The sequence below is a fragment of the Burkholderia cenocepacia genome (genome assembly GCF_900446215.1).
Lineage (GTDB): Bacteria > Pseudomonadota > Gammaproteobacteria > Burkholderiales > Burkholderiaceae > Burkholderia > Burkholderia cenocepacia.
Map to the genome: position 1 here is coordinate 737,365 of NZ_UAQZ01000013.1, position 57,671 is coordinate 795,035.

Consider the following 57,671-nt stretch of genomic DNA (forward strand, 5'->3'; position numbering starts at 1 on the left):
GCATGCGCTCGTCGACATCGCGGGCAGCGTCGGCTTCGCGGACCAGAGCACGTTCACGCATGCGTTCACGAAGCGCTTCGGCGTGGCGCCGGGACGCTGGCGCGGCGAACGGCATTGAACGCATCGGCCTCGCCGAATACGCATCGACGCACGTAGCCAGCGGCACGCATTCGCGTCGGCATCCGTATCGACGCTTCGCGTCCCGCTGAAACATCGCCTGTCCGTCGCCGCCTACGATGGACGCATGGATACGACCATACCGTCCCCCGCTTTCCCGCCCGCGCTCGCGCGCGTCGTCGCCACCGTCAGCATCGGTTTCGTCGTCACGCAGCTCGACGTGACGATCGTCAATATCGCGCTCGCGCATCTCGCCGCCGACCTGCACCTGCCGGTCGCCGGCCTGCAATGGGTCGTCGATGCGTACACGCTCGCGTTCGCGGTGTTGATGCTGTCGGCCGGTGCGCTCGGCGACCGCTTCGGCGCGCGCCGCCTGTACGTCGCCGGCCTCCTGCTGTTCGCGCTCGCGTCACTTGCATGCGGCGCCGCCGTCGCGCCCGCGATGCTGATCGCGGCCCGCGCGCTGCAAGGCGTCGGCGCCGCGGCCATGCTGCCGAATTCGCTCGCGCTGCTCAACGACGCGTGCCGGCACGACCCGCGCCTGCGCGCCCGCGCGGTCGGTGGGTGGACGGCGGCCGGGTCCATCGCGATCGCGGCCGGCCCGGTCGTCGGCGGCCTGCTGATTGCCGCGTGGGGCTGGCGCGGCATCTTCCTCGTGAACCTGCCGCTGTGCGCGGCGGGGCTCGCCGCTACGTTCGCGTGGGTGCCCGCGCGCCGCGAGCAGGCTGCCCCGGCACGCTCGGCCCGTTCGCTCGATCCGCGCGGCCAGTTCGTCGCGATCGCGATGCTGACCGCGCTGACCGGCGCCGTGATCGAATGGCGGCCGCTCGGCTTCACGCACCTGGTCGTGACCGGCGGCTTCACGCTGGCGGCGCTGGCCGCGCTCGCGTTCGTCGCGATCGAATCGCGCACGGCCACGCCGATGCTGCCGCTATCGCTGTTCCGCCACCGCACGTTCAGCGCGGCCGTGCTGTTCGGGATCTGCGTAAACCTCACGTATTACGGCACCGTATTCATGCTCGCGCTGTACCTGCAACGCACACGCGACCAGTCGGCGTTGCAGGCCGGGCTCGCGTTCCTGCCGCTCACCGGCGGGTTCCTGCTGTCGAATCTCGCGAGCGGACGCGTCGTCGCGCGCCACGGCCCGCGCATGCCGATGGTGGCCGGCGCGCTCGTCGCCGCGCTCGGCTACGGGTCGCTGCATGTCGTCGATGCAACGACGCCGCTCGTCATGGTGCTGGTGCCGTTCCTGCTGATTCCGTCGGGCATGGGCTTCGCGGTGCCCGCGATGACGACGGCCGTGCTCGCGTCGGTCGCGCCCGACCGGGCCGGCATCGCGTCGGCGGTGCTGAATACCGCACGGCAGGCCGGCGGTGCAATCGGCGTCGCGGCATTCGGTGCGCTCGCCGGCGGCGGCGGTGCAGCGCAGGTCGTCAGCGGGTTGCGGATCGAAACCGCCGTGTCGGTCGCGCTGCTGCTCGCGGCCGCACTGCTCGCGACCCGTGTGCGGACCAATGCGGATCGCGGTGCCTCTCCCGCGCCTCGGGCGACGCCACCGGTCGATCGCACGCGTGCGGTCACGCGTCACCGAGGTGAGGCTGGATCAGGTAACGCCGACGAAAGAAGGTCTGCGTGAATCGACTCGCGTAGCCGGCAGTGCCGCGCTCGTGCTGTCGCGCCGAATGCCATCCGACGGCACGACCCTCGCGCATGACGCTCACCGACGCGCCGCGCCCGCTTCGTCATCGATCTTCTTCACGACCGTATCGGCCGCCTTCAAAGGCCGGCCGTCGTCGTGCCGCAGCGCGAGCTTGCGGATCGCGCGCCCGGTGCCGCGATCGATCAGCACCGAATGCCGCTCGCCGCGCGCGAACAGGTTGGCCTCGCCCCACTGCCGCAGCATCACGATGACCGGAAACAGCCCCTCGCCCTTTTTGGTCAGCACGTACTCCTGATACGCGGTGCCGTCGGACGCCGGCACGACGTCGAACACGCCCGCGTCCACCAGCATCTTCAGCCGGTCGGACAGGATGTTGCTCGCGACGCCGAGGCTCGCGCGGAAATCGCCGAAGCGGCGCACGCCGTCGAACGCATCGCGCACGATCAGCAACGCCCAGCGATCGCCGACGATATCGGTCGCGCGCGCCACCGGGCACGGCGAATCCGCAAGACTTTTCTGCCTGGCCATGTTGCTCTCCGCAATCACGCCGGCCGCCTTCGCAGGCATGCCGGCCATCCGGGCACGGGCCGCTGGCCCGTCACCCAACAGGTTGCATTTTAAAACTACTTTTCCTACACTCCAACCCAGTTTCAAATTGCAACTACATTGCGTGAGGCAACCCATGGAATCGTCCTGCCATTCCGGCACCGTTGCATCGAACGCGCCAACCGGCGCGATCCATCCGGCTGAGGGCGCCCGCCTGTCGTCGGCGCGTGTCGTGCTGCTGGCCGTCTGCTGCGCGGCGAGCGTCGCGAACGTCTACTACGCGCAGCCGCTGCTCGATTCGATCGCGCGGGATTTCGGCGTATCGCTGGCCGCCGTCGGCGGCGTCGTCACCGCGACGCAGCTGGGCTGCGCGCTCGCGCTGCTGTTCGTCGTGCCGCTTGGCGACCTGCTGAACCGCAAGCGCCTGATCGCCGTGCAGCTTCTGCTGCTGACCGCAGCCTGTATCGGCGTGGCCGCCGCGTCGACACGCGTCGCGCTGCTGGCGGGAATGGTCGCGGTCGGATTGCTCGGCACCGCGATGACGCAAGGACTGATCGCGTGCTCGGCCGCCCTCGCCGGCGCGGGCGAACGCGGGCGCGTGGTGGGCGCCGCGCAAGGCGGCGTCGTGGTCGGGCTGCTGGCCGCGCGCTCGCTGGCGGGTGTCGTCACCGACATCGCGGGGTGGCGGGCCGTCTATCTCGTATCGGGCGCCCTCGCGATCGCGATGCTGGTCGTGCTGTCGCGGCTGCTGCCGGCGATGCGCGAACCGCGCGAACGCATCGGTTACGCGGCGCTGCTGCGGTCGATGGTGGCGCTGCTGCGCGACGAACGTGTGTTGCGCGTGCGCGGCGCGATCGCGCTGCTGATGTTCGCGGCGTTCAGCATCTTCTGGAGCGCGCTCGTGCTGCCGCTGAGCGCGCCGCCGCACGCGATGTCGCACACGCAAATTGGTGCATTCGGCCTCGTCGGCGCACTCGGGGCGGCGGCCGCCGCCCGCGCGGGCCGGCTCGCGGATCGCGGGCGCGGCGAAGCGACGACCGGCGCCGCACTCGCGCTGCTCGCATGCGCGTGGCTGCCGCTCGCGTTCGGCAATACGTCGATCGCGCTGCTGATCGTCGGCATCGTGCTGCTCGACGTCGGCGGACAGGCCGTGCACGTCGTCAACCAGAGCATGATTCTCGGCGCGCGGCCCGACGCGCATGCGCGCCTCGTCGGCTGCTACATGCTGTTCTATTCGGCCGGCAGCGGGCTCGGCGCGATTGCGGCCACGATGATGTACGCGCGCGCCGGCTGGACCGGCGTCTGCGTGCTCGGTGCGGCGGTGAGCGTGGCCGCGCTCGGCGTGTGGGCCGCGACGCTCAGGCGCGCGTGAGGCGCGCCGGCCGTGCGGATCGAACGGGAAAAGCCGGCCCGCCCTCGGCGGGCGGCCGGCACGCGAACCGGCCGCGCACGCGCGCCGGTCGGGCTTTCGGTTCCGCTGCGGTTCGGCGGCGCGCCGCGGGCGTTCAGCCGGCTGCCTGAATCGCCTCCTCGTACACGCCGGCCACGCGGCGCGCGATCACCGCATTGTCGAAATGATCGCGTGCATAGCGCTTGCACGCGGCCTCGTCGGGCAGCGCGATCGCGCCCGACAGCGCACCGCCGAGCCCTTCCGCGATCGCATCGGCGCCCGTCGACGGCAACACCAGATCGTTCGACAACCCGGCGACCGCCTCCGGCAGCCCGCCGACCGGCGTGACCAGCACCGGCGTGCCGGACGCCAGCGATTCGACGGTGATCAAGCCGAAGCCCTCGAGCGCGACCGTCGGCACGACGCTGACCGTCGCCGCGCGGTACAACGCCGCGAGATGATGATCGGGCACGAAACCGAGCAGCTTCACGTTGTCCTGCAGCCCCGCTTCGTCGATGCGCTGCTGCAGTTCCTCGCCGATCTTGCCCTTGCCGGCGATCAGCAGCAGCACGTCCGGGTGACGGCGCTTGACGAGGCCGATCGCATCGATCAGGTCCTCCAGCCCCATGCGCCGCACGAGCCGGCGCACGGCCAGCACGATCGGCCGGTCCTGCGGCAGTTGCAGCTTGTGCCGCGCCTCGGCGGGCGTGAGCGGCGTGTCGAACTGCGCGGTATCGACGCAGCCCGGGATCACACGCACGCGCGACGGATCGATCCCGTAGCGGTTCGTCAGGATCTGGCCGAATGCCTGCGACAGCACGATCAGCCGCGACGAGCGCGTATAGACGGCCTGTTCGAGATAGCGCTTCGCGCGCTGTCCGAGCGACGCGGCGCCCTCGACCTGGCTTTCGTCGGCCCACGGCCCCTGGAAGTGCGACACCTGCGGAATCCCGCGCGTCACGTCGAGCCCCGGGAACGTGTACAGCGCGAAGTGCGACGAAATCACGTCCGGCCGCGCGCTGCGGATCTCGTCGCGCAGCGCGCGCCGCGCGGCGAGCATCCGGCGCGCGAGCGGCTCCGACGCGGGACCGAAACCCTGGATCGCCCCGCCCGTGTCGTCGGCGACCTTCGGCGAGCCGGCGACGAGCCCGCGCACCTCGACGCCCGCGCCGGGCAGCGCGCCGACGAGCGAGTAGTACATCCGGTCGAGGCCGCCCGCGCGTTCGGGGAACCAGTGCATGCCGATCTGCAACGATTTGATCGGCCGGGAAGATTGGGACATCACGGTTGCTCCTGCGTGATTGCATGCTCGACCCGCTCGAAGGCGGACGGCTGCGTGGGTTGGCCGATGCGCCGGTAAAGCGCGACGTACTGGGCGCCCATGTGCGCCCAGCCGAAACGGGTCATCAGTTCGCGGGCCGCGTCGCCCATCGCGCGACAGGTGTCGCGCGATGCCGCGAGCGCGCCGATCGCCTGCGCGAGCGCGGCGGGATCGTCCGGGTCCTCCAGCACGATCCCGCATTCGCGCGTGATGATTTCCGCGCCGCCCGCCGTGCGCGCGGTGACGACCGGCAGCCCGGCCGCCATCGCCTCCAGCAGCGACAGGCTCATCGCTTCGTAGCGCGACGGAAACACATACGCGTCGACCGAGCGCATCAGCGTCGGCATGTTCTTCACGAGACCGAGGAAATGCACGCGCGAATCGATGCCGAGCGCGCGCGCTTCTTCCGGATACGGGCTGCCGGGCAGATAGCCGGCCACCGCGAGATGCACGTTCGCGGGCAGCTTCGTCAGCGCCTTCAGCACGGTGCCGAGGTTCTTGCGCGGCGTGCGCAGGTCGCCGACGAACAGCAGCAGGAACGCGTCGTCCGGCAGCTTGAATGCCGCGCGGTCGGCCTGCGCGCCCGCGAACGCGCTGCCGTCGACGCCGTTGTAGATCACGCTGATCTTGCGGCTGTCGATGCCGAGCCCGGCAATCTCGTCGGCCACCTTCTGCGATACCGCGGTGATCGCGCGCGAACGCTTGTACGCCCAGCGCTCGAGCACGGTATTCACGCGCGTATAGACGTACTGGTAAGCCGACCACAGCCCCTTGGTGGGCCCGAACGGATAGTACGGACTCTTGAACCAGCCGCCGTGCACGAAGTGCGCGGTATTCACGTCGGCCTTGATCCACGAGATGAAGCCGTTCACGTGCAGCACGTCGTATTCGCCGCGGTGCGCGCGCAGCCACGCCGCGCTTTTCAGCGCGAACACCTGCTGCTTGACGAGATTCGACGGCCAGAAGCCGCCGACCTTCACCGGCACCCAGCGCACGCGCGGGTCGGCCAGCAGCTCGGGCGCGACGTGCGACGCGACCAGCGTGACCTCGTAGTTTTCGGCCAGCGCCGCGCGCGCGATTTCGTAATTGACGCGGCCCTGCCCGTCGTTATGTCGCACGACGTGCGTGACGATCGCGATTCTCAATGGTCGCCTCCCCGTGAACGCGCGGCGGCCAGCAGGCGTTGCGCCTTCTGCCAGTGCGCCGCGGCAAGTATCGAAAAAATGGCTGTGAACATCAGCAGGCCGCCGGTGCCGATCAGCGAGTTCGTGAACACGAGCATCGCGAAGGTCGACAGGCACAGGCTCAGGCATGCCGCGACGAATTTGTCCTGGCGCAACTTGAACGCCGCGCGCAGCGTGCGGCCGAACAGCATCACGACGCCGGCGAGATACAGCAGCGTGCCGGGCCAGCCGAGCACGAACGGCACGTTCATCACGCCGCTGTCGAAGCTGCCGTATTTGCCGAGTTCGCCGCTGTCGCTCGACAGCTTCGTGGACGCGCCGGTCGCGCCCATCCCTTCGCCGGCGACGTCGGTGAACGCCGTCTGCGCGAAGGTCGCGTAGAACTTGTTGCGGTCGTCGTAGCTGCGGTCGTCCTTCAGGTTCGTGATCGACTGCAGGCGCGCGCCGAGCCGGTCGGCCACCGGCCCGACGGTCAGCAGCGGCACGCACAGCCCGACCAGCACGACGCCGCTGATCAGGATCCGCATCCGCACGCGGTTGCTCGATTGCACGAGCTGGATCGCGAGCGCGATCACCCAGCCGCCCCACGTCGAGCGCACGAGACACAGCGCGAACGATACGAAGCCGGCCGCCCCGGCGAACCAGCGGATCTTCTGCGGCGCCGCGAACACGAACACCAGCGCGCCCATGATCGCGAACGCGAACGGGCCGGACGAATTCATCGTGCTGAACACGCGCACGCCGTACGGCACCGGCTCGCCCTGCGAGCCCATGTCCGAGCCGATCATCCACAGCACGTCCCACTGCGGCATCACGAAGTACTGCACGATGCCGTACAGGCCCATCACGAGCATGCCCCACATGAACGTGGACAGCAGCACGTCGCGATACTCGGGATAGTCGCGCGCGTTGACCATGATGTGAAAGCCGATCAGCACCGGGTACACCCAGTTCGCGAGATCGTAGGTCGCGGCCATCACGCCGCTCGACACGATCCCGACGAGGTACGCATACGCGAGCCCGAACAGCATCAGCAGCACCGGGATGCCGCGCCGCTGCGCGAGCACGCGGTAATGCCTGAGCAGCCCCAGGCCGGCGATCATCGTCACCGCGAGCGGCGCCACCTGGATCAGGCTCGTCGGCGTGAACGCGCCCTTCGACCAGTCGGCCAGGCGACGCACTTCCGGGCTCAGGAACCACACCCACCACATGAAGCCGACATAGCGCGCCGGGCTCTTGAAATACAGCCAGATGCCGACCGCGATGGCCAGCACCGGGAACGCGAGCGTCAGCACCTTGCCCTGGTGGATGGCGATCAGCGCGGCGGTAAACGTCCACAGCCCAGCCTGGCCGGCCCAGTGCTTCGGCTCGGCGAACCAGCTGCGGGCGCGCGACGGCGCACGTTCGGCGGCAATCGTACTCATCGATCCGCTCTCAGCGCGACGACGGACGCGAATCCGCGAGCGGCATCGCGACGCCGGCCGCCGCGGGCGTGCGGCGCCGGCGCAGCATGTCGCGCGTGATCCGCACGTGCTGCTCGGCGAACGCCTGCGTGGTCAGGTCGCGCTCGCGCAGGCACGCGGCGGCCGCCCGCGCGCAGTCGAGCGCCGCCACCGGATCGGCGACGAAGCGATCGGCGGCCTGACGCATCGCCTGCGCGTCGAACGCCGGCACGTAGGCGGCCGTATCGTGCGGGAAGTAGTCGCTCAGGCCGCCCACGTCGGACACGATCATCGGCTTGCCGACGGCTGCCGCCTCGAGCATCACCGTGATGCCGGACGCGTGGAAATTCGGCCGCAGCGGCACGACGATCACGTCGGCCCACGCGTACAGTTCATGCTGCTTCGCGAGCCCCGACGCGGGGCCGATCTTCACGTTCGGCGCATGCCATTCGCGCGGCACGCGGCGGCGCGTCGCGAGCCGCACGTCGTAGCGCGCGTCGCCGCCGAACGCGGCGAGGAACGTGCGCCAGTCGCGGTCGCGGTCGTTACCGATCGCCGCGATCCGCAATGGCCGGTTCGGCGTCCATTGCTGCGGCTCGACCGGCGGGAAATCCTGCGTGTTCAGCCCGTAGTAGACGAACTCGGCGTCGCGTCCGAGATAGCGGCGGCACAGGTCGGCGTTGTCGCGGGCGAGCGTGGTCAGCGCGTCGGCGCGCGCGATCAGCTTGCGGTACAGCCAGCGGCGCGGGCCGCCGAAGCTGCCCCACTTGTCGAACAGCCACACGCTCTGCGCGAGCAGCAGCGGGCGCTTGCCCTGCTCACCGGCGAGCTTCAGGATCAACGCGGCAGCCAGATGCTCCTGCTCGGTATGCGTCCAGATCACGTCGGTATCGAGCAACGCCGCGCGATTGCGCCACGCATGCACGACGTCGAAGCCGAGCGCCGCCTTCAGCGCGCGGCGCGCGACGCTCACGACGCGGTTTTCGGCGCCGTCCTGCGAATAGGTCAGCCGGAATTCGTCGGATTCGGCGTGGTGATAGCCGTACAGGCAGCCGATGTCGTCGCCTTTCCGGTAGGTACGCGGATCGGCGCCGTGGAACAGATGGACGTGGACTTTCGTTGCAGCCTTCGTGGTCATGCGAGCCCTCCGGAGGGGGCCGCGCGCGGTGCGCGCGGGCCGTTCAAGACGTCACCGGCGGCATCGCCGCACGGTGGGGGGCGAGATTCGTGCGGCGCGCATCGCGCGCGCCGCGGCGCACCGCGCGCCAGTGCGCGAGCACACGCTCGCGCCGGGCGCCAGGCAGCGACAGCAGCACGTGCGCGAAGCCGGGATAGACGCGCGTACCGACCAGCGTCCACCACCACCACGCGATCTCGCGCCGCAGCGGCGGCAAATGCTCGCGCAGGATCAGATGCAGGTTGTACGCGCCGTTGCTGATCGCGTTCAGCGACGCGGCATCGCGCCGGTCGTCGTCGAAGCGCTCGGCCGGGAAGTGATCGACCGCGATCGACGGGTCGTAGACGAGCTTCCAGCCTTCGCGCTGCACGTGCATGCTGAAGCCCATGTCGTTGTGCACCTGCGCGCCGGCGCCGCGCAGCCGCGTGTCGAAGCGCAGCCGCTCGATCGCCGCGCGCCGGTAGCTCATGTTCGCGCCCTTGAGCATGTCGACTTCGCGCGCGCCGCCGACGCCGAGGTGATGATTGCCGACGATCTTGCCGGACAGCGTGAGCTGGCCGACGAGCTCTCTCGATTCGTCGAGCACGCGGCCTTTCTCGTGCACCCAGTCGCGTCCGCCGACCGCGCCCACGCGCGGATCGGACAGGAACGCGGCTTCGATGCGCGCGAGCCAGTCGGGACGCGGCGCCGCATCGTCGTCGGTGATCGCAACGATGTCGCCGTTCGCCGAGTCGAGCCCCTTGTTCAGCGCGGCGACCTGCCCCGGCACGTCAACCGGCACGAGGCGCAGCGGCAGCGCGCCGCCGACCGCCGGATCGGCGAGCCGTTCGTGCGTCGCGTCGTCCTCCGGGCGCGCGACGACGATCACCTCGTCGGGCAGCCGCTGCTGCCGCTGCAGCGCCAACAGGCAGCGCGCGAGGTCGGCGGGACGCCGATAGGTCGGAACGAGCACGGAAATTTTCATTCGAGGTTCTCCAGTCGGCCGGGCCGGCGCGCGTAGCGCCGGCCCGGTTTCGCGCGACCCGGTCACGCGCTCAGGTATTCGTGCACGGCCGCATAGCCGCGGCCGTAGCCGCGCGCCTTCGGCGGCACGCCATTGAAGATCCCGCCTTCCAGATCGACGCCCGCGGTGCGCAGGCGCTTGATCGCATCGGCGATCTCGCCTTCGGTATGCATGCCCGAGCGCAGCACGAGGAAGGTCGAACCGGCCATGCGGCCGATGATGGTCGCGTCGGTCACCGCCAGCACCGGCGGCGAATCGATCAGCACGACGTCGTAGCGCTTGCCGAGCCCTTCGAGGTATTGCGGCAGGCGCGTCGACATCAGCAGCTCCGACGGGTTCGGCGGACGCGTGCCGGCCGAGATGAACGACAGGCCCTGCACCGGCGTCTCGCGCACGGCATCCTCGAGCGCCGATTGATCGCTCAGCAGCTCCGACAGGCCCGGCTGCACGGTGAGGCCGAAGTAGCGGTCGAGCATCCCGCGCCGCATGTCGGCGTCGATCAGCAGCACGCGCTTGCCCGAATGCGCGAGCAGCACCGCGAGGTTGACCGTCAGGAAGCTCTTGCCGATGCCCGGCGTCGGGCCGGTCAGCACGATCACGCGGTTCTTCGCGTCCATCATCGCGAACTGCATCGCGGTGCGCAGGCTGCGCATGCTTTCGACGCTCAGGTCCTTCGGCCGCAGGCTCGCGAGAATCGGCCGCGCACGGCTGCCGCCCTTCTCCGCCGCCGCGTCGAGCTTCACCTGCTCGGCGCTTTGCGGCACCAGCCCGTACAGCGGCAGGTTGAACGCGCGCTCGATGCGGTCCGGATCCTCGATGCCCTGGAACAGGTTGCGACGCAGGAACACGACGCCGGTGCCAAGGATCAGCCCGAGGAACACGGCGGCCGACAGGATCAGCACCTTCTTCGGCTTGACCGGCGCGCCCGGACGCAGCGCCGAATCGATCAGGTGGATGTTGCCGCCCGTGCCGGCCTTCTGCACCGACAGTTCCTGCACGCGGTTCAGCAGCAGCACGTAGATGTCCTCGGCGACCTTCGCGTCGCGCTGGAGCTGGACGGCCTTCACCTCGGTCGCCGGCAGGCTGCGGAAGCGGTTGCTGAACTTGTCCTTTTCGCCCTGCAGCTCCGCGAGCTGCTGCTTCGCGGCGATCACCATCGGGTGCGAATCGGTGAAGCGCTGCGCGAGCGACGCGAGCTGCAGGCGCTGCGCGGCGATCTGCTGCTCGTACTGCACGCTGCCTTCGAGGTAGACCTTCGCCTCGTCGCTCGCGTTGATCGAGCCCGACGTGCGCTGGTATTGCGTGAGCGCGGCCTCCGCGCGTTCGAGGTCGGCCTTCAGGCGCGGCTCCTCGCCCTTCAGGAAGTCGAGCATCTTGGTCGCTTCGGCCTGCTTCGCGACCACGTGCTGGTTCAGGTACGACTGCGCGAGCGCGTTCGCGATCGCGGCGGTCTGGTCCGGGTCCTTGCCTTCGAGCGAGATCTGCACGACGCCGGTCTGCTTGCCCTGCTCGCTCACCTGGATACCGGCCTGGAACCCGCTGATCGCGTCGAGATCGTTGTAGCGAACCACCGTGAATTGCGTGCCGGGGCGCGCGACGAGCTTCTGCACGAGCAGCGTCACGCCGCCGCCCTGCGCCGATTCGCCGACGCGGCCCGCCAGCAGCCGCGTGCCGTTCTCGTCGACCAGCGAATAGGTGCCGTTCGGGCCGGCCGTCAGCGTCAGCTTCTTGCCTTCGAGCGCCGGCACGACGTTGATCGTGTCGATGTCGGCGACTTCGCCGCCCCACGCATACGATTTCAGGCCGAGCCACGGCCGCGACGGCGTGCCCGGCGTCGCGAGGCGCGCGGCGAGGCTGCCGATCACCGGCAGCGTCTTCGGCGCGACCGTGAAGTTCAGCTTGAACTGGTCGACGACCGGCGCGACGACGCCGCGGCTCTTGATGATCTCGATTTCCGCGTCGGTCGGCGCCTGCTGCGGGCCGCTGTTGATCGACGCGCCCGTCTGCGTCTGCGTGAGCGCCTGCGACGTGTTGTCGTTGCCCTCGACCCGCACGTGCACGTCCGCCTGGTAGACCGGCTTCGCGATGAAGCAGTAGAGGCCGGCGAGCGCGACGACCGTCACCGCGATGCCGAGCAGCAGCCAGATGTCGTCCATGATGACCTGGAGCAACTGGCCGAGGACGACGTCCTCTTCCTCGGTCTTCGCGGTCAGGTCCGCGTAGGAGTGTTTCGCTTGCGTGTTCACCATTCGTTCCCGCTTGAGTGGTGCCGGGGGGCGGACGCCACCCCGGCGGGCTATCAGCGCGTGATTTGCCGCATGTAGAAGATCGTCTGGATCGTCGGCAGCACCTGCTGCAGCACGCGGTTGAACTGCACCGAGCTGGCCGTGCTGACGTAGACGACGTCGAGCGGTTGAAGCGGGAAGCGACTCGACAGCATCAGCGCGTCGGGCTGCGTCATGTCGAGACGGAACACTTCAGGCTTCGTCGGGTTGTCGCGCATCCCGCGCATCACGTAGATCTTGCGCGGGTTCGCATCGGTGTCGAGAATCCCGCCGCCCGCGGTCAGCGCATCGGCGATGGTCAGCCGGCCCTTGAGCATCGGCACCGTGACCGGCGTCTTGACCTCGCCCATGATGAACACGCGGCTGTCGCTGCGGTCCGGCACGTTGACGATGTCGCCCGGCTGCAGCATCACGTTCTGCTTCACTTCGCCGCGATCGAGCACGCCGTTCGCGTCGAGCGTGTACAGCTTGCCGTCGCGCGTCAGGCGCACGCGCTGGAGGTCGGCCTCGGCGGTCGAACCGCCCGAGCGCGAGATCGCGTCGACGAGCGTGAGCGGCACGTCGCTCACCGCGAGCGGGCCCGGCTGCTTGACCTCGCCCGTCACCTGCACCTTCTGGCTGCGGAACGACAGCACGCGCACGTCGAGCTGCGGATTCTTCACGTAGCGCGCGAGGCTGGACGCCATCTCGTCGCGGATCTGCGCGACCGTCTTGCCCGCCACGCGGATGCGGCCGACGAACGGGAAGAAGATCGTGCCGTCGGCGGCGACCGTCTGGCCGTACGGATCGGCCTGGCCCGGCAGCGCGGTCGTATACGGCTGCTGCAGCGCGCCCGCGACCGATTGCGTCGTGTTGCCGCCGCTCGAGAACGACTGGCCCTGCGGCGTCGTCAGCTCCGGGTGATCCCACACGGTGACGCCGAGGATGTCCTGCGGGCCGACGCGATACGTGTACTGCGACGGATCGGTGTAACGTCCCGGCGGCAGCGGGTGATCGACCTGCGCTTTCTGCAGCTGGTCCATCACCACTTTGGCGTCGATGTAATGAACCGGATAGGTTTCGGCCGCTTCCTGCCGGCCTTCGTCCTTCAGGTTCGACGAGTCGAGGTAGTTGCCGGGCGCGGTTGCACAGGCTGACAGGAAAGTCGTCAGCGCGACGGCAAGCGCCACCGGGCGCATCGGGCGTTTCAGCATAGTTTCTGTAGCCATCCTTGAACCAGACGTTCGATCAGTGAGTAGCTCTCGCGGTAGTCGGCCTCCGGGCCGCCGTGCGGGTCCGCAATTTCGGCCCCTTCCCACTTGCCGAGCAGGTGAACCTTGCCGCGCGCGAACGGATCGACCGCTTCGACGGCCGCGATCTGTCGGCGCTCGCTGACGAGAATCAGGTCGGCGTCGCGCACGATCCGGCGCGACAGCCGCCGCGAGCGGTGGGTCGTCGCATCGACGCCGCGCTCGGCCAGCAGTTGCCGCATCACCGGATCGATGCCGTCGCCGTCGTTCGCGTGCACGCCGGCCGAGTGGAACGTCGGACGCGGGCCGCCGCGCGACGCGGCGTGCGACTTGAACAGCATTTCCGCCGCCGGGCTGCGGCAGACGTTCGCGTGGCAGACGATCAGGATGTTCCGGAACATGGCGTCTCGTAACGAGTGACGGAAAACGGGTTACGCGCTGGCGCGCGCGGCGCCCGGCACGCGGGCGGCGACCGCCTGGCGCGAGCCCGGCCGCCCGATCGGGTGATACTCGATGCCCTGCTCGCTCATCGTCTCCGGCTCGTACAGGTTGCGGCCGTCGAAGATCACCGGCGTCTTCCACAGGCGGCCGAGCGCGACGAAGTCGGGGCTCTTGAACGCCTTCCATTCGGTGACGATCACGAGCGCGTCGGCGTCGCGCGCGGCCTGCGCCTCGTCGTCGACGAAGGTGAGGCGTTCGAGCCAGCTCGGGTGATCGGCCAGATCGAGCGCGATCACGCGGCGCGCTTCCTGCTGCGCGACCGGGTCGTACGCGGCGACGCGCGCGCCGCGCGACAGCAGCTCGGCGATCAGCTCGCGGCTCGGCGCCTCGCGCATGTCGTCGGTGTTCGGCTTGAACGCGAGGCCCCACAGCGCGAACGTGCGGCCGCTCAGGTCCTCGCCGAAGCGCGCGACGATCTTGTCGGCGAGCACGCGCTTTTGCGTCGCGTTGACCGACGACACAGCTTTCAGGATCTGCAGCGACTGGCCGTGCTCGTCGGCCGTGCGGATCAGCGCCTCGACGTCCTTCGGGAAGCACGAGCCGCCGTAGCCGCAGCCGGCGTACAGGAAGTGGTAGCCGATGCGCGGATCGGAGCCGATCCCGCGGCGCACGGCCTCGATGTCCGCGCCGAAACGGTCGGCGAGGTTCGCCAGCTCGTTCATGAACGAGATGCGCGTCGCGAGCATCGCATTCGCCGCGTACTTCGTGAACTCGGCCGAGCGCACGTCCATGTACAGCGTGCGCTCGTGATTGCGGTTGAACGGCGCGTAGAGCTTCTTCATCAGCTCGCGGGCGCGCTCGCCCGGCACGTCGTCGTCGCAGCCGATCACGATGCGGTCCGGCCGCGTGAAATCGTCGACGGCCGCGCCTTCCTTCAGGAATTCCGGATTCGACACGACCGAGAACATCTGGTCGCCGCCGCGCTTCGCGAGCTCCTCGGCGACCGCCGCGCGCACGCGCTCGGCCGTGCCGACCGGCACCGTCGACTTGTCGACGATCACCTTGAAGCCGGTCATGTAGCGGCCGATGTTGCGCGCCGCCGCGAGCACGTACTGCAGGTCGGCCGAACCGTCCTCGTCGGGCGGCGTGCCGACCGCGATGAACTGCACGTCGCCGTGCGCAACCGCGGCCTCGATGTCGGTCGAGAAGCGCAGGCGGCCGGCCGAACGGTTGCGCGCGATGACTTCCTTCAGGCCCGGCTCGTGGATCGGCACGCCGCCGTCGTTCAGGATGTCGATCTTCGCCTGGTCGACGTCGAGACAGAACACGTCGTGCCCGATGTCGGCGAGACAGGCGCCGGTGACAAGCCCTACGTAACCGCTGCCGATGATAGTCAGATTCATGATGTGTCGGACCCCTTGACCAATGATTCGAAATTCGTAAAACCGGAATGCCTGCGTGACGCAGCGCGTCGGTGTCAGTACGCGTTGCTGCCGGTGAACCCTTTCCACAGCGTCAGCACGACGATCTTGATGTCGAGCCAGAACGACCAGTTCTGCATGTAGTACAGGTCGAGCTTCACGCGGCCCATCATCTTCTCGATCTGGTCGGTTTCGCCGCGAAAGCCGTTGATCTGCGCCCACCCGGTGATGCCGGGCTTGATCCGGTAGCGGAACATGTAGCCCTTGACCAGATCCTTGTAGATGTCGTCGTGCGCGAGCGCATGCGGGCGCGGCCCCACCACCGACATCTCGCCCTTCAGCACGTTGATGAACTGCGGCAGCTCGTCGAGGCTCGTGCGGCGCAGGAACCGGCCGACCGGCGTCACGCGCGAGTCGTTCTTGGTTGCCTGCGTGACCTGCCCGGCCACTTCCTGATGCACCTTCATCGAGCGAAACTTGTAGATCTCGAACTCGTGCCCGTCGATGCCCTTGCGCTTCTGCCGAAAGAACACCGGCCCGCGCGAGGTCAGCTTGATCAGCGCCGCGATCAGCACCATCACCGGCGCGAGCGCCGTGAGCGCCGCCAGCGCGAACAGCCGGTCGAACACGAACTTCGGCAGGATCCGCACGTCGGTGATCGGCGACGCCGCGAGGTTGATCGCCGGCACGCCGAGCACCTCGACCACTTCCTGGTTGAAGAACGACAGCGTGCGCACGTCCGGAATGAAGCGGATGTTCACGAAGTCGTGGCGGAACACCGTCACGATCTGGTGAATCCGGCGCTCCTCCGTGATCGGCAGCGTGAGCCACAGCTCGCTGATCGCGCGGCTGCGCACCAGCCACACCAGCGATTCGAACTGCCGCTCGATGCGCACGTCGTCGAGCGCGACTTCGCCCGGCGCCTCGCTTTCGTCGTACACGCACACCGGGTTGAAGCCGGCCTCCGGCCGCGCCCGCATCTGCGCGATCAGCCGCCGCGCCGCCGACGATCGCGACCGCCTTCAGGTTGTAGCCGCCGCGGCGCAACTGCCGCAGCACGACGTGCACGCAGGCCTTCGAGCCGGCGAGCAGCGCCATCGTCACCAGCGCCCAGTAACCCAGCCACAGCCGCGACAGGTCGCCCGACTGGTGAAAGCTGAAGCTCATCAGGATGCCCGCGAGCTCGACCGCGAGCCACGCGAACGCGACGCGCCCCATCAGCCCGACGAGACGCTTGCCGCGCCACGACTGGTAGATGCCGACGGCCGGAAAGAACACGACGACCAGCAGGCAGTCGAACAGCACCGTCGTGCGCTGCAGGTCGCTGAGCCCGATGCTGCCGTCGTGCAACGCGGCCGCGATCAGCGCGCCCGTCACCACCATCGCGATATCGATGACTCTCGCCAGCACGCTCAACATGTCCGTTTCCTCTTCTTTGAACAGGCGTTTGCCGAACAGCTCCTCGTGCGACCCGTGCCGCACCTTCGATTCAAACGTTGCATGACGCTATTGAAGCGACAAGAAAATTCCCCCTCAAGCGCACAAGTATTTCGAAAAATAATCGGAAATTCTTGCCGCGATCTTTTTTAATTAAATCGGCAGGTTTTCCCGAATCGGGCGGAAACAGGGATTTTTTCAGAGTCGTTACGCTTGCCGTGCACCCTTTGCGGGCGGGCACGTCCGGCCGGCGACCGGAATTATTTTTTATTTTTTTATTTCCAGCCGATGCCATCGAGGAAAATTCTTCCGGATGAATGCGTGGCGGATATTCGGCATTGGGTCCGGTTTTATTGTCGATTTACTTCATGCTACAACGACAGGCACTGACTTCAACCGTGGAGAGTGTCATCATGAATGCTCCGGCAGTGGCCGCCGAAACGCGCCATTCTTCTTCCGCCGCAACCGCCGTCGGCACGCCCGCCGTCGGTATGCGTCTCGCCGTGCAGCCCGTGATTCTTGCCGGCGGTTCCGGCACGCGCCTGTGGCCGATGTCGCGCGAGCGTTTCCCGAAACAGCTGATCGGCCTGCTCGGCGATCATTCACTGCTGCAGTCGACCGCGCTGCGCCTCGACGGCCTGACGGCCGATCACCCGCTGAACGACGACGTGCTGATCGTATGCGGCGAGGATCATCGCTTCACGACCGCCGAACAGCTGCGCCTGACGGCCAAGCGCGCGACCATCATGCTCGAGCCGCTCGGCCGCGACACCGCGCCCGCGCTGACGCTCGCCGCGCTGCGGCTTGTCGCCGACGGCAACGATGCGGTGATGACCGTGATGCCGGCCGACCATGCGGTCGCCGACCTGCCGCGCTTTCACGCGGCCGTCGCGGCCGGCGTGCACTGCGCCGCGCAAGGCAAGATCGCGACGATGGGCATCGTGCCCAAGCACGCGGAGACCGGCTACGGCTACATCCGCGTCGGCGCGCCGCTCGGCGACGCCGGGACCGGCACCCTCGACGTGCGCCGCCTCGACCGTTTCGTCGAGAAGCCGCACCTCGAACTCGCGCAGCAGTACGTCGCGTCGGGCGAATACTGGTGGAACAGCGGCATCTTCATCGTGCGCGCGTCGGTCTGGCTGAAGGCGATCCGGCAGCTGGAACCCGCGATCTACGCAGCCTGCGAACAGGCCGTCGCCCAGGGCCGGGACGATGGCGATTTCTTCCGCGTCGATCGCGACGCGTTCGCTGCGTCGCCGTCGAACTCGATCGACTATGCGGTGATGGAACCGCTCGCGAGCCAGCCGCAACTGTGCGAGAGCGTGGTCGTGCCGCTCGACGCGGGCTGGTCGGACGTCGGTTCGTGGGACGCGATCTGGCAGATCTCGGCGAAGGACGAGACCGGCAACGTCGGCCGCGGCCACGTGCTGTTCGAAGGCGCCGAATCGACGTTCGCGCATTCGGAAAGCCGCCTCGTCGCGTGCGTCGGCACGCAGAACCTGGTCGTCGTCGAAACGCCCGACGCCGTGCTCGTCGCGGACAAATCGCGCGTGCAGGACGTGAAGAAGATCGTCGGGCACATCAAGGCGCGACAAGGCACCGAAGCGACCGATCACCGCAAGGTCCATCGTCCGTGGGGCCACTACGACTCGGTCGACACCGGCGAGCGCTTCCAGGTGAAACGCATCGTCGTGAAGCCGGGCGCGCAACTGTCGCTGCAGATGCACCACCACCGCGCCGAACACTGGATCGTCGTGCGCGGCACCGCGCGCATCACGCGCGGCGACGAAACGTTCCTGCTGTCCGAAAACGAATCGACGTACATTCCGCTCGGCGTATCGCACCGCCTGGAGAACCCGGGCAAGATGCCGCTCGAACTGATCGAAGTGCAGTCGGGTGCGTATCTCGGCGAGGACGACATCGTCCGCTTCGACGATACCTACGGCCGGCAGTAACGCGCCATGCACCCACGGGCGCCGCTTCGACGGCGGCGCCCGGGCAATACGGACATGATGGAAAAACCGGACGGGCGCGCGGCGCGGGCATCGTGGCACACGACGGCCCGCGCGTCGCGCGGGGACGACGATCAACCGACGCGATACGCGTATTCGCGACGCTCCGACTGCACGGGATCGTTGCGGCTTTCCGACAACGCACCTGCGCGACGCTCGGCGATGAAGCGCTTGATGTCCGATTCCGCACGCGCCAGCGCCGACAAACCGGCCAGCACTTCGCCTTGCGGCTCGCGCGCCGGCGCGTCGCTCGCACCGTGGCGATCGATCCACTGACGCGCCCAGTCGAGCGCATACTGCTCGGCTTCCTCGGCATCGGTGAAGCGCGGGCCGATCAGGCCCGAGCGTTCGACGCGCCGGTCGTCCTGCGAGATCTCGGCCCACGCGCGATACATCAGGTTCTGCACGGGCTGCGCGGTGCCGCTGATCGTATAGCCGCGATACTCGTCGATCTGCGGCTCGGCCGACGAGAAGCTCGCGGACGACGCCCGCGCATGGCGCAGTTCCGTGGCCGGCGCGCCGGGCACCGAGAACGACACGTCGGCGCGGCCGTCCACCTGGTCGGCCGACATCGTGCTCAACGACGCACCCTCGCCCTCCCAAACGTTTGCCTGCGCAACTGGCAATTGCCACGACTCGGGGTTTTGCCAGAACACGCCACGCAGACGATCGTTGTCGGGCACCGGCTCCGCGCGGCGAGCCGGCACGACGGCCTCCGGCGGCGGCGGAATATACGCGAACGTGCGCCCGCTGAACTGGGTCAGCACGTCGATCATCTGCAGCAGCGTGCCGTTCGCGAGCCACTCCTCGTAGCGACGACGGCACGTCGGCCCGGACGGATAGCGACCGGGCAGCTTGGACCAGGCTTCCCCGGTCGTCAGGATCCACAGCACCGCGTTGGCGACGACACGCGGTTCGGCGCGTGGACGCCCGCGACGGTTCAGCCGGATGGGTTCATCGGCGATCAGCGCTGAAAGGCGAAACCACTCTTCATCGTTAAGCTCATCGAAGAACATAGTCGATCTCTCCACGCAGCCAGGCCGGGGCTGCGATTGGCGGCGCCGTCGCGACACATCGCGTCGCGGGGCGGCCAGGTTGCACATTATGGTTATCCGGCGTTGTGCATACCGGGCGACACCGCACTTTCACGGTGCCGCGATTCCCGGCAATGGCGCACAAATCGCGGTCTCACTCCAATGTGGGAATTTTTGTGCACGAAGCATACCATCCCTAGGGTTTATCTCAATATGACAATGACTTAATGTTACGCACTGAAACAACCTGCCATGGGCGGGCAATCCATTTACGCTTGAATTTTTTTGCGAGATCTTTATGCAGATGGCTGCAAAGGCCCGTCCGGCGGGGCTCCGCAGCGTCTGAAGAATGCGCTGAAACAGGCGGTTTCGGGCTGCTCCGACCCCTGCCGGCAACACCGCCCGGAATAGCCTTCGAAAATCGGTAAATCAGGGGAAAATTCGTAACAAGATATTCATGAATCGGTAAATCATTCAAATTGCGCTGAATCAAATTATCTTCATGCACAATCTCTTTATTGTTTCTCTGCGAGTGATGAAAACACGCTGACGCCGCGCGCCCAATGTGTCCCCGCATGCAAATCCGTCACGCTTGTTACATCTTCGCGGCGAGCGCCGCACGGCCGCGCCGGACGGCGCGGGGCGCGGGTTTCTTCGGGTCGGAACGGAAAAGCGCAAGCCCGCGTGCGTGGCACGCAGCGCGGGGAGGCCGTGGCGCTAGCGCAGATCGCCGGCCAGCGACGCGGTCACGTCCGCGTCCACCCGCTGCGGCGGCATCGTGTAGGCCGGGTGATCGCAGCCTATCGACAGCGCCGCGCCGCCCTTGAGCGCCGCGCGCATCGGCGCATCGAACTCGAAGCGCACGAAGTGCACGGCCGACGTCTTCTCCGCGTTGTCGCGCTCGAGATCCTCGTCCGCGATCGCGTAGACGCTCGCGTGCCCGTCGACCCGCAGGTACACGCGATCCTCCACGCCGATCAGCCGCGCGAGCGCCGCGCGCCGTTCGATTTCATGCTCGTACTCGATCTGCATCGTCGCCTTCAGGTTGGTGCCGTCGGGCACCAGCGGCAGATACGCGTCGAGCTCCCCTTCGATGCCGGCCTCGTCGAAGATCTTCTCGATGTGCAGCATCTCCTGGATCTGATAGCGGATCGTCGTCTCGTCCTCGAACAGGAAACGCAGGTGGTTGCCGAGCGCCACCGCGCGGCGGCGCTTGTACGCGACGAGCCGCGCGTGTTCGGCCTTGCGGATCTTCGCGTACGCTTCGAGCGTCAGCAGGGAGTCGCGGGTCAGCGTCATGGATGTCCTCGTGGATGGCCGGCAGCGGCTCAGATGCCGTACGCGCGGCGCAGCAGCGTCAACGGATGCGCGAGCGGCGCGTGCGGCAGCCCCTTTTCGTCGATGCCCTGCACGATGTGATGGCCGGCGAGCGCGCAGTCGGACGACACGACGTCCGGCTGCGGCTCGGCCATCGCCTTGAACACGGGCGCGCCGATCCGCATCGCCTCCGCATGAAATGCCTTCTTCACGCCGAACGTGCCCGCGTGGCCCGAGCAACGCTCGACCACGTTCACGCGCGTATCGGGCACGAGCGACAGCGCATCGGCCGTCTTGCGGCCGATGTTCTGCACGCGCGCATGGCACGGCACGTGATACGACACGGTGCCGAGGCCGGTCTTGAAATCGGTCTTCAGCAGCCCGTCGCGATGCCGCGCGATCACGTATTCGAACGGGTCCCAGAACGCGTCGGCCACCGCGCGCACGGCTGCGTCATCAGGGAACATCAGCGGCAGCTCGCTCTTGTACATCAGCACGCAGCTCGGAATCGCGCCGATCAGCGCATAGCCGTCGCGCGCGTAGCGTTCGAGCACCGGGATGTTGACGGCCTGCTTCGCGGCGACGCCGTCGAGATTGCCCTGCTCGAGCAGCGGCATCCCGCAGCACGCTTCGCGCGCGACGAGTTCGTACGGGATCTCGTTGTGCGCGAGGATCGCGAGCAGGTCGTGGCCGATTCCCGGCTCGTTGAAATTCACGTAGCAGGTCGCATAGATCGCGACCTTGCCGGGCGTGCGTTCGCCGTCGCGCACGGGCGGGTTGTCCGAACGTCTGGCGGCGCGCCGGAACTTGCGCGGCGCGAATTCCGGCAGCCACGCATGACGATCGACGCCGAGCGCCGCTTCGAGCGCGTGGCGCGCGGGCGGCGTGCGGTTCACCGCGTTGACCGCCTGCGTGACGACCGGAATGCCCGCGAAATGGCCGAGCGCATCGGTATTCGACAGCACCTTGTCGCGCAACGTCGCTTCGCCGCGTTTGTAACGCGCGGCCTTGCCGCGCAGCATCAGGTGCGGGAAATCGACGTTCCACGCGTGCGGCGGCACGTACGGGCATTTCGTCATGTAGCAGAGGTCGCACAGATAGCACTGGTCGACGACCTTGCCGAACGCGGCCTTCGGCACTTCCTCGATGTCGCCCGTCGGCGTGTCGTCGACCAGGTCGAACAGCGCCGGAAACGCGCCGCACAGCGACACGCAGCGCCGGCAGCCGGCGCAGATGTCGAATACGCGGGTCATTTCCGCATCGATCGCGGCCTGGTCGTAGAACGCTTCGGACTGCCAGTCGAGCGGATGCCGGGTCGGCGCTTCGAGACTGCCTTCCTTGTGGGGCATGGGACGCTCCCGCGTGGCGCGCATGTGCGCAAGCGCACCGCCCGCGCGCTGCGGGCGGCGACGGAACGAACGGCCGGCTGCGGGCCGGTCGCACGGCGATGCCGTGCGGCCCGCGGCGGCTCGTCAGTCGACGAGACTGTCCAGCGCCTTCGTGTAGCGGTTCGCGTGGCTGCGTTCGGCTTTCGCGAGCGTCTCGAACCAGTTCGCGATTTCGTCGAAACCTTCGTCGCGCGCGGTCTTCGCCATGCCCGGATACATGTCGGTGTACTCGTGCGTTTCGCCGGCGATCGCCGATTCGAGATTCAGGCGCGACGAACCGAACGGCAAGCCCGTGGCCGGATCGCCGACGGCTTCCAGGTATTCGAGATGGCCGTGCGCATGGCCGGTTTCGCCTTCGGCGGTCGAGCGGAACAGCGCGGCGACGTCGTTCTGCCCCTCGACGTCGGCCTTCGAAGCGAAATACAGATAGCGTCGATTCGCCTGCGATTCGCCCGCGAATGCGGCCTTCAGGTTCTCTTCGGTTTTGCTGCCCTTGAGTTGAGCCATTTGCGCCTCCGTTCGAGTCGGCGCGGCCGCGTGCGACGCCGGGCCGATCAGATGTGGGGAACGATGCGTGCGCCGGGCGCGCATCGTGCTCTTCAATCTAGGCGCTCGCGTTCGCATCACCCAATAGGCTTTTTCAATGCGGACGATAGTGTCGGGTGCGGGGTGCGAGGCGGACGGTCGGGAAGACGGAGCGCGCGCGTCATGCATCACGCGTCATACGGCAGCGCGTCACGCATCCATCGCGCGCTTGAGCAGCAATTCGCGCTCACGCTCGTTGCGCGTCAAATCCGCCGCGCGGCGGAACTCCAGCTTGGCCTCGTCGGCGCGGCCGAGCTTCGCGAGCAGATCGCCGCGCACACTCGGCAGCCAGTGATAGCGCGCGAGCGCCGGATCGTCACGCAGCACGTCGACGAGTTCGAGCGCCGCGGCCGGACCGAACGCCATGCCCACGGCCACCGCGCGATTCAGTTCGACGACCGGCGACGGCGCGACTTCGGCGAGCGCGTCATACAGCGCGACGATCTGCGCCCAGTCGGTGTCCGCCGCCTGCCGCGCGCGCGCGTGGCAAGCCGCGAGCGCGGCCTGCAGCGCATACGGCCCGCGCACGCCGCCGAGCTTCGTCGCCCGCTCCAGCGCCGCGAGGCCGCGCCGGATCAGCAACGGATCCCAGCGGCTGCGGTCCTGGTCGAGCAGCAGCACGGGCCGGCCCTGTGCATCGACGCGTGCATGCATGCGCGACGCCTGTAGCTCCATCAGCGCGACGAGCCCGAGCACTTCGCTTTCATCCGGCGCGAGCCCGGCCAGCACGCGGCCGAGCCGCAACGCCTCGTCGCAGAGCGCCGGACGCATCCAGTCGTCGCCCGCCGTCGCCGCATGGCCCTCGTTGAACACGAGGTAGATCACTTCGAGCACCGACGCGAGCCGCGCCGGCCGCGCATCGGCGGCCGGCACCTCGAACGGCACGTGCGCCGCCGCGAGCGTGCGTTTCGCGCGCACGATCCGCTGCGCGATCGTCGGCTCGGGCGTCAGGAACGCCCGGGCGATCTCGCCCGTCGTCAGCCCGCCGAGCAGCCGCAGCGTCAGCGCGACGCGCGCGTCGGTCGACAGCACCGGGTGGCACGACGTGAAGATCAGCCGCAGCAGGTCGTCGCCGATGTCGTCGTCGCTCGCGTCGGCGAGCGCGTCCGCGATGTCGGGGACGACGTGCGCTTCGAGCGCGTCCATCTCGTGACCGAGCTGGTCGCGCTTCGCCGCATGAAGCGACTCCTGCCGGACCCGGTCGAGCGCGCGGCGCTTCACGGCCGTCATCAGCCAGGCGGCCGGGTTGTCGGGCACGCCGTCGACGGGCCAGTGCTCGAGCGCCGCGACGAGCGTGTCCTGCGCCAGTTCCTCGGCCACGCCGACGTCGCGCACCACGCGCGCGGCGCGCGCGATGATCTTCGGCGCCTCGATTCGCCAGACTGCCTCGATCGCACGATGCGTGGCCTCATGCGTCACGACGCCTGCCCCTGGGCGGACGCATCCAGCGGCATGGCCATCAGCTCCCACGTATGACCGTCCGGATCGGTGAACCCATGGCCGTACATGTTCGGATACTCGCGCGGCGCCTGCGGCGCGGCCCCGCCGGCCGCCAGCGCCTTCGCGACGAGCCCGTCGACTTCGGCACGGCTGTCGCACGACAGGCACGACAACACCTGGATATGCGTGGCCGGATCGATGATCGTCTTGTCGGTGAAGGTCTGGAAAAACGGCCGCACCAGCAGCATCGCGAAGATCGTGTCGCTGATCTTGATGCAGGCGGCCTGCTCGTTGGTATAGGCCGGCACGACCTCGAAGCCGAGCGCCTGGTAGAACGTCTTCGCGCGCGGCAGGTCGGCTACCGGCAGGTTGATGAAAACCATCTTGTGCATGACGGATACTCCGGTGAGGTGGGATTCAGGCGTGGCTGCGGCCGACGTGGAGGTCGCGGAACCGCTCGACCGCGTCGCTCGGCGTGAGGTCGTCGAGCTCGAACAGCGGCCGCACCTCGATCTCGCAGTCGAGTTCGGCGCCGAACGGCGCGGGGAACCGGCGCGTCCATTCGAGCGCCTCGTCGCGCGAGCGCACCTGGATCAGCGTATAGCCGGCGATCAGTTCCTTCGTTTCGGCGAACGGGCCGTCGATCACCGTGCCCTTGCCGCCCGTGTAGCGCACGCGCCAGCCGTGGGCGCTCGACCGCAGGCCGTTGGCGTCGAGCAGCACGCCGGCTTTCGCCAGCTCCTCGTGATAGACCGTCATGGCCTCGACCAGCCGGTTGTCCGGCAACGCGTCGGATTCGCTGACGGCGTTCGCCCGGATCATGATCATGAATCGCATCGTTTACTCCTTGTCGTCGGTGGAAGGCGGCGCCCGTTCCGCGGCGCCTTATCCGGACGACGGGCGGAAGATGGCCGGATCGACATGCGCCACGACAAATCAGGGTAAATACCGAGTCGCGACGTTCACAGGAAGCACGGGCCGACCGCGCGCACCTCGACCGTGCACCATTGCGCGGCCGGGCACTGGCGCGCGATTTCGATCGCTTCCTCGCGCGTGTCGACGTCGACGAGGAAGAAGCCGCCGACCATCTCCTTCGCCTCGGCGAACGGGCCGTCGAGCAGGCGCGTCTCGCCGTCGCGCACCTGCACGCGCGTGCCGCGCTCGGACCGCTCGAGCGACTCGACGCCGCGCAGCACGCCGCGGGCCTTCAGCGACTCGGCGAAATCGACCATCCGCGCATAGAGCGCCTGACCTTCGTCGAGGGTGCGCTCGGCGCGCTGTTCGGTCGGTTCGACAATCAACAGCATGTAAGACATGGATTTCTCCTGTGGGGACGGGGCGCGGCGGCATGCGCCGGGCGAGCGGCACGCGGCGCCCGGTGCAAAAGCGTAACAGCCGCGAGGCGGCTTGCCGCATCGTTGGCCAATCGGTACTGGCCGGACGGCCATTTCGGCCGCAGCCTGACATTTTGCCTTCAAGATGCGGTCCCGAACTGTCGGATTTTGATCCTGTGGACCGTCTCATGTCACGCCCGCTTCCCCTGTTTGCCGTCGCGCCGTTCGTGGCGTCGTCCGTCGGGCTGTCCGTGGCCCTCTGTGCCCGGCCCGCCGCCGCGCTGCCGGTCAGTAGCGGCTGCGGCGGCGCGGCCACGGCGATCGCCGAGATCCGTCGCGCCGGCGGCCCGTCGCCGCTCGCCGGGCAAACGACGTCGATCGAAGCGGTCGTCACCGCGGCGTTCAGTGGCGCCGACGGCCTGGGCGGCTTCTTCGTCCAGCAGGCCGACGCGCAGCGGCGCCGGCGGCCGGGTATCCCGGAAGGCCTGTTCGTCTACGCACCGAACGCACGGGCGGCGCCCGGCGATCTCGTGCATCTGACGGGCAAGGTCGACGAGCAATACGGCCGCACGCAATTCACGCTGACGGGCGGTATGGCCGTCTGCGCGCGCGGGCAGACGGTCACGCCGGCGACGCTCACGCTGCCGGTCGCGTCGCCGGCCGTCCTGGCCGCGCACGAAGCGATGCGCGTACGCCTGCCGCAAACGCTGACGGTCAGCGATACCCACGAACTCGGCCGCTACGGCAGCATCGTGCTGAGCAACGGCCGGCTGCGCACGCCGACCCAGGTCGGGCCGCCGGCCGACGCCGCCGCGCACGCCGCGGCCAACGCACTGAACCGCATCGTGCTCGACGATGGGTCGAGCCGGCGCGACCCGGCGACCGTCCGCTATCCGCCGCCCGCACTGAGCGCCGCCAACACGCTGCGCGCGGGCTATACGGTACGCGGCGTCGAAGGCGTGCTCGAATGGCGCTACGGCACCTGGCGGCTGCAGCCGGTGGCCGGCGCGGCGCCCGTCTTCGATCCCGCCGCGAACCCGCGTCGCGCGGCACCGGCCCGGCATCCCGATGCCGACGTGCGCGTCGTGTCGTTCAATGTCTTCAATTATTTCAACGGTGACGGCCATGGCGGCGGATTCGACGCACCGGGCAACCGCGGCGCGAAAACGCCCGCCGCGTTCGCGCGGCAGGAAGCGAAGATCGTCGCGGCGTTGCGCGCGTTGCGCGCCGACGTGATCGGGCTGATGGAAATCGCGAACAACGGCCACGGCGACGCGAGCGCCATCCGGCGGCTCGCCGCGCAGCTCGGCGACGGCTGGCGCACGGTCGACCCCGGCACCGCGCGGCTGGGTCGCGACGCGATCGCGGTCGCACTGCTGTACGACAGCCGCACGGTCGAGCCGGTCGGGCGCGCCGCCACCGTCGCCCTCGGCGGCCGCCATCGCCCGCCGCTCGCGCAGACGTTCCGGCGCATCGGCGGCACGCACGCTTTTACCGTCGCGGTCAATCACCTGAAGTCGAAGAATTGCCCGCACGCGAGCGGCGCCAATCTCGACCAGTCCGACGGCCAGGGCTGCTGGAATGCGGCGCGCACGCGGGCCGCCGCGCGCGTCGCCGACTGGCTCGCCACCTCGCCGACGGGCGTCGCCGCCGGCGGCGTGCTGCTGATCGGCGATCTGAACAGTTATGCGAAGGAAGACCCGGTTCGCGCGCTCGAGGCGCGCGGCTATGCGAACCTGGTGGCGCGCTTCGTCGGCGATGCTGCGTACAGCTACGTATTTCGCGGCGAAGCCGGCAATCTCGACCATGCGCTGGCCACGCCGCCGCTCGCCGCGCGCGTGAAAGCCGTGCGGTTCTGGCACATCAACGCCGACGAACCGCTCGTTCTGCAACCCGTGCCCGATTACAAAACGTCCGCGCGCCGGTCGACTTATTACGCACCCGACGCCTACCGCTCGTCGGACCACGATCCCGTCGTCATCGACGTCGCGCTGGACGACCCCGCCGCGCAACCGGCACCGGGCACAAATCGTGCGCATCGATGACGCGTCGGGTAGTGCATTTGCATCAACAACCAACCTGCAACGGCACTATTTACCTGATGCCCCTGGCGACGCCATATTTACCGGACATTCACTGCGCCCCGCTGCTCGACACGCTGTACCGCCCCGACACGCGAAATTTTTTCAACCGCTGCGCGGCCCCGCGCGACGGGGCTCCCCGGCGATCCTGCCGACGCATTGAAAATTTGTCTCGAAACTCAATCGGATCAAGTGAATCACATCAGTTGCTGCGATTCGTCTTATCTTCAAATTGCCTGGAATCAAAGGAGGATAAACACCATGGCGCTTACCGACTCGATCGAACACAAGCTGGACCGCGGCCTGTCCGACATCCGTCGCACCGGCCGGCGCGTGGGCCGCACGACGCGCTCGGCGGCCCGCGACCTGCATGCCGACGTGACCGACGATCTGCGCGGGCTGGTCGACGAACTGGAAGATCTGCTGAAGAACGATGGCGATGGCGATATCGCCGCCCTGCGCAAGCGCGTGCAATCGCGGCTCGATGAAGCGCGCAGCGCGCTCGACTACGCGTCGGGCAGCGCGGCCGCCCGGCTGCGCGATTCGGCCGAACGCGTATCGCAGGCCGTGCACGACAACCCCTGGCAAACCGCCGGCGTCGTCGCGGGCCTCGCGTTCGTTGCGGGCCTGCTCCTTTCCCGCCGTTGAACGGGGCCGCGTGCAACGCCGCCCGCCCCGCCCGTCATCCATCTGACAACGAAGGAGAACCGCCATGCAGAAGTCCCTCGCCATGAAAGCCGCCGCCGCCGTGATGCTGGGCAGCCTCGCCCTCGCCGGCTGCACGACCACGTCCGGCAAACCCGATAGCGCCGCGGCCAGCGCGTCGAAGCGTCAGTCGATCGACGCCAGCGTGAACGCCACGCTGTCGCGCCTGTATTCGACGGTGCCGGGTTCGCGCGACCTGGTCTCGAAAGCACGCGGCGTCCTCGTGTTCCCGAACGTGCTGCAGGCCGGCTTCATCGTCGGCGCCCAGTCCGGCAACGGCGCGCTGCGGGTCGGCGGCAGCACCGTCGGCTACTACAACACGTCGTCGCTGTCGGTCGGCCTGCAGGCCGGCGCGCAGTCGAAGGCGGTCGTGTTCCTGTTCATGACGCAGGATGCGCTCGACTCGTTCCGCAAGTCGGACGGCTGGTCGGCCGGCGCCGACGCATCGGTCGCGGTCGTGAAGGTCGGCGCGAACGGCGCGGTCGACTCCAACACGGCTACCGCGCCGGTGGAAGTGCTGGTCCTGACCAACGCGGGCCTGATGGGCGACCTGTCGGTGAACGGCACGAAGGTCACCAAGCTCAACATCTGACGACGCGGTACGCGGCCTCGCGCCGCGTTCGCTTCCCGGCAGCGCCGCGGCCCCGGCCGCGGCGTTTTCGCATGTGTCTCACGCAGCGGCTATGATGGCGGCACCTTTGCGGGCATACTCCGCATGGGCCGCCCGGCGGCGCATTGCGCCGCGAACCCGTGACGTTCGCGAACCGATCGCGCACGGGACAACGAGATTCAATCAAACCACGCATCAATCTGCGCGAATGTCACCCATGGATAGCGGACACGACCACCAAAAATTCTTCTACTTCCTGCTGTTCGCGGTCACCGTCGGACTGTGCTGGATCCTCGCGCCGTTCTCCGGCGCCGTGTTCTGGGGCACCATACTCGCGATCCTGTTCCAGCCCGTGCAACGCTGGCTCGCCGCACGCTTCGGCAAGCGGCGCAACCTTGCCGCGCTCGTCACGATGTCGCTGATCATCCTGATCGTGATCCTGCCGCTCGTGTTCGTCACGGCGACGCTCGTGCAGGAAATCGCGTACGTGTACCAGGAGCTCAAGGACGCGCAGCCGAATTATTCGCAGTACTTCCATGACATCATTCACGCGCTGCCGACGTCGATCCAGAACCTGCTGCAGAAGTACGGGCTGACCAACATCCCGGGCATCCAGAAGAAGCTGACCGACGGCGCCGCGCAGATCAGCCAGTTCGCGGCCGCCCAGGCGCTCAGCATCGGCCAGAACACGTTCCAGTTCGTCGTGAGCTTCGGCGTGATGCTGTACATGGTGTTCTTCCTGCTGCGCGACGGCGGCGAGATCGGCCGTCGCGTGCGCCGCGCGCTGCCGCTCGACGAAGAACACAAGAACCTGCTGCTCGCGAAATTCACGACCGTCGTACGCGCCACCGTGAAGGGCAACATCGCGGTCGCGCTCGTCCAGGGCGCGCTGGGCGGCCTGATCTTCTGGATCCTCGGGATCGAGGGCGTGGTGCTGTGGGGCGCGCTGATGGCGTTCCTGTCGCTGCTGCCCGCGATCGGCGCGAGCCTCGTGTGGGTACCGGCCGCGCTCTACTTCCTGATGATCGGCGCGGTCTGGAAATGCGTGATCCTCGTCGCGTTCTGCGTCGGCGTGATCGGCCTCGTCGACAACCTGCTGCGCCCGATCCTCGTCGGCAAGGACACGAAGATGCCCGACTGGGTCGTGCTGATCTCGACCCTCGGCGGAATGGCGCTGTTCGGCATCAACGGCTTCGTGATCGGGCCGCTCGTCGCCGCGCTGTTCATGGCCAGTTGGGACATCTACGCACGCTCCGAACAGGGCGAATGACGCACGTCCGGCCGCCGGCGCTCCGCACGCCTGCGGAAAGCGCCGGTCAAGGATGACGGATATGGATCAGGACGGGCGCCACGGCGCCCGTTGCTTCATCCGCCGCGACCGTCATCACGCCGCCATACGGGCCGACGCGCTGCACCCGGCCCGGCGCCAGCAGCACGCTTTGCCCGGTATGCGCATCGCGCCACGTGGCACGCACCGCCGTGCCGCTCTCGGGCGCGAACGGCGCGCCGTCGGGCCCGACCAGCGCCACCTGCGCACCGGCCAAACGCCGGCCATGCGCATCGAACCGGACCGTGGCCGTTGCTCTGCCGTCGACCGCCTGCTCCGCGTCGACGGGCACACCCGCCGGGGCATCGAGCGTCACGTCGTAGAGATCGACGAGCGAGCCGGTGAACCGGACGACGCCATCCGACGCGGGCTGCCCAGCCGCCATCGCGTTCGACGTGGCAGCCGACATCGCGAGTACGACACCGAGCCCGAACAGCATCTTCCGCACGACGCCGGCGCCTCCTGCCGTTGCCGTTGCCGTTGCCAACCGCTTCGCGTTGTTCCGCATGGTTCCTCCCCTCTACCGCGTCACCAGAAAAACAGGCGGCGTGACGCGTCGGTCACGCCGCCTGTGTGCTGGCAATCACTGTAGGGAGAGCGGCCCGGACAATATATGGGACAAGTCCTAAACTGCAGCCGAATTGATCGAACTCAACGCGACCGACACCGTCCCGCTGCCCGATGCGACCGAGGTCGCACGCCCGTCACGCGTGCGGATCGACGCGCAGCACGAGCTTGCCGCGATGGTCGCCGTCGAACAGGCGGTTCAGCACGTCAGGGGCGTTTTCGAGACCGTCGGCCACGGTTTCCTCGGCCTTGAGCCGGCCGTCGCGCAGCCAGCCCGCGAGCGTCTGCACGGCTTCGCGGCTCTTGCGGTAGTCGAGGATCAGAAAGCCGCGCATCGTCAATCGCTTCGAGATCAGCACGCCGACGTCGTCCGCCGCGCGGCCGCTGTTGTAGTTCGAGATCACGCCGCACAGCGCGACGCGCCCGCCGATCACCATCCGCGACAGCACCGCCCGCATCACCTCGCCGCCGACGTTCTCGAAGTTCACGTGCACGCCGTCCGGCGTCGCCGCCTTCAGTTGCTGGCGGAAATCGTCGGCCTTGTAGTCGACGGCCGCATCGAAGCCGAGCGTGTCGGTCAGGTAACGGCACTTGTCCGCGCCGCCCGCGATGCCGACCACCCGCGCGCCGTGGATCTTGCCGATCTGCCCGGCGATCGAGCCGACCGAGCCGGCCGCCGCCGACACGACGAGCGTTTCGCCCGGTTGCACCGGCGCGATATCGGTCAGCCCGTAGTACGCGGTCAGCCCGCTCATCCCGCACGCGCCGAGCAGGGTCGGCAGCGGCAGCCCCGACTGCGCCGGCAGCTTCACGAGTTGCGCGGCCTGCTCGGCCGGCACGACCGCGTAGTCCTGCCAGCCGACCAGCCCCTGCACGAGATCGCCTTCCGCGAAACCCGCATGGCGCGACGCGACCACGCGGCCGATCCCGAGCGCGCGCATCACCTCGCCGATCGCGACGGGCGGCAGGTACTGCGGCACGTCGCTCATCCACACGCGGTTGGTCGGGTCCATCGACAGGTACAGCACGCGCACGAGCACCTCGCCGTCGGCGAGCGCCGGCACCGGCGTCTCGACGAGCGAAAAATGGTCGCGGCCGACCCGCCCTTCCGGGCGCGTCTTCAGCAGCAGCTGGCGGTTCACGGGTGTCGACATGATGTTCTCCTCCAATCGTTGTAATTCGGGATGCGCGTCAGACCGCGCACATGCCGCCGTCGATCACGAGTTCGGCGGCCGTCACGAAACGGCTCTCGTCGGACGCGAGATACACGGCCGCATGCGCGACGTCGTCCGGCTCGCCGAGCCGGCGCAGCGGAATGCCGCGCGCGAGCTTGCGCGTCGCGTCGCGTTCGCCGAGCGACTGGAACAGCGGCTCGACGATTCCCGTGCGAATGAACGCCGGGTGAATCGAATTGCAGCGCACGTCGATCTCGCGCCGCGCGCAGTCGATCGCGATCGACTTCGTCAGCGACGCGACCGCCGCCTTCGATGCGTTGTACGCGGTGAAATCCGGCTCGACCTTGAACGCGGCGACCGACGAGATGTTGATGATCGACGCGGGATGGCTCTCGGCCAGATACGACAGCGCGTGCTTGCAGCCGAGCACGATGCTCTCGACGTTGATCGCCATCACGCGCCGCCATTCGTCCAGCTCGATTTGCGCGGGCGAACCGATCGAGCCGACGCCCGCATTGTTGACGAGCACCGACAGAGCGCCCATCGCATCGGTCGCCTGCGCGAGCAGCGCCTGCCAGCGCGCTTCGTCGCGCACGTCCTGGGTCGCGGCGAACGCGACCGGCGTCGCGTGGCCCGCGTTGAGTTCCTGCGCGAACGCGTCGAGCACCGCCGCTTCCGCGATGTCGGTCAGGAACACGCGCGCGCCCTGCTCGACCATCCGGCGCGCGATCGCGCGGCCGAGGCCGCCGGCGGCGCCCGTGATGTATGCGCACTTGCCCGCGAGGCGCGGAGAAACGATTGTCATGTGACCTGCTCCTGTCGTGAATCGTCGTCGCGGAACGCTGCCGCAACGGGGTTTCCGTGTCGCTGCCAACCGACGTGCGCCGGTCGCCGCTGCGCCGACATGACGGCGCGCCGCACGGATTCCGGGAGTATATCGAGATGAACGCGGCGCGCGCCGGACCGGCCGGGCGGCGTGCCCGCGCTCGAACGACAGCCAGCGTACGCGAATGCCGCCGATCGATGAAATGAATATTCGTTATGCCCGGTCATAGGCACCGTTCATGAGCCGAACGTACCGGCGCCCATGCGCGAACAGCACGGCGCGACCGGTCGGATGGGCTGCGTCGGCTCGTCGACTATCGGGATAACGGGCGTTGCGTTCCGCGTGGGCGAGGAAGCAATCGAGAAGATGATCCGGCGTCGAATCCTGCACCTCGCCGGAAAGCGCCGGACGAACGCCGGCGGCAGGAAAGCGGGCCGCAGCGCCCGCCATCGGCAACCGTCAGAAGCCGTCGCCCGACGGCGCGCGCACGAACGCGCAGAGTTGCGGCGAATGCGTGTCGATCATCTGCTGGAACGGCGCACGGTGCCCGTACGCGATACCCGACACGAGCAACAGGCAGACCGCCGCGACGCGCGGCGAGAACGCGCGCTGCCGCACGCCGTCGTAGCCGCGCAGGAACATCAGCGCGACCAGCGCGCCGAGCACCCAGCCGACGACGACTTCCGGCACGCTGTGCGAGTGATCGAATACGCGGGCAACGGCCGTGATCGCGCCGATGGCCAGCCCGGCCGCGATGCCGGGCGCCTTGCCGTGCCGGAACGCCTGCCACAGCATCGACAGCGCGACCGTCCACACGGACGTCGACAGCATCGTATGGCCGCTGATCACGCGGAAATCGAACTGCGCAAGCTCGATGCCGCAGCCGGCATACAGGATCTTCGTGGCGCCGACGACGCCCATCCCGGCGGCCAGCAGCACGCCCCAGCGGGCGGCGAGGCGCCAGTCGGTCAGCGCGAGCCACGCCGCGCAGGTCAACGCGATCGGCAGGGTCAGCGCGGCATCGCCGATGTTGCTGATTTCACTCCACATGATGGACTTCGGAGACGATCGAAAGACCGCAGTTTACCGCAGGCACGCAACGTGCCTGTGTCAGCCTGTGACAGGCTGTATCAACCGGCGACACCGGTAATCAACAGCAGGTTCGTGCCGGTGATCACGGCGAACAGCGTCCACGCGGCCACCTGCATCCCGCGCCCGATCGCGTGCTCGCCCATCGTGCGGCGATCGCTGACCGAGCGGATCAGCGGCCACATCGCGAACGGCAATTGCAGGCTCAGCAGCACCTGGCTCCACACGAGCAGTTGCCCGACCGAGCCGTCGCCGAGCCACAGCACGCCGATCAGCGCCGGCACGAGCGCGAGCCCGCGCGTGATCAGCCGGCGCTGGTAACACGGGATCTTCGTATGCAGGAAACCGTCCATGATGACCTGGCCGGCGATCGTGCCGGTCAGCGTCGAGCTTTGACCCGACGCGAGCAGCGCGATGCCGAACAACAGCGCGGCCGCACCGCCCGCGATCGGCGTGATCAGCCGGTACGCCTGCTCGATGTCGGTCACGTTGTGCTGGCCCGTCGCATGGAATGCCGCGCCCGCGACGACGAGGATCGCCGCGTTGACGAGCATCGCGACGAACAGCGACACGCAGGTATCGATGCGCACCAGCGCCAGCGTGTCGCGGATCACGCCGCGCGCACCGCCGACGACGTGCCGCGTCTGCACGACCGACGAATGCAGATACAGGTTATGCGGCATGATCGTCGCGCCGACGATGCCGAGCGCGAGCACGATCGCATCCTTGCGGTCGTGGCCCGGGTCGCCCGGCACGAGGCCGCTCACCACCGCATGCCAGTCGGGCGGCGTGATCGCCACCTGCGCGACGAAGCAGAACGCCATCGTCGCGATCAGCCCGAGCACGATCGCCTCGATCTGCCGGAAACCCTTGCCCTGCAGGCCGAGCACGATCACCGTGTCGAGCGCGGTCAGCACGACGCCCCACGCGAGCGGCACGCCGAGCAGCAGCTTGAACGCGAGCGCGCAGCCGAGCACTTCCGCGATGTCGCACGCGATGATCGACACTTCGGCCGTGATCCACTGCACGACGCGGCCGAACCGGCCGTAGCGGTCGTAGCTGGCCTGCGCGAGATCCTTGCCCGCGACGAGACCGAGCCGCGCCGCGAGCATCTGCAGGAAGATCGCCGCGAGGCTCGAGAACGCGACGACCCACAGCAGCGAATAGCCGAACTGCGAGCCGGCCTGGATATCGGTCGCCCAGTTGCCGGGGTCCATGTAGCCGATCGCGACCAGCAGGCCGGGGCCGAAGAAACGTCTGAGCTTCTGCCAGCGCGGCGCGGCGGCGTCGATCGTGATGCTGCCCTTTACTTCCGACGGGCAGAAAGGGGCGGTGGCGGTAGTGGGGAGGAAGGGCATGGAAACCGGGAATCGAGATCGCGATCCGTCGATTTTACGGGTATCCGTCCCGTTTTATCGTGCGCGACCACGCACGCGTCGCACCCCGCTCCGTCAACGTCGCCGTCGCCGTCGCAACATGCGGCGGCTCGCCCTTCGTCCGGAACGGGCGACGCCGCGCCCTGCGCGAGGATCTTTTCCCGCTCGGCGACGCGAAACTCGGTCGGCGACATCAGCAGCCGCTGCCGAAACAGCTTCGCGAGCCGCTCGCCGCTGCCGAAGCCGGTGCGCCGCGCGACCTTGTCGGCCGGCAGCGTCGTATGGATCAGCATGTGGCACGCCCGTTCGAGCCGCACGTGCTGGACGAACTCGGTCGGCGTCACGCCGATTTCCTTCTTGAAGCGCCGCAGGAAATTGCGCTCGCTCATCGCGGCCGCCTGCGCGGCGCTCGCAATCGAGATGCGGTTCACGCTCTGCGCGCGCAGCCGTTGCGCGGACATCCGGATCGACGGGCTCGCACTCAGTTCGCGGAACGCCCACATCGACTGCGCATAGCGCTGCTCGACCGGCCGCATCATGTTGCTGGCGATCTCCTGCGCGGCGCTGTCGCCGAGGTCGACGCGGAACATGTCGAGCGCGGCGGCGAACACGTCGGTCTCGCCGGCCTGCAATTCGATCGTCGTGGTGGCGCGGCGCGCGGCCCTGCCCGGCCGCACGTCGATCGCCGACGACGGCCGTCGCGTGGCGGCGAGCGCGGGCAGATCCATCGCGTCGACGATCCAGCGCGCATGCCGGCGAATGTCGGTCAGGCGCCGCTGCAAGGCGTCGTCCCAGTTGACGGCCGCGCGCTCGCCATGAAGATGAAAGAACGCGAGCGCCCGGCGGCTGTGTTCGTCGCCGAGCGGATCGGCCGCGATGCGCACGCCGGACGACGACTGCAACAGTCCCCCGCTTTCGGAGACGTACTTCAGCTGGTAATCCGCGCTGTACGCATGCAGGCGATTCGCCAGATTGAAAGCTTCGCCGAGGCGCGCGGCCTGGGCCAACGAAAACCCCGTACTCAAATAGATAACGACCCACCGCTGATCTGCTGCATTCACTGGCCAAGCCCCCGACTTGTTCGACTTCTTCTAATACCGTCGAACTGTCAGGCTTATATTTGGTTTGAATGCGTGCGACAGGACGGCTATCCCGAAATATGAAGCGACGGCATCTTAGCCGAACGGGTAGCGCCTTTGGCGCGAAATGGCCGACGGGGACAGCATGATGGCGGATTACTACAGGCTGCTGCCCGCCGCTGGTATGCCGACACAGAATCGCGTATGCGATGCGGTCGATTATTGCGGCCGTCATCCGCAATGACGGGTGTAATGACAGGCGTATTCGAGGGCGATGTCCATCGGCAAAACAGACGTTCGCGTATCGGCCCGAACGGCATCGACACGCATCGAACGCGCGCGATCGCCGCGCATGTCAACCGGCGCATCCGTTGCCTGCACATCCTTTAGAATCGATCGTCCTTCACCACGCCGCCCGCGCTCCGTGCCCGCCGCTCACCGTCTCGACCTGAACCTGTTTCGCGTGCTCGACGCCGTCTACGTGCACGGCGGCATCGGCGCGGCCGCCCGCGCGCTGCATCTCACGCAGCCGGCCGTCACGCATGCGCTCAACCGGCTGCGCGCGCATTTCGACGATCCGCTGTTCGTGCGCCAGGGCAACCGCGTCGTGCCGACGGAGCGTACGCGGTCGATCATCGCGGACGTGCAGCTGCACCTGAAGGGTCTGCAAGGCACCGCGCGCGATCCGGCCGCCTTCGATCCCGCGACGCTCGACCTGAGCATCGCGGTCGGCATTCGCGACGTGCTCGAATCCATCGCATTGCCGCGCATCGTCGCCGCGTTCGCCGACGAAGCGCCGGGCCTGCGGCTCGTCAGCCGGCGCATCGCGGTATCCGACATCGAGCGCGAGCTCGCTTCGGGCAATCTCGACCTCGTCGTCGACCGGCGCGTACAGACCGGCCCGCGCATCGCCACCGAACACCTGCTCGACGATTCGCTCGTCGTCGCGCTGCGCCGCGATCATCCGCTCGCGCGCGACGCGCTGCGACGCAGCGACTATTTCGCGGCGCAGCATATCGCCGTGTCGTCGCTCGGCGAGCCGCAATCGCTCGACGTCCTGCTCGGCAACGACGGACGCTTCCGCGACATCCGGCTTACGTGCCAGCACTATTTCGCCGCCTGCCAGATCGCCGCGGCCGGCGACCTGCTCGTTACGCTGCCGCACACCTATGCGCTGCGCATGGCCGCGCTGCTGCCGATCGTCGTGCGACCGCTGCCGCTGCGGCTCAAGCCGTTTCCGCTGCTCGCGTACTGGCACGAATCGCGCGACACCGATCGCGCGCATCAGTGGGTGCGCGAACGCATCGCCGCGCTCGTGCGCAGCAGCGCCGGCATCGCCGACGCGTAGCAGCGCAGCAGGCGCCCGCGCGAACGGGACGGTATGCTGACGGCTGCACGCCGCCATGCGGCGCCCGCTTTCCTTGATCCGCTTACCGGAGACTTGCCATGTCGCTCATCCACGCCGCCGCCGTCCTCGATGCCGACGCGCCCGACTACGTCGTCCAGTTGCAGGCCGGCACGCATGCGCTGACCGGTGACGAAGCGCCGCGCGAAGGCGGCCAGGATCGCGGGCCGGCGCCATACGAATTCGTGCTGGCCGGGCTCGCGCAATGCACGGCCGCGACGCTGCGCATGTACATGCAGCGCAAGACGTGGCCGGCCGCGCGCATCGCCGTGCGCACCGAGCTGCATGCCGATCGCGAAGGTGTGCAATACGTGCGCCGCGTCGTCACGCTCGACGGCCCGCTCGACGATGCGCAACGCCAGCGTCTCGCGGAAATCTGCGAGAAAACCCCGGTGACGCAGTTCATCAAGCGCGGCACGCGGATCGAAACGACGCTGAACTGACGCACGCGGCGGGCCGTCCGGTCTGCCGCCTGACAAACGAAACGGGCGGGGCGCGCATCCGTGCGCGCCCCGCCCGTTCATCGATCCCGCCCGGCGCTTACAGTCCGAGCGCGGACAGGTCCAGCTTGCCGTCCTTCATCGGCGGGCACCAGAAATACGCGCCCGTCAGCGGCCGCGTGAAGCGGAACAGGCCGTCGACGATCCCGTCTTCCGCGCCGCTCATCCGGCGCATCTGCACGTCGAACGCGCGGAACGAGCAGCCGAACGCGACGAAGTAGAGGCCCGCGCGACGCGCGTCCGACCACGGCGACGAACGGCGCAGCATGAACGCCTCGGGCTCGAAGCTTTCCTGCGCGGTGCGCTTCACATGCGCGAATTCGGGGGCGTCGTCGAGTTCCTCGTTGTCCGACCGGCGGCGCCCGATGATGTGGTCCATGTCGCCCGACGCAATGCGCTCCATCTGGTCGAAGTCGTGCAGCCACTGCTGCACCGCGACGAAGCTCGCGCCGTCGAGCCCCGCGCCCTGCCCCGTCACGATCGCCGCGGCCACCGCGTCGTCGCCTTCCGGGTTCTCGGTACCGTCCTCGTAGCCGGACAGGTCGCGATCGTTCGAATAGCGGAAGCCGTCGACGGCCTCCTGCAGCACGAACGCCGGCGCCAATGCGCGCTCGATCGCCCGCGCGCGCAGCACGATCTCGCCGCGATCGTCCGAGCGCAGCCAGACCCATACGTCGGCCGGCGTCATCGGCAGCGTGCGGTCGTTCACCGCGAACGCCGGGTAGTCGGTCAGGCCCGGCACCGGATGGCCGAGGTATGCAGCCAGCGCGTGCCCGAAACCGACGACCGTGTCGCGTCCGTCGACGATCTCGCGCAGCGCGGCCAGCGCCGCCGCGACATTGCCGTCGTTCGACATCGTGAAAGTGAGGTATCGCGCTGCCGTATCGATCGGAGCCAGGATGCCTTGCTGAACGTCGCTCATCGTTTCCTCGGGAATGGTTCGAAGTGAATCTGTACGGGCCGCCTCGTCGCGCGCCGCGGACGCGCAAGTGTAATCGATGCGCGCGCCGGCCCCGGTCTGCCAGCGCACAACGTCCGCGAAAAGGGGCCAAAACCCCGAATACTAACCGTATCGACGCTGCAACGCCGCATTCGTCAGACGTTGCAGCGTGCGCGGCTGTCCTGATAGAATCCTTGCACGTCTTTTCGGCGTCCTTTCAACCGTTCACTTCAGGGAGGTGCAGATGTTCCGAATGCCAGCCACCTTCCCGAACGTGGTCCCACGGCGCAGCTGATCCAGCCCGCCGTCCGCGCCGGCTCCCGAGTTTTCCGCTGACCCGTCAGCCGCGCTTTTCCCGACAGCCCGTTTCGTTCCGCCCGCGTGTTTCGCGCGGCCCGGCTGTTGCGTTTTCGACGTTCTCCGAACCGGAAAGCCCCGTCGCGCGATGCGCCGGGCAACGATACATGACCAGAAAAACCTCCCATCTGGGCGGCCATGCATTCCAGGCCGTCTTCGGCTTCACCATTCGTTACTGGCGCAAGCAGCCGGCGCGCATCGCCGCGGTCGCGAGCCTCGCGCTGCTCGCCGCGCTCGCCGACGTCCTGACGCCGTTGTTCGCCGGCCGCCTCGTCGACGCGCTGTCGACCGGCCTGACCGACCGCGCCGCCGCGTGGCATTCGGCCCTCGCCGCGTTCGGCACGCTTGCCGCGCTCGGCATCGGCGCGACCGTGCTGCGCCAGGGCGTTTACCTGAACATCATCACGCTCACGCTGAAGATGATGAGCGAGATCGCCGCCGCGTCGTTCCACCGCGTGCAGCGCTTCTCGACCGACTGGCACGCGAACAGCTTCGCGGGCTCGACCGTGCGCAAGATCACCCGCGGGATCTGGGCGCTCGACCTGCTCAACGACACCGTGCTGATCGCGCTGCTGCCGTCGGTCACGATGCTGGTCGGCGCGACCGTGCTGCTCGGCACGCACTGGCCCGTGATGGGGCTCGTCGTCGGCGCCGGTTCGCTGCTGTACATCGCGGTGACGGTCGCGGTGTCGCTCGGCATCGTCGCGCCGGCCGCGCGGCTCGGCAACCTGTGGGATACGCGGATGGGCGGCGCGCTCGCCGACGCGGTGAGCTGCAACGCGGTCGTCAAGGCGTTCGGCGCGGAAACGCGCGAGGAAGCGCGGCTCGCGCGCGTGATCGGCAAGTGGCGGCAGCGCACGCGCCGCACGTGGGTGCGCGGCACGTTCAACGGCGGGCTGCAGGGTGCGATGCTCGTCGCGATGCAGGCCGCGATGATCGGCGTCGCGCTGCGGCTGTGGGTGAACAACGAAGCGAGCGTCGGCGACATCGCGTTCGCGCTGACGATGTTCTTCATGCTGCAGGGCTATTTGCGCGACGTCGGCATGCACATCCGCAACCTGCAGCGCTCGGTAAACGACATGGAAGAACTCGTCGCGCTCGAACGCCAGCCGCTCGGCATCGACGATCGCCCCGGCGCGCCGGCGATCCGGATCGGCCAAGGCGAGATCCGCTTCGAGCACGTGACGTTCCGCTACGGCAACCATCCGGTGCCGCTGTACGACGATTTCTCGATGCGGATCGCGCCCGGCGAACGCGTGGGCCTCGTCGGCCATTCGGGGTCGGGCAAGACGACGTTCATCAAGCTGATCCAGCGCCTGTACGACGTGTCGGGCGGCCGCATCACGATCGACGGCCAGGACATCGCGCAGGTGCGGCAGGATTCGCTGCGCAGCCAGATCGCGATCGTCCAGCAGGAGCCCGTGCTGTTTCACCGCACGCTCGCGGAGAACATCGCGTATGCACGCCCCGATGCGAGCCGCGCGGACATCGAGCGCGCCGCGCGCCTGGCCAGCGCGCACGACTTCATCGTCGCACTGCCGGACGGCTATGACACGCTGGTCGGCGAACGCGGGATCAAGCTGTCGGGCGGCGAACGCCAGCGCGTCGCGATCGCGCGTGCGTTCCTCGCCGATGCGCCGATCCTGATCCTCGACGAAGCGACATCGAGCCTCGACAGCGAAAGCGAGCTGCTGATCCAGCAGGCGATGGAGCGGCTGATGGTCGGCCGCACGACGCTCGTCGTCGCGCACCGGCTGTCGACGGTGCGCTCGCTCGACCGGCTGCTGGTGCTCGATCGCGGCAAGGTGATCGAGGAAGGCAATCACGACGCGCTGATCCGCATCGACGGCGGCATCTACCGCCGGCTGTTCGAGCGGCAGGCGCTGGAGCTGGCGAAAGGGCTCGCCGATTCGCCGCGGCGCGTGGCCGATCGCGATGCCGGGCCGTTGGGAGAGCCGGCGGAGGTTTGATGCAGGCAGGTCGTCACATGACCCGGCGACATGGCTTCAATCGCCGGGCCATGCCGGCGATCCGATTGGCGTGATCGACGCACGACGAGGAAATGATGTTTCAACCGGACGAAACCCGTATCGAATCGAATCGCCTTTCGCTCGCACCGTTTTCGGCGAACGACGCGGATGCGACGCTTGCATGCATTACGCCGTCGCTGACTCGCTATATGGGCTGGGACCCTCCGGCGAACAGGGAAAGTTTCGATCGCGTCTGGCAGACGTGGCTGCATGCACAAACCGACGGCACAGACTACGTGTTCGTGATTCGACAACGCGACGGTGGAACCTTCCTCGGCCTGGTGGGGATTCATCACGTCAAGCAGGCCATCCCGGAACTGGGCGTCTGGATCCGCGAAGATCGGCATCGCGAAGGGATCGGACGAGAGGCGGTCAGGCTCGTCGTGGAATGGGCGTGCGTGACGCTCAACGTCCGGCGCTTCAACTATCCCGTTGCCGAGGAGAACCATCCGAGCCGACGTATCGCCGAGTCCCTCGGCGGCACTGTAACGGGCCGTGGCGAGACCCCGAAATTCGTGTCGGTCGTTTATCAGATACCGGCACCGGTGACCTGCGAAAGCCCGGGCAGGCATAGGCGGCAAACTCGCGACGATCGACCTTGTTCGTAGTGATCCGGCCCATGGCGGGGACTTCCATGAAAGCGGCCTGCCGCCGTCAGACCGCCGCGGACACGCGCCCCTCCCGTGGATCACTTATCATGTCGGCCAGGCAATTCGCGACGAAAGGCAGACCATGTTTACAGGCATTGTTCAGGGTGTTGGCACCATCAACGCCGTCAAGGATCACGGCGAGCTGAGGACGTTCAGCATCGCATTCCCCGAGCGGTTCACCGACGATATCGAGATCGGTGCGAGCGTGTCGGTCGACGGCGTGTGCCTGACGGTGACGACCATCCATTCGCCGGTGCTGATCGACTTCGACGTGATGCTGCCGAGCCTGCGGATCACCACGCTGGCCGACCTCACGACCGGCGCGCGCGTCAACGTCGAGCGGGCCGCGAAGGACGGCGCGGAGATCGGCGGGCATCCGCTGTCCGGTCACGTCGATTTCACGGGGACCATCGTGCACATCGCATCGTCCGAGCACAACCGGATGATCCGCATCGGCGTGCCGGCCGAGTTCAAGCGCTATGTGTTCGCGAAGGGCTACATCGCGATCAACGGCTGCAGCCTCACCGTGTCGGACGTCAATCGCGACGAAGGCTGGTTCGAGGTCTGGCTGATTCCCGAAACGCGCCGCGCGACCACGTTCGATGCGAAGGGCGTCAACGACAAGGTCAACATCGAGATCGAACGCAGCACCCAGGTCGTCGTGGATACGATCCGGGAATCGGTCAAGGAGACGCTCGGCGAATTGAACGGCGTCGTCACCGCGCTGCTGGCGGAAAAAGGCATCGATATCGAGGAATTGCTGGCGCGCAACGTCGCGCGGCTGCCGAAGCAGTAACGGCGAATTTCCATCGTGCTAGGTGATCCGCTGGATCACCGTGAACCGGGCGCCGTCGGAAAACACCTCGATCCACGGCTCCGACTCCTCGAATGTCCAGAGGACGAGATCGAGGTCCGTCAGTTCATGCCAGTCGTCGTCGGGCCACGGCATGTTCCATCCGCCCGTGACGGCCACCACCCCGCCCGTGTAGAGCGGGCATTGCGCCATCCATTCACGCGCGTAGTCGTGCGCGGCCGCGCCCTTGAAGTTGTCGTTGAATCCCCAGTCGCGCTGCCAGCCGTGTGCGTCGAGGTACGCGTCGATCGCGGCCGAGCCGAAGCGGAACACCGCATCGACGGGCGGAAGCGACGTTGCACCGGATCGGCACAGCGGGTGATCCGAGCGGACAGGTTGCGTGGAAGTCTCCACGCGGCCGCCCGTACCGCTTTCGTCGAGATACACGTTCAGCCAGGCGCCGTCGCGCTCCACAGAGATGCACGACGCGCCGGCGTCGATCCCATGCCAGTAGCCGGTGACGGGTTCGCCGTCGGCCGCGAAGCGGTACGCGTGGCACGGCCTGGCGAGGCGCTTCGCTTCGGTCAGAATGTCTTCCAGTGTCATTGAGCGTCCGTCAGTCGGTTCTTGTACTCCGGATATCGCACGGAGCCGCCGCGCTCGAACGACTTCGCACCGCGGCTGCCACCCTGCGTCACTCCGCCTCCACCTGCGCGCCCTTCCCCACCGCCACACGCTGTGCACGATAGATCCCCGCGTGTCCCGAAAACAGATACGCGACGACACAGGCGACGATCGCATACACGCCGATATCCGCGCCGAACAGTTCGATCGCCATGATCGTCGACGCGATCGGCGTGTTCGCCGCACCCGCGAACACCGCGACGAAGCCGAGCCCCGCGAGCACGGGCGCCGGCAGCGCCAGCACCTGGCCGAGCGCATTGCCGAGCGTCGCGCCGATGTAGAACAGCGGCGTCACCTCGCCGCCCTTGAACCCCGACGCGAGCGTGACGACGGTGAACGCGAACTTGCCCGCGAAATCGTAAAGCGGCAGCGGGCCGTGGAACGCGGCCTCGATCGTCGGGATGCCGAGGCCGAGATACTGCGGCACGTTCAACACGGTCGCGGCCACGGCGACCATCAGGCCGCCGAGCACGGGCTGCAGCGGCGCATAGCGGATCACGCGGCGAAACCACGCGGTCAGCGCATGCGTCGCAAACGCGAACAGCCGCCCGACCACGCCGAACGCGATGCCCGCGACGACCGTCACGGCCAGCCCGGTCGCCGATACGGCCGGCACGAACGGAATCGCATAGGCCGTGTGATGGACACCCCACGCGCGGCACACGACGTCCGCGACGATCGCCGACGCGACGCAGGTCAGCAGCGCGTCGTACCGCACGCGCCCGATCGCGAGCACCTCGAGCCCGAATACCGCGCCCGCGAGCGGCGTGCCGAACACCGACGCGAAGCCGGCCGCGATGCCGCCCATCAGCAGCACGCGGCGATGTTCGCGATCGAGACGGAACACGTGCGTGACGCGATCGGCGAGCGCGCCGCCCATCTGCACGGCCGTGCCCTCGCGGCCGGCCGAGCCGCCGAACAGGTGCGTGACGACGGTCGCGACCAGCACGAGCGGCGCCATCCGCTTCGGCACGAGCGCCTTCGGGTCGTGAATCTCGTCGATCAGCAGGTTGTTGCCGCGCGCGACCGACTGGCCGAATCGATGGTAGACCCAGCCGGTGGCGAAACCGGCGGCCGGCAGCCCCCACAGCAGCCAGGGATGCGCGACGCGCGTACCGGTCGCCCAGTCGAGCGCGATCAGGAACAGCGCGGAAGCCGTGCCGGCCAGCGCGCCAAGCAGGGCTGAAAGCGCGAGCCAGCGGCACACATAGCGCACGGTCGCGAACAGATCGGCAGAAGTCGTGAAAAACATGATTTCCAGATTCGACGGAACATCAAAACCTGGGCGGCAGAATACCGCGTGGACGGCCTGCGACCTCCTGACGACCCAGGAACACGCAGGCATCATCAGCCGGGCAAACCGGCGGTTGAGGGCCGCACCGCGCGCTACGCGCCGGCAACGACCGCAGGGAGGCATGCCATCTCCGCAGGCCGCCATTGTACGCGACGCCGCGCCACGCACGCAATGCAGGCGCCGCGCCGCCACGCAGCGACAGCGCGTGCCCGGCGCGCGGTCAGTCGCGCGGCGCGAGCGCGATCCGCGCGATCAACTGGGGCGCGATCTGTTCGAGCGGCAGGATCGCCGACGCCGCGCCGATCGCCGCCGCCGCCTTCGGCATCCCGTACACGGCGCTGGTCGCTTCGTCCTGCGCGATCGTGTAGCAGCCCTTCGCCCGCATCGCCTTCAGGCCGAGCGCGCCGTCGCGCCCCATGCCGGTCAGCAGCACGCCGAGCGCATCGCTCTGCCAGCCGTCCGCGACGCTGTTGAAGAACACGTCGATCGACGGCCGGTACGGCGTTTCGGCCGGATGCCGCGTATAGCCGAGCACGCCGCGCGGCGACAGCGTCAGATGGTCGTTGGTCGCCGCGAGCAGCACCGCGCCGGCCTCGGGCACGCTGCCCTGCCGCGCGACGCGCACCGGCAGCCGCGTATAGCCGTCGAGCCATTCGGCCATGCCGTACGCGAATGCCTGGTCGACGTGCTGGACGATCACGATCGCGGCCGGGAAATCGGCCGGCAACGCGCGCAGCAGCGCGGTGAGCGCGGTCGGCCCGCCCGCCGACGCACCGATCGCGACGAGCGTCGGCTGTCCGCGCGTGGGCGCCGGCCCCGGCGGCACGAGCGCCACGGAGCGGCTTTCGAGCAGCCGGCCGATCTGGTCGATCTTCGCGAGCAGCGCCTGCGGCGATGCGTCGGTCGACAGGCCGAGCGCGAGCGTCGGCGTGTCGACCGCATCGAGCGCGCCGGCGCCCATCGCCTCGTACACCGACGACGTGTTCGCGCTGACGCTCGCCGTCACGATCAGGATCGCGCATGGCGCGCGCGCCATGATCCGGCGCGTCGCGGCGACGCCGTCGACTTTCGGCATCACGAGATCCATCAGCACGACGTCGGGCGGATGCGCGACGCAGAAATCCACCGCCTCGTCGCCATCGGTCGCGACCCACAGCACGCGATGGTCCGCACGCAGCGCGATCACGCGGCGCAGCGCCTCCACGGCCAGCGGCAGGTCGTTGACGATGCCGATGTTCATCCGCGCGCATCTCCGATCAGGTCGTGCACGGCATCGAGCAGCGCCTCGTCGTGGAAGCTGCTCTTCGCGAGGTAGTAATCGGCGCCGGCATCGAGCCCGCGCCGGCGATCCTCGTCGCGATCCTTGTACGACACGATCATCACCGGCACGCGCTTGAGCATCGGGTCGCTCTTGATCAGCGTGACGAGTTCGATGCCGTCCATGCGCGGCATGTCGACGTCGGTCACGACGAGATCGAACGCATCGCTGCGCACCGCGTTCCACCCTTCCATCCCGTCGACCGCGACCGTCACGTCGTAGCCGCGCTTTTCCAGCAGCTTGCGTTCGAGCTCGCGCACCGTCAGCGAATCGTCGACGACGAGCACGCGACGGCGCCGGTCGGCGAGCGCGAGTTGCGGATCGCGCGTGAGCCGCGCGAGCTGGCCGCCGCGCACGAGCTTGTCGACCGAGCGGATCAGGTCCTCGACGTCGACGATCAGCACCGGGTCGCCGTTCTCGAGCAGCGCGCCGGCCGCGATGTTCTGGATCTTGTGCAGGCGGCTGTCGAGCGGCTGCACGACGAGCATCCGCTCGCCGAGGAAGCGGTCGACCGCGACGCCGTACAGCTCGGGTTCGCCGCCGACGACCACGACCGCCGTGCTGGCGCGCGCCACGTCGGGCTCGCCCGCGTCGAGCAGCTGGTGCGCGGCGACGAGGCCCGCGCGCCGGCCGTCGAACGGAAAATGCGGCTGCCCTTCGAGCACGTCGATGTCGTCGTGCGCGAGTTCGAGCGTGCGGCGCACGTGCGCGAGCGGGAACGCATACGGCTCGCCGCCGACCTCGACGAGCAGGCTGCGGATCACCGACAGCGTGAGCGGCAACTGCAGCACGAAGCGCATGCCGGCGCCCGGCTCGTTGAAGATCCGCACCGCGCCGCGCACGCCGCGCACCATCTCCTGCACCGCGTCGAGGCCGACGCCGCGCCCCGACACGTCGGTCACCGCGTCGCGCATCGAGAAGCCCGGCAGCAGCAGGAATTCGAGCAGTTCGGGATCGGACAGCCGCGCGGCCGTCTCGTCGTCGGTCAGGCGCTGGCGCACGACGGCCGCGCGCAGCGCGTCCATGTCGACGCCCGGCCCGTCGTCGATCACGCTGACGAGCAGCGAGCCGGCGCTGTGACGCGCCTCGAGCGTGACGCTCGCCTCGGCCGGCTTGCCGCGCGCGTGGCGCGCGTCGGGCGAATCGACGCCGTGGTCGATCGCGTTGCGCAGCAGATGGCCGAGCGGCGCGTCGAGCAGGTCGAGGATGTCGCGATCGACCTGCGTGCCTTCGCCGACGATCGAGAAACGCACCTGCTTGCCGAGCGAGCGCGCGAGATCGCGCACGATGCGCGGATACGCGCGGGTCGCGTCGCCGAACGGGCGCATCCGGCACTGCAGCGCCTCGTCGTACAGCTGCTCGGCGATATGCGTGCTGCGCCGCTCGAAGCGGTCGAATTCGTCCATGCGCTCGGCGAGCGAGCGCTGCAGGTCGTTGAGCATGTGCCGCACTTCGTTCATCGACGCGAGCATGCCGGCGTCGAGATCGTCGGCGAACTGCTCGTACATCAGGTCGAGCGAACGGGCCGCGTCGCGCTGCGCACGCTTCACGCGCAGCATCGATTCGGCGAACGGCTTCAGCCAGCGCGATTCGACCAGCGATTCGCCGGACAGGCTCAGCAGCCGGTTCAGCGTATCGGCGCGCACGCGGCGCATCGCGCCGGCGCCCGCCACGCGGCCGGCCTGGGCCGGATCGGGCACCGTGCCCGACACGGCGAGCGGCGGCACCGCGGCACTCGCGCCGACCGGCTCGTTGGCGGCGCCGTCGTGATCGCGATACGGCACGACCGACGGCGGTATCGGCGGCGGCACGGCGGCCGGCGCCTGCATCGTCTGCGCGCCGTCGGCGCCCGTCAGCGCCGCCGCGAACACGTCGATCTCGGTCTGCGATACGGGCGGCCCTTGCGGATCGCCGACGCGCACCAGCAGGTCGACGCCGGCCAGCAGCACGTCGACGTGCGTGGCCGTCAGCGCGATCGTGCCGGCCTGCGCGGCGACGAAGCATTCTTCCATCCGCCCGGCGATGTCGACGCCGAGCGGCACGCCGACGATCCGCGCGGCGCCCTTCAGCGAATGCGCGGCGCGCATGCATGCTTCCAGCGCGACGGAATCGGGCTCGCCCGATTCGAGCGCGAGCAGCCGCTCCGACAGCGCCTGGGTCTGCGTGCGCGTCTCCTCGCGATACAGCTCGAGCAGCGACAGGTGGCTCAGGTCGTCATCGCCGCTCATCGCATGCTCCGTGTCACGGCGTCGAACAGACGATCGTCGTCGAGCAGCCCCACCGACTTGCCGCGCCACGCCAGCACGCCGCGCGACAGGCCGGCGCTCGCGCGCCCGACCGTCGCGGGCACCGGCACCCAGTCGGACGCGCCGAAGCGCAGCACGCCCTCGACTTCGTCGACCGGAAACACGACCGGTTCGCCCTGGTGCGCGGCCACCAGCAGCCGCGTGAACCGGCCGTCGTCGCTGCCGCTGCCCGCCTTGCCGGCATCGAGGCCGAGCAGCGCGCCGATCGAGATCGCGATGCGCAGCGTGCCGCGGATGTTGACCACCCCGCGCACGGCCGAATTGCGGCGATGCGGCAAGGAATGGATCGGACGCGTGCCGGCGATCTCGCGCAGCACGCCGATCGGCAGCGCGAGCCATTCGTCGGCCACCCGGAACGCGAGCGCCGCATGGCGCGTATCGCCGTCGTCGTCGCCCGCTTGCGCGGTGCCGAACGCGCTCATCCGGCGCGTGACGTCGGTCATCTCGGCCACGTCGAGCGGACGCTCGAGCAGCTTCGCCGCGTGCGACGCGTAGACCGGGCAGTTCAGGCAGCGCAGGCAGTCGTTCAGCCGCTCGCACGAGCGGTCGCCGCGCGTACCGATCCGGTTCCAGCAATCGTCGACGTCGAGCGTCGCGTCGTCAGTGGCAGCGGCGTCGCGGTTCATGAATTCCTCTGGTCATCGCGGTGTCGATCCCGTTTCCGTCATCGTGTCAGCCGGCCGAACGCCGGGCGCGTTCGAGCAGCCATTGCGCGCCCGCACGATCGCCGCCGACGTCGAGCAGCGTCGCGAGATGCGTCAGCGCCTCGTGATGCGTGGGGCGCAGGTACAGCGCCTTGCGATAGAAGTCGCCGGCTTCCGCGGCGCGCCCGCGCGCATCCGCGATCAGTCCGTTCAGATAAAACGCATCGGCATGCGGGCCGACGCGCGCCGAGAACTGCGCGAGCACACGCTCGGCCTCGTCGAACGCGCCCGCGTTCGCCAGCGCCTGCGCATCCTCCAGCGTCGGAGCATCGTCGAGCGCCGCCGCGATGCCGTCGTTGGCCGGGGCGGCCGTCCCGGCGGTTGCCAGCGCGAGGTCGGCCCGGGCGTCGATCGCGGCCGCCGGCACGACCGGCGGCGGCACCGCCGCGAACGGCTGACGCACGTCGCCGAGCCAGGCGGGCGGCGCGACGGCCACCACCGGGCGCGGCGCGGCGAGCGGTGCGATCGTGAAGCGCTCCGCGCCCCGATACGGCGCCGCCGCGGACAGCGGCGCGACCGGTCGCGCCGCGCCAGCCTCGGCCGCCGCGCCGGCCGGCTCGCGATGAAACGCGAACGCGAGCGGCACCCGCGCCGAGCGCATTCCGTGCCGCATCGCGACACCCGTCTCCGCCGGCCCGACGAACAGCACGCCGTCGTCGGCAAGACGCTCGTCGAGCGAGCGGATCACGCGATCCTGCGCGTCGCGGTCGAAATAGATCAGCACGTTGCGACAGAACACGAAGTCGTAGCGAATGCCGGTATCGGCCAGCGGTTCGACGAGGTTCGCGTGACTGAACTGCACGCACGCCCGCACGCGCTCGTCGAGCAGCCAGCCGTCGCGGGTCGGCGTGAAGTAGCGCGTACGAAACTCCGTCGCCGTCCCGCGGAACGCATTGCGCCCGTAACAGCCGAGCCGCGCCTGCTCGATCGCGCGCGGGCTGAGGTCGATCGCGTCGATCGCGAAGCTGGCCGGTTCGAGCCCCGCATCCAGCAGCGCCATCGCCGCCGAATACGGCTCCTCGCCCGTCGAGCACGGCGCGCTCAGCACGCGGATCACGCGGCCAGGCATCGCGGCGAGCCGTTCGGCGGCCAGCCGCGCAAGCGTCGCGAACGCCTCGCGGTCGCGAAAGAACCACGTTTCCGGGACGACGAACAGCTCGATCAGCGCGCGCCGTTCGTCGGCCGACGCGTTGAGCTGCTGCCAGTACGCGTCGAGCGCTTCCGGCGTCACGGGCGGCCGCGCGGCCGACGGCACGCGCTCGCCGTCCGCCTGCCACGCATGGATGCGATCGGTCAGCGCGCGCATCAGGAAATCGTTGCCGAGCGAATCGGGGTCGATGCCGGTCTCGCGCAGCAACCAGCCGCGAAATCGCGATTCGGACACGTTCATGCGGACTCCTCCCCGTGGCCCGGCAGGCCGTCGAACAGAGACAGGCGTGCGACGTCGTCGATCAGGTCGGACACCGACACCTGCTGCACGACGCCGTCGGGCGTGTTCGCGACCCGCCCGAGCCAGCGCGTGCGCGCGGTCGCGATGCCGCTCACGCGGAACGCCGCGCGGTCAATCCGCATCGTCTGCGTCGCGCGCTCGACGATCAGGCCGATCGTGCGTTCGCCGTCGGCGTGGCCGGCGTGACTCGCGCGACAGCGGACCATCACGAGCCGCGTCGAGCGCAGCGCCTGCGCGCGCCGCCCGAGCGCCAGCATCGGCAGGTCGATCACCGGCACCGGCTGCCCGCCGCGCATCAGCAGCCCGGCGATCCAGTCCGGCGCGCCGGGCACCGCCTTCATGACGGCGAGCGGCAGCACCTCGTCGATGCCGGCCGCGTCGAGCGCATAGCGCTCGCCGTCGAGCTCGAACATCAGGAACAGCGCATGCGCGCCGTTCTGCGGATCGGCGCGCGTCACGCGTCGACCTTGAAGCGCGACACGCTGGTGCGCAGCTGGTTCGCGACGAGCGTCAGGTCGTCGATCGCCTGCGACGACTGGCGCAGCGATTCGGCCGTCTGCTGCGCGGCCTCCGACAGTTGCGACAGCGCCTGCGTGATCTGCTCGGCGCCGTTCGCCTGCGTCTGCATCCCTTCGTTGACCATCTGGAAGCGCGGCGCGAGCGTCTGCACCTCGGCGATGATCTGCGACAGCTGCCCGCCGACCTGCTGCACGTCGAGCATCCCGCGGCGCACTTCCTCGGAGAACTTGTCCATCCCCATCACGCCCGCCGACACGGCCGACTGGATTTCCTTGACCGTCTGCTCGATGTCGTAGGTCGCGACGGCCGTCTGGTCGGCCAGGCGGCGGATCTCGGTCGCGACGACCGCGAAGCCGCGGCCGTACTCGCCGGCCTTCTCGGCCTCGATCGCCGCGTTCAGCGACAGCAGGTTGGTCTGGTCGGCCACCTTGGTGATGGTCGCGACCACCTGGTTGATGTTCAGCGCCTTCTCGTTGAGGATCGCGAGCTTCGCGTTCACCGAGCCGGCCGCATCCATCACGCTGCGCATCGTCTCGCCCATCCGCGTGAGTCCGCTCTGGCTCACGCCCGCGAGCGTCGCCGACTGCTCGGCCACGCCGGCCACCTCGTTCATCGTGCGCAGCAGGTCGCGCGACGTCGCGAAGATCTCGCGCGAGGTCGCGCCGATCTCGGTCGTCGTCGCTGCGGTCTCGTTCGCGGTCGCCTGCTGCTCGCGCGACGTCGCGGCGATCTCGGCCACCGACGTCGTCACCTGCAGCGACGACTGCTGCGCGCGCGAGACCAGCTCGGTCAGCTCGTCGGCCATCCGGTTGAAGCCCGTCTCGAGCGTGCCGAATTCGTCGCGACGGCGCAGATCGAGGCGACGCGTCAGGTTGCCGGTACGCATCACGTCGTGCACCTCGACGAGCCGCGCCATCGGCACGGTGACCGAACGGTACAGCACGTACCCGAGCCCGAGCGCGGACAGCAGCACGAACGCCAGCGCGGTCGCGAGCACGATCTCGGTGTCCTGCACCGATTCGCGGATCAGCTTCGCGGATTGCTCGGCGAACTTGCGGTTCTCCTGCACCAGCACGTTCGCGTTGCGCACGACCTCGGTCCACGCGGGCAGCACTTTCGCGTACGCGGCGACCGCTTCCTCGTGCGACACGCGGCCCTTCTGCACCGCTTCGTTCAGCAGCGGCGCGTAATGATCGTAGGCGCCGCGGAACGCCACGAAGCGCTGCCGGTCGTCGTCGCGGAACGTCGTGTTCTGGTAGTCCACCGACAGCGACTCGATGTCCTTCAGCACATCGGGGATCTTCGCGAGATCGCGCTGCACGGTTTCGGGTTCGGTATCGACGAAGGTCGCCTGCTGCAGCAGCGTGAACGATTCGTTGACCGAGCCGCGCAGCGTCGACGCGAGGTAGACGCCGGGCAGCGAGTCGCGCTCGATGCTGATGGCTTCGGCGTTGATCGCGCGCAGTCGCTCGTACGACACGCCGGCGGTCACCAGCATCAGCACGAACAGCACGCCGAAGCTGAGCAGGATGCGATTGCCGAGCGTCAGCCGGCCAGCGCCGATGGTCGGATGCAGGCTTTCATTGGTCGCGCGGGGCGTCACGGTGGCCATGTTCGTTATGGGCTTTCTAAATTCAGCGTTGAAAAAATCCGCGTCCGCATGCGCGCCGGGTGGCGCGCCACGAGCGCATCGGGGTCTCGCGAGCGGCGCGGCGCCGGCAGGCCGCGCCGCGAAATCACCGCTCCGCTTGCGCCGGCAGCCGAAGCGCGACCATGAAGCCGCGCGCCGTATTGCGCATCAGGATCTGGCCGCGATGCCGCGCCGCCGTCGCGCGGACGAACGCGAGCCCGAGGCCGAAGCCGCCGCGCGCCGCGCCGTGCGCGGATTCGAGCTGCACGAACGACTCGGTCGCGGCCGTGCGCTGTTCCGGCGCGATGCCCGCGCCGGCGTCCTCGACGCCGATCAGCCAGGCGCCGTCCTCGCCGCCCAGCGTGCAATGTACGTCCATCCCGGCCGGCCCGTATTTCAGCCCGTTGTCGACCAGGTTCGCGACCGCGCGCGTCAGCATCATGCGGTCGCCCATCGTCACGCACTCGGTATCGGGCACGTGCGCGATCACCCGGCAGCCGAGCCCGGCCGCCTTCTCCCACAGCTGGTCGACGGCGTCGAGCACGATTTCGTTGAGACTCACGACCTCGTGCGCGCGGCGCTCCGACTGCGCGCGGGTCAGATGGATGAAACCGTCGGCGAGCGCGAGCGCGCGCCGCGCATGGCCGGCGATGCGCTCCATGATCGCCGGCATGTCGCCGTGTTCGGTCCGGTAGACGTCGAGCAGCGCGAGGATCGACGTCTGCGGCGAACGCATGTCGTGCGACAGGAAATCGAGCGCCTCGTCGCGCTGCCGCGACATCAGGTAAGAATTCGAGTGATAGCGGATGCGCGCGGTCAGCTCCATCGCGTCGGGGAGCTTCACCAGATAGTCGTTCGCGCCGGCGATGAACGCCTCGCGCTTGACGATCGGCTCCTCCTTCGCGGACAGCACGATGATCGGCACGCGGGCGGTGCCGGCGTCGGCGCGCCACGCGCGCACGAGATCGAGGCCGTCGATCTCCGGCATCACGAGATCCTGCAGGATGACCGTCGGCTTCACGTCGCGCGCGACCGCCATCGCCCGGTGTGCGTCGGTGCACACGTGCAGGTCGATGTCGTGCTCGCTGCGCAACGCGCGGCGGATCACCTCGCCGACGAACGGCTGGTCGTCGACCAGGAGGACCGATAACCCCGATTCGAGGTAATCCGAGGCATTATCACTGCTCGATTCTTTCATAAATACAGTTTCAAACGCCGAATCTCCAATCGATTCTTTCATAGGAGTTGTTTATCCGACTTGGACGCTATCTTATATTGGCAGTTGAAAAACCCGCCTGATTCCGCCGATTTGGCCTGTCGGCACTGCCTTGCGGGGCTTTGGACGCCGCTTGTTCCCCCGTCGACGACCGCATTACCTCCGCATTCTTTCTCTCAATAAACATAACCGGCTGATTCTAAATGAAATTAGAACACAGCATCTATCTCCTTCCGGTTTAGTTTTGCCAAATATGCAGAAAGAGACGGAAACAGTTAAATCAGATCATTTCCGGATTCGAGAGACGATAACGTTTGCGAGACCGGCGCCATGAGGTTTGCATGCGCTGCAAGGCTCGGGGTCGGTCATATTGAGGGCCGGATTCAGATACTCCGAATCGGCAGGCGGGAGGGGAAAATCGCGCGACGGGGTGGCTCGCCCCGCGCGCGGGTCAGGGCCGGCAGGGCGCCGGCCCGTGCGATTCGCGAGCCGGGCGCCCTAGCCGCGCGCGTGCTGCGCGGATACTTCCTGCAGATCCAGGTCGCGTTCGAGCGCGTGCAGCATCTCGTCGTGGATGCGCCCCGACCGGTGCAGGCGCAACAGTTCGGCACGCCCGGCGCGGATCGCGGCCAGCACCACGTCGTAGTGCGCCATGCGCACTTCCGCCGGATACGCGGGCTCGTTCTTCGAGCGTTCGGTCAGCTCGGCGCGATACGTGTATTGCTCGAGCAGGCGCGGATGGATCACGACGCCGTTCTCGTCGCGCACGAGCGGCTGGATCGCCGCGAGCTGCGCGGCCTCGACGTACGCCCACGTCTGCGGCTCGGTCAGATGGTGCGCGGCCCGCTCGTCGCGCTGCGGCAGGCGCAGCAGCCGAATCAGCGGCCCGATCGTCGTGCCCTGCAGCAGCACGGTGACGAGGATGACCGCGAACGACGCGACCAGGATCACGTCGCGGCCAGGCAGCGCCTCGGGCAGCGACAGCGCGATCGCCAGCGTCACCACGCCGCGCATGCCGGCCCAGCTCATGATCGTCGCGGCCTTCCAGTCGGGTGCCTCGCCGCGCCGTACGACGCCGCGCACCGGCCACTTCAGCGCCTCGACCGCGTAGATCCACACGAAGCGCGACACGATCACCGCCGCCAGCACCGCGAGCACCGGCGGCACCATCGTGCCCAGCACCTGTTCGAAACCGCCGAGCCGATGGATCGCACCGCGCAGCGACAGTCCGATCAACACGAACACCATCGCCTCGAGCAGGAACACGATGACCTGCCAGAATGCCGTGCCACGCGTGCGCACCGCCGCCGAGAATACCTCGTGCTGATGCCAGCCGACGATCATGCCGGTCGTGACGGTCGCGATCACGCCCGACACCTCGACCATTTCGCCCGCGATGTAAGAAATCCAGCCGGCGATCACCGCGACGGTGATCACGAGATAGTCGTCGTCGAGCAGCTTCAGGAACCACACGACGAGCTTGCCGACCACGAAGCCGACCACCACGCCGCCGAGCCCGAGCTCCGCAAAGCGCACGACCGCGTGCTCGAGGCTGAACGCGCCGGTGAGCGCGGCCGCGACCGCGAAGCGGAACAGCACGAGGCCGGCCGCGTCGTTCAGCAGGCTCTCGCCTTCGAGCAGCACCATCAGCCGGCGCGGCAGCGCGACGCGTTCGAGCACGGCTTTCGCCGCGACCGCATCGGGCGGCGACACGATCGCGCCGAGCGCGAAACACGCGGCCCACGGCAGTGCCGGCACCACCCAGTGCACGGCGAAGCCGACCGCGAACGTCGTGAACACGACCGCGCCGATCGCCAGCATCAGGATGCCGCCGACGTTGCGCTTGAACTCTTCCCACACGGAGAAGTACGCGCCGTCCATCAACAGCGGCGGCAGGAACACCAGCAGCACCAGCTCGGGATCGAGGTTGATCGGCGGCAGGCCGGGAATGAACGCGATGCCGATGCCGCCGATCAGCAGCGCGGCCGCGGGCGGCAGCCGCAGCCGCTTGGCGATGCATTCGAGCGCGACGATCGCGAGGAATGACAACAGAACCAGCTTGAATGCCGAGACGGGGGACATGAATCGACCTCGTGAAGAATGAATTCGCGCGTTCCGGCGTCGTACCCCGGTCGGCAGTTTCGCGCGATTACATCACGAGGCGAGGCCCGCAGTCGAGCCTGTTTCAGGCGGCCCGCGGCGCGGCACATGCAGGGCACCTGCGCGGCGCCGTGCCGCTCCACGCGCCGCCATGCAAAACGACACGCAGGCCGGCCCGATCGCCCGCCCGCGTGCCGTCGCGGCGCCGCGCTGCCTGCCGCGTGTTACCGGCGCCGCACCACCATCAGCCGCGGCTCGGTCATGTCCTCGATCGCGTAGCGGATCCCTTCCCGGCCGAGGCCCGAATCCTTCACGCCGCCGTACGGCATGTTGTCGACGCGGAACGACGGCACGTCGTTGATCACGACGCCGCCGACCTCCAGTTCGTCCCATGCGCGGTGCGCATGCGCGAGCGAATCGGTGAACACACCGGCCTGCAGCCCGAAGTCGCTGTCGTTCACGCGCGCGAGCGCGTCGTCGAAGCGGTCGAACTTCTCGAGGATCGCGACCGGGCCGAACGCCTCCTTGCGGTACAGGTCCTGCTCGCGCCCGACGTTCTCCAGCAGCGTCGCCTCGAACATCGCGCCGTCGACCTTGCCGCCCGCGACGATCTTCGCGCCTGCCGCGACGGCCGCATCCATCCAGCCCGACAGCCGGCGCGACTCGGATTCCGAGATCATCGGGCCGACGAACGTCGACGGATCCTTCGGATCGCCCATCTTCAGCGAACGCGTCTTCGCGATCAGCTTCTCGCGCAGCGCGTCGTAAAGATCGGCATGCACGAGGATCCGCTGCACGCCGATGCAGCTCTGGCCCGACTGGTAGTACGCGCCGAACGCGAGCCGCTCGACCACGTAGTCGAGCCGGTCGCGCTGGTCGGCATCGACGATCGCGGCCGCGTTGCCGCCGAGCTCCAGCACGACTTTCTTCTTGCCGGCCTTCTCCTTCAGCGCCCAGCCGACGGCCGGCGAGCCGGTAAACGACAGCAGCTTGAAGCGCTCGTCGGTCGTGAACAGGTCGGCGCCGTCGCGATGCGCGGGCAGCACCGAGAACGCGCCCTTCGGCAGGTCGGTCTCCGCGAGCACCTCGCCGATGATCAGCGCGCCGATCGGCGTGCGGCTCGCCGGCTTCAGCACGAACGGACAGCCGGCCGCGAGCGCGGGCGCGACCTTGTGCG

49 protein-coding genes, 1 pseudogene and 1 riboswitch (2 of these 51 only partly in view) are annotated in these 57,671 nt (G+C 68.5%); of the genes and pseudogenes, 13 read left to right on the forward strand and 37 right to left on the reverse strand.

The features are described 5' to 3' along the window. Both DTA15_RS25985 and DTA15_RS25990 read left to right on the forward strand, forming a co-directional pair. Positions 1-118, forward strand: the end of a protein-coding gene (locus tag DTA15_RS25985; RefSeq protein ID WP_006482167.1) for a helix-turn-helix transcriptional regulator. The gene continues 656 nt to the left of window position 1, outside the view; only the last 118 of its 774 coding nucleotides appear in the window; the start codon falls outside the window, past its left edge; it ends in the stop codon at positions 116-118. Positions 119-244: 126 nt separating this feature from the next. Further along, positions 245-1,753, forward strand: a complete 1,509-nt coding sequence (locus DTA15_RS25990; RefSeq protein WP_006482166.1) for an MFS transporter — start codon at positions 245-247, stop codon at positions 1,751-1,753. 81 nt (positions 1,754-1,834) lie between these two features. Here DTA15_RS25990 and DTA15_RS25995 read toward each other — a convergent pair whose 3' ends face one another. Further along, a complete protein-coding gene (locus DTA15_RS25995) occupies positions 1,835-2,305 on the reverse strand; it encodes a winged helix-turn-helix transcriptional regulator (RefSeq protein ID WP_012493181.1) in 471 nt (156 codons plus the stop codon). A 154-nt stretch (positions 2,306-2,459) separates the two neighbouring features. Between DTA15_RS25995 and DTA15_RS26000 the strand changes: the two genes are divergently transcribed. Next, the gene (locus DTA15_RS26000; RefSeq protein WP_012493180.1) at positions 2,460-3,695 is read left to right on the forward strand and encodes an MFS transporter; all 1,236 of its coding nucleotides are present in this window, start codon (positions 2,460-2,462) and stop codon (positions 3,693-3,695) included. A 133-nt stretch (positions 3,696-3,828) separates the two neighbouring features. On the opposite strand, the gene DTA15_RS26005 is transcribed toward DTA15_RS26000, so the two are convergent. From DTA15_RS26005 to DTA15_RS26050, 10 genes and pseudogenes are all read right to left on the reverse strand, one after another. Beyond that, positions 3,829-4,995 (reverse strand): glycosyltransferase family 4 protein, encoded by a 1,167-nt coding sequence (locus tag DTA15_RS26005; protein ID WP_006482818.1) that lies wholly within the window; start codon positions 4,993-4,995, stop codon positions 3,829-3,831. Beyond that, a complete protein-coding gene (locus DTA15_RS26010; protein WP_006482819.1) occupies positions 4,995-6,179 on the reverse strand; it encodes a glycosyltransferase family 4 protein in 1,185 nt (394 codons plus the stop codon). Before DTA15_RS26010 ends, DTA15_RS26005 begins: the two co-directional genes overlap by 1 nt. Further along, the gene (locus DTA15_RS26015) at positions 6,176-7,642 is read right to left on the reverse strand and encodes an O-antigen ligase family protein (protein WP_006482820.1); all 1,467 of its coding nucleotides are present in this window, start codon (positions 7,640-7,642) and stop codon (positions 6,176-6,178) included. The genes DTA15_RS26010 and DTA15_RS26015 overlap by 4 nt, the downstream gene beginning before the upstream one ends. A gap of 10 nt (positions 7,643-7,652) precedes the next feature. Further along, positions 7,653-8,798 (reverse strand): glycosyltransferase family 4 protein, encoded by a 1,146-nt coding sequence (locus DTA15_RS26020; protein WP_006492002.1) that lies wholly within the window; start codon positions 8,796-8,798, stop codon positions 7,653-7,655. Positions 8,799-8,841: 43 nt separating this feature from the next. Further along, positions 8,842-9,801, reverse strand: a complete 960-nt coding sequence (locus tag DTA15_RS26025) for a glycosyltransferase family 2 protein (protein WP_006482934.1) — start codon at positions 9,799-9,801, stop codon at positions 8,842-8,844. 62 nt (positions 9,802-9,863) lie between these two features. Beyond that, positions 9,864-12,089: a polysaccharide biosynthesis tyrosine autokinase gene (locus DTA15_RS26030; protein ID WP_006482932.1), complete on the reverse strand. Its 2,226-nt coding sequence runs from the start codon at positions 12,087-12,089 to the stop codon at positions 9,864-9,866. 50 nt (positions 12,090-12,139) lie between these two features. After that, positions 12,140-13,318 (reverse strand): polysaccharide biosynthesis/export family protein, encoded by a 1,179-nt coding sequence (locus DTA15_RS26035; protein ID WP_006482941.1) that lies wholly within the window; start codon positions 13,316-13,318, stop codon positions 12,140-12,142. Beyond that, complete coding sequence (locus DTA15_RS26040) at positions 13,312-13,755, reverse strand: low molecular weight protein-tyrosine-phosphatase (RefSeq protein WP_006482944.1); 444 nt, start codon at positions 13,753-13,755, stop codon at positions 13,312-13,314. The genes DTA15_RS26035 and DTA15_RS26040 overlap by 7 nt, the downstream gene beginning before the upstream one ends. A 30-nt stretch (positions 13,756-13,785) precedes the next feature. Further along, positions 13,786-15,198 carry a UDP-glucose dehydrogenase family protein gene (locus DTA15_RS26045; protein WP_006497289.1) on the reverse strand — a complete coding sequence of 471 codons (1,413 nt, stop codon included), beginning with the start codon at positions 15,196-15,198 and terminating at the stop codon, positions 13,786-13,788. Between the two features lie 74 nt (positions 15,199-15,272). Further along, a pseudogene (locus DTA15_RS26050) lies at positions 15,273-16,635 on the reverse strand (undecaprenyl-phosphate glucose phosphotransferase). A gap of 431 nt (positions 16,636-17,066) precedes the next feature. Between DTA15_RS26050 and DTA15_RS26055 the strand changes: the two are divergent. Then, positions 17,067-18,608: a mannose-1-phosphate guanylyltransferase/mannose-6-phosphate isomerase gene (locus DTA15_RS26055; RefSeq protein WP_012493179.1), complete on the forward strand. Its 1,542-nt coding sequence runs from the start codon at positions 17,067-17,069 to the stop codon at positions 18,606-18,608. Between the two features lie 131 nt (positions 18,609-18,739). On the opposite strand, the gene DTA15_RS26060 is transcribed toward DTA15_RS26055, so the two are convergent. The 8 genes from DTA15_RS26060 to DTA15_RS26095 form a co-directional block, all read right to left on the reverse strand. After that, entirely contained in the window at positions 18,740-19,681 is a 942-nt protein-coding gene (locus tag DTA15_RS26060; RefSeq protein WP_006482942.1) for a DUF6566 family protein, read from the reverse strand. Between the two features lie 735 nt (positions 19,682-20,416). Continuing rightward, a complete protein-coding gene (locus DTA15_RS26065; RefSeq protein ID WP_006482947.1) occupies positions 20,417-20,998 on the reverse strand; it encodes a DUF3501 family protein in 582 nt (193 codons plus the stop codon). A gap of 29 nt (positions 20,999-21,027) precedes the next feature. Beyond that, positions 21,028-22,365, reverse strand: a complete 1,338-nt coding sequence (locus tag DTA15_RS26070) for a heterodisulfide reductase-related iron-sulfur binding cluster (protein WP_006482946.1) — start codon at positions 22,363-22,365, stop codon at positions 21,028-21,030. A gap of 123 nt (positions 22,366-22,488) precedes the next feature. Beyond that, positions 22,489-22,911 carry a rubrerythrin family protein gene (locus tag DTA15_RS26075; RefSeq protein WP_006497294.1) on the reverse strand — a complete coding sequence of 141 codons (423 nt, stop codon included), beginning with the start codon at positions 22,909-22,911 and terminating at the stop codon, positions 22,489-22,491. 228 nt (positions 22,912-23,139) lie between these two features. Then, positions 23,140-24,408, reverse strand: a complete 1,269-nt coding sequence (locus DTA15_RS26080; protein ID WP_006482940.1) for an RNA polymerase sigma factor — start codon at positions 24,406-24,408, stop codon at positions 23,140-23,142. Next, positions 24,405-24,821 (reverse strand): VOC family protein, encoded by a 417-nt coding sequence (locus DTA15_RS26085; RefSeq protein WP_006482943.1) that lies wholly within the window; start codon positions 24,819-24,821, stop codon positions 24,405-24,407. Before DTA15_RS26085 ends, DTA15_RS26080 begins: the two co-directional genes overlap by 4 nt. A 25-nt stretch (positions 24,822-24,846) precedes the next feature. Beyond that, positions 24,847-25,266: a YciI family protein gene (locus DTA15_RS26090; RefSeq protein ID WP_006482945.1), complete on the reverse strand. Its 420-nt coding sequence runs from the start codon at positions 25,264-25,266 to the stop codon at positions 24,847-24,849. Positions 25,267-25,391: 125 nt separating this feature from the next. Beyond that, on the reverse strand, positions 25,392-25,745 hold the full coding sequence (locus DTA15_RS26095; protein WP_006482933.1) for a YciI family protein: 354 nt from the start codon (positions 25,743-25,745) through the stop codon (positions 25,392-25,394). Positions 25,746-25,951: 206 nt separating this feature from the next. Here DTA15_RS26095 and DTA15_RS26100 point away from each other — a divergent pair, with 206 nt between their 5' ends. From DTA15_RS26100 to DTA15_RS26115, 4 genes are all read left to right on the forward strand, one after another. Next, positions 25,952-27,808, forward strand: coding sequence for an ExeM/NucH family extracellular endonuclease (locus DTA15_RS26100; RefSeq protein ID WP_006494002.1), 1,857 nt, complete (start codon positions 25,952-25,954; stop codon positions 27,806-27,808). A 297-nt stretch (positions 27,809-28,105) separates the two neighbouring features. Then, on the forward strand, positions 28,106-28,492 hold the full coding sequence (locus DTA15_RS26105; protein WP_006487804.1) for an ElaB/YgaM/YqjD family protein: 387 nt from the start codon (positions 28,106-28,108) through the stop codon (positions 28,490-28,492). Positions 28,493-28,556: 64 nt separating this feature from the next. Beyond that, on the forward strand, positions 28,557-29,141 hold the full coding sequence (locus DTA15_RS26110; protein WP_006479499.1) for a BPSL1445 family SYLF domain-containing lipoprotein: 585 nt from the start codon (positions 28,557-28,559) through the stop codon (positions 29,139-29,141). A gap of 235 nt (positions 29,142-29,376) precedes the next feature. Next, positions 29,377-30,429: an AI-2E family transporter gene (locus DTA15_RS26115; protein WP_006487821.1), complete on the forward strand. Its 1,053-nt coding sequence runs from the start codon at positions 29,377-29,379 to the stop codon at positions 30,427-30,429. A 46-nt stretch (positions 30,430-30,475) separates the two neighbouring features. Here the strand turns inward: DTA15_RS26115 and DTA15_RS26120 are convergent, their stop codons facing one another. The 6 genes from DTA15_RS26120 to DTA15_RS26150 form a co-directional block, all read right to left on the reverse strand. Continuing rightward, a complete protein-coding gene (locus DTA15_RS26120) occupies positions 30,476-30,994 on the reverse strand; it encodes a hypothetical protein (protein WP_006487815.1) in 519 nt (172 codons plus the stop codon). A 196-nt stretch (positions 30,995-31,190) separates the two neighbouring features. After that, a complete protein-coding gene (locus DTA15_RS26125; RefSeq protein ID WP_006487809.1) occupies positions 31,191-32,207 on the reverse strand; it encodes an NADP-dependent oxidoreductase in 1,017 nt (338 codons plus the stop codon). Positions 32,208-32,244: 37 nt separating this feature from the next. Continuing rightward, entirely contained in the window at positions 32,245-33,033 is a 789-nt protein-coding gene (locus DTA15_RS26130) for an SDR family oxidoreductase (RefSeq protein ID WP_006487835.1), read from the reverse strand. 480 nt (positions 33,034-33,513) lie between these two features. Next, positions 33,514-34,104, reverse strand: coding sequence for a phosphatase PAP2 family protein (locus tag DTA15_RS26140; RefSeq protein WP_006487811.1), 591 nt, complete (start codon positions 34,102-34,104; stop codon positions 33,514-33,516). Positions 34,105-34,184: 80 nt separating this feature from the next. After that, positions 34,185-35,501 (reverse strand): Nramp family divalent metal transporter, encoded by a 1,317-nt coding sequence (locus tag DTA15_RS26145; RefSeq protein WP_012493178.1) that lies wholly within the window; start codon positions 35,499-35,501, stop codon positions 34,185-34,187. Then, positions 35,450-36,526 carry a helix-turn-helix domain-containing protein gene (locus tag DTA15_RS26150; protein ID WP_006487833.1) on the reverse strand — a complete coding sequence of 359 codons (1,077 nt, stop codon included), beginning with the start codon at positions 36,524-36,526 and terminating at the stop codon, positions 35,450-35,452. Before DTA15_RS26150 ends, DTA15_RS26145 begins: the two co-directional genes overlap by 52 nt. Before the next feature lie 496 nt (positions 36,527-37,022). Between DTA15_RS26150 and DTA15_RS26155 the strand changes: the two genes are divergently transcribed. After that, on the forward strand, positions 37,023-37,946 hold the full coding sequence (locus DTA15_RS26155) for a LysR family transcriptional regulator (RefSeq protein WP_006487817.1): 924 nt from the start codon (positions 37,023-37,025) through the stop codon (positions 37,944-37,946). A 98-nt stretch (positions 37,947-38,044) separates the two neighbouring features. Continuing rightward, positions 38,045-38,446, forward strand: a complete 402-nt coding sequence (locus tag DTA15_RS26160) for an OsmC family protein (RefSeq protein WP_006487795.1) — start codon at positions 38,045-38,047, stop codon at positions 38,444-38,446. Between the two features lie 97 nt (positions 38,447-38,543). On the opposite strand, the gene DTA15_RS26165 is transcribed toward DTA15_RS26160, so the two are convergent. Continuing rightward, entirely contained in the window at positions 38,544-39,425 is an 882-nt protein-coding gene (locus tag DTA15_RS26165) for a Dyp-type peroxidase (RefSeq protein ID WP_012493176.1), read from the reverse strand. A 482-nt stretch (positions 39,426-39,907) separates the two neighbouring features. On the opposite strand from DTA15_RS26165, the gene DTA15_RS26175 reads away from it, so the two are divergent. The 3 genes from DTA15_RS26175 (at position 39,908) to DTA15_RS26185 (ending at position 43,276) form a co-directional block, all read left to right on the forward strand. Next, positions 39,908-41,770, forward strand: a complete 1,863-nt coding sequence (locus tag DTA15_RS26175; RefSeq protein ID WP_006487793.1) for an ABC transporter ATP-binding protein — start codon at positions 39,908-39,910, stop codon at positions 41,768-41,770. Positions 41,771-41,865: 95 nt separating this feature from the next. After that, the gene (locus tag DTA15_RS26180) at positions 41,866-42,438 is read left to right on the forward strand and encodes a GNAT family N-acetyltransferase (protein WP_006487806.1); all 573 of its coding nucleotides are present in this window, start codon (positions 41,866-41,868) and stop codon (positions 42,436-42,438) included. Between the two features lie 124 nt (positions 42,439-42,562). Continuing rightward, positions 42,563-43,276 (forward strand): riboflavin synthase, encoded by a 714-nt coding sequence (locus DTA15_RS26185; protein ID WP_006487799.1) that lies wholly within the window; start codon positions 42,563-42,565, stop codon positions 43,274-43,276. Between the two features lie 18 nt (positions 43,277-43,294). Here DTA15_RS26185 and DTA15_RS26190 read toward each other — a convergent pair whose 3' ends face one another. The 11 genes from DTA15_RS26190 to DTA15_RS26245 form a co-directional block, all read right to left on the reverse strand. After that, entirely contained in the window at positions 43,295-43,879 is a 585-nt protein-coding gene (locus DTA15_RS26190; RefSeq protein ID WP_006487829.1) for a hypothetical protein, read from the reverse strand. 88 nt (positions 43,880-43,967) lie between these two features. Next, positions 43,968-45,209, reverse strand: a complete 1,242-nt coding sequence (locus DTA15_RS26195; protein ID WP_006487801.1) for a voltage-gated chloride channel family protein — start codon at positions 45,207-45,209, stop codon at positions 43,968-43,970. 79 nt (positions 45,210-45,288) lie between these two features. Next, a riboswitch (Fluoride riboswitch) is annotated at positions 45,289-45,392 on the reverse strand. 79 nt (positions 45,393-45,471) lie between these two features. After that, a complete protein-coding gene (locus tag DTA15_RS26200) occupies positions 45,472-46,491 on the reverse strand; it encodes a chemotaxis response regulator protein-glutamate methylesterase (RefSeq protein WP_006487831.1) in 1,020 nt (339 codons plus the stop codon). Further along, positions 46,488-48,797: a hybrid sensor histidine kinase/response regulator gene (locus DTA15_RS26205; RefSeq protein WP_006497326.1), complete on the reverse strand. Its 2,310-nt coding sequence runs from the start codon at positions 48,795-48,797 to the stop codon at positions 46,488-46,490. Before DTA15_RS26205 ends, DTA15_RS26200 begins: the two co-directional genes overlap by 4 nt. Beyond that, positions 48,794-49,501, reverse strand: coding sequence for a chemotaxis protein CheW (locus DTA15_RS26210; protein ID WP_006487850.1), 708 nt, complete (start codon positions 49,499-49,501; stop codon positions 48,794-48,796). The genes DTA15_RS26205 and DTA15_RS26210 overlap by 4 nt, the downstream gene beginning before the upstream one ends. Before the next feature lie 46 nt (positions 49,502-49,547). Further along, positions 49,548-50,969, reverse strand: a complete 1,422-nt coding sequence (locus DTA15_RS26215; protein ID WP_012493174.1) for a CheR family methyltransferase — start codon at positions 50,967-50,969, stop codon at positions 49,548-49,550. Next, positions 50,966-51,487 (reverse strand): chemotaxis protein CheW, encoded by a 522-nt coding sequence (locus tag DTA15_RS26220; RefSeq protein WP_006490979.1) that lies wholly within the window; start codon positions 51,485-51,487, stop codon positions 50,966-50,968. The genes DTA15_RS26215 and DTA15_RS26220 overlap by 4 nt, the downstream gene beginning before the upstream one ends. Continuing rightward, positions 51,484-53,160, reverse strand: a complete 1,677-nt coding sequence (locus DTA15_RS26225; protein WP_012493173.1) for a methyl-accepting chemotaxis protein — start codon at positions 53,158-53,160, stop codon at positions 51,484-51,486. The genes DTA15_RS26220 and DTA15_RS26225 overlap by 4 nt, the downstream gene beginning before the upstream one ends. A gap of 124 nt (positions 53,161-53,284) precedes the next feature. Then, complete coding sequence (locus DTA15_RS26235) at positions 53,285-54,418, reverse strand: hybrid sensor histidine kinase/response regulator (RefSeq protein ID WP_006490975.1); 1,134 nt, start codon at positions 54,416-54,418, stop codon at positions 53,285-53,287. Between the two features lie 474 nt (positions 54,419-54,892). Then, complete coding sequence (locus DTA15_RS26240; protein WP_006490983.1) at positions 54,893-56,476, reverse strand: Na+/H+ antiporter; 1,584 nt, start codon at positions 56,474-56,476, stop codon at positions 54,893-54,895. A 242-nt stretch (positions 56,477-56,718) separates the two neighbouring features. Then, positions 56,719-57,671 carry the 3' portion of an aldehyde dehydrogenase family protein gene (locus DTA15_RS26245; protein ID WP_006490987.1) on the reverse strand. 481 nt of this gene lie beyond the right edge of the window, so the window shows 953 of its 1,434 coding nt (coding positions 482-1,434); its start codon lies beyond the right edge, outside the window; its stop codon occupies positions 56,719-56,721.

Bases quoted from the DNA above. Each gene is read 5' to 3' on its own strand.
- DTA15_RS26100 (WP_006494002.1), top strand. From the start codon at position 25,952: ATGTCACGCCCGCTTCCCCTGTTTGCCGTCGCGCCGTTCGTGGCGTCG.
- DTA15_RS26185 (WP_006487799.1), top strand. From the start codon at position 42,563: ATGTTTACAGGCATTGTTCAGGGTGTTGGCACCATCAACGCCGTCAAG.
- DTA15_RS26130 (WP_006487835.1), bottom strand. From the start codon at position 33,033: ATGACAATCGTTTCTCCGCGCCTCGCGGGCAAGTGCGCATACATCACG.
- DTA15_RS26160 (WP_006487795.1), top strand. From the start codon at position 38,045: ATGTCGCTCATCCACGCCGCCGCCGTCCTCGATGCCGACGCGCCCGAC.
- DTA15_RS26145 (WP_012493178.1), bottom strand. From the start codon at position 35,501: ATGCCCTTCCTCCCCACTACCGCCACCGCCCCTTTCTGCCCGTCGGAA.
- DTA15_RS26140 (WP_006487811.1), bottom strand. From the start codon at position 34,104: ATGTGGAGTGAAATCAGCAACATCGGCGATGCCGCGCTGACCCTGCCG.
- DTA15_RS26195 (WP_006487801.1), bottom strand. From the start codon at position 45,209: ATGTTTTTCACGACTTCTGCCGATCTGTTCGCGACCGTGCGCTATGTG.
- DTA15_RS25995 (WP_012493181.1), bottom strand. From the start codon at position 2,305: ATGGCCAGGCAGAAAAGTCTTGCGGATTCGCCGTGCCCGGTGGCGCGC.
- DTA15_RS26045 (WP_006497289.1), bottom strand. From the start codon at position 15,198: ATGAATCTGACTATCATCGGCAGCGGTTACGTAGGGCTTGTCACCGGC.
- DTA15_RS26060 (WP_006482942.1), bottom strand. From the start codon at position 19,681: ATGTTCTTCGATGAGCTTAACGATGAAGAGTGGTTTCGCCTTTCAGCG.
- DTA15_RS26235 (WP_006490975.1), bottom strand. From the start codon at position 54,418: ATGAAAGAATCGATTGGAGATTCGGCGTTTGAAACTGTATTTATGAAA.
- DTA15_RS26115 (WP_006487821.1), top strand. From the start codon at position 29,377: ATGGATAGCGGACACGACCACCAAAAATTCTTCTACTTCCTGCTGTTC.
- DTA15_RS26070 (WP_006482946.1), bottom strand. From the start codon at position 22,365: ATGCCCCACAAGGAAGGCAGTCTCGAAGCGCCGACCCGGCATCCGCTC.
- DTA15_RS26065 (WP_006482947.1), bottom strand. From the start codon at position 20,998: ATGACGCTGACCCGCGACTCCCTGCTGACGCTCGAAGCGTACGCGAAG.
- DTA15_RS26000 (WP_012493180.1), top strand. From the start codon at position 2,460: ATGGAATCGTCCTGCCATTCCGGCACCGTTGCATCGAACGCGCCAACC.
- DTA15_RS25990 (WP_006482166.1), top strand. From the start codon at position 245: ATGGATACGACCATACCGTCCCCCGCTTTCCCGCCCGCGCTCGCGCGC.
- DTA15_RS26210 (WP_006487850.1), bottom strand. From the start codon at position 49,501: ATGAACCGCGACGCCGCTGCCACTGACGACGCGACGCTCGACGTCGAC.
- DTA15_RS26090 (WP_006482945.1), bottom strand. From the start codon at position 25,266: ATGCGATTCATGATCATGATCCGGGCGAACGCCGTCAGCGAATCCGAC.
- DTA15_RS26095 (WP_006482933.1), bottom strand. From the start codon at position 25,745: ATGTCTTACATGCTGTTGATTGTCGAACCGACCGAACAGCGCGCCGAG.
- DTA15_RS26125 (WP_006487809.1), bottom strand. From the start codon at position 32,207: ATGTCGACACCCGTGAACCGCCAGCTGCTGCTGAAGACGCGCCCGGAA.
- DTA15_RS26180 (WP_006487806.1), top strand. From the start codon at position 41,866: ATGTTTCAACCGGACGAAACCCGTATCGAATCGAATCGCCTTTCGCTC.
- DTA15_RS26035 (WP_006482941.1), bottom strand. From the start codon at position 13,318: ATGCTGAAACGCCCGATGCGCCCGGTGGCGCTTGCCGTCGCGCTGACG.
- DTA15_RS26205 (WP_006497326.1), bottom strand. From the start codon at position 48,797: ATGAGCGGCGATGACGACCTGAGCCACCTGTCGCTGCTCGAGCTGTAT.
- DTA15_RS26165 (WP_012493176.1), bottom strand. From the start codon at position 39,425: ATGAGCGACGTTCAGCAAGGCATCCTGGCTCCGATCGATACGGCAGCG.
- DTA15_RS26075 (WP_006497294.1), bottom strand. From the start codon at position 22,911: ATGGCTCAACTCAAGGGCAGCAAAACCGAAGAGAACCTGAAGGCCGCA.
- DTA15_RS26110 (WP_006479499.1), top strand. From the start codon at position 28,557: ATGCAGAAGTCCCTCGCCATGAAAGCCGCCGCCGCCGTGATGCTGGGC.
- DTA15_RS26005 (WP_006482818.1), bottom strand. From the start codon at position 4,995: ATGTCCCAATCTTCCCGGCCGATCAAATCGTTGCAGATCGGCATGCAC.
- DTA15_RS26055 (WP_012493179.1), top strand. From the start codon at position 17,067: ATGAATGCTCCGGCAGTGGCCGCCGAAACGCGCCATTCTTCTTCCGCC.
- DTA15_RS26105 (WP_006487804.1), top strand. From the start codon at position 28,106: ATGGCGCTTACCGACTCGATCGAACACAAGCTGGACCGCGGCCTGTCC.
- DTA15_RS26240 (WP_006490983.1), bottom strand. From the start codon at position 56,476: ATGTCCCCCGTCTCGGCATTCAAGCTGGTTCTGTTGTCATTCCTCGCG.
- DTA15_RS26085 (WP_006482943.1), bottom strand. From the start codon at position 24,821: ATGCACAAGATGGTTTTCATCAACCTGCCGGTAGCCGACCTGCCGCGC.
- DTA15_RS26215 (WP_012493174.1), bottom strand. From the start codon at position 50,969: ATGAACGTGTCCGAATCGCGATTTCGCGGCTGGTTGCTGCGCGAGACC.
- DTA15_RS26190 (WP_006487829.1), bottom strand. From the start codon at position 43,879: ATGACACTGGAAGACATTCTGACCGAAGCGAAGCGCCTCGCCAGGCCG.
- DTA15_RS26025 (WP_006482934.1), bottom strand. From the start codon at position 9,801: ATGAAAATTTCCGTGCTCGTTCCGACCTATCGGCGTCCCGCCGACCTC.
- DTA15_RS26040 (WP_006482944.1), bottom strand. From the start codon at position 13,755: ATGTTCCGGAACATCCTGATCGTCTGCCACGCGAACGTCTGCCGCAGC.
- DTA15_RS26225 (WP_012493173.1), bottom strand. From the start codon at position 53,160: ATGGCCACCGTGACGCCCCGCGCGACCAATGAAAGCCTGCATCCGACC.
- DTA15_RS26015 (WP_006482820.1), bottom strand. From the start codon at position 7,642: ATGAGTACGATTGCCGCCGAACGTGCGCCGTCGCGCGCCCGCAGCTGG.
- DTA15_RS26030 (WP_006482932.1), bottom strand. From the start codon at position 12,089: ATGGTGAACACGCAAGCGAAACACTCCTACGCGGACCTGACCGCGAAG.
- DTA15_RS26200 (WP_006487831.1), bottom strand. From the start codon at position 46,491: ATGAACATCGGCATCGTCAACGACCTGCCGCTGGCCGTGGAGGCGCTG.
- DTA15_RS26120 (WP_006487815.1), bottom strand. From the start codon at position 30,994: ATGCGGAACAACGCGAAGCGGTTGGCAACGGCAACGGCAACGGCAGGA.
- DTA15_RS26020 (WP_006492002.1), bottom strand. From the start codon at position 8,798: ATGACCACGAAGGCTGCAACGAAAGTCCACGTCCATCTGTTCCACGGC.
- DTA15_RS26175 (WP_006487793.1), top strand. From the start codon at position 39,908: ATGACCAGAAAAACCTCCCATCTGGGCGGCCATGCATTCCAGGCCGTC.